The organism is Cohnella zeiphila (assembly GCF_014212055.1).
In the GTDB taxonomy this organism is placed as follows: Bacteria; Bacillota; Bacilli; order Paenibacillales; family Paenibacillaceae; genus Cohnella; species Cohnella zeiphila.
The window spans coordinates 1-57671 of the sequence record NZ_JACJVO010000001.1 but is presented as its reverse complement, the minus strand read 5'-3'; the positions used below and the strand labels follow the sequence as shown (position 1 = coordinate 57671).

Genomic DNA, 57671 nt, shown 5'->3' with positions numbered 1-57671 from the left:
TATCAGGCTTGTTCAATCTCAAGTATCCGTAAAGAATCTGCAGCTCGTTCATCCAGTCGTGCCGATGATGGCTGAGCGTCTCGATGGCCGATCGCTGAACCAGGTCCAGCATTCGGGCGTAGCGAGCGCGCTCGATTCGGCGGTCCAAGACAATAGCCGTTGCCGCCGCGCCAGCCGTCCATAGGCCGAACAGAACGATCGTCCACCATCGGCCGGACCAGAGGATCATTGCGCAGACCGGCAAAACAAGCGAGCCGCCCGCAGCCAGAACCCACAGTCTTTCTTTGGTCGTCATGTTCGCGACTTCCCCCAACCCGTTCCCTCTCTCGTTATCGCTCAAATTCAGTATAACATGGAAGCCGGACCAATCGGGGGAAAATCCCCGTTCATGAATCGAAGAAAAAACCCCGGCCTCGCGTAACGGGCCGGGGTGGTGAAGTAAGTGTCGGTTTAGCCTTCGAGAGCAGCCGCGACGGGCGCTTGTTCCACCGGGTAGACGCTCACTTTCTTGCGATCGCGCCCCCAGCGCTCGAACTTGACGATGCCCGGTACGAGGGCGAACAGCGTATCGTCTTTGCCGATGCCGACGTTGTTGCCCGGGTGGATCTTCGTTCCGCGCTGGCGAACGAGGATCGTTCCGCCCGTTACCGCTTGGCCGTCGGCGCGCTTGGCGCCCAGGCGCTTCGAGCGGCTGTCGCGTCCGTTCTTCGTGGAGCCGACGCCCTTCTTCGAAGCGAACAACTGAAGATTCAGCTTCAACATGGTTGCAACCTCCTTCTTTATTCGGTGGCTTCTTGTATTCTCACGTACTTGCCGTATTCATCCGCGATGGATTCCAGTGAAACGATCATTCCTTCCAGCAGCAGCTGAACCTGATCGTTCCTGTACGCTTCTCCGCAATCCGGCGCGCTCGCAGACAGCCAGCCCGACTGCATCCGGGCTTCGGGAACGAGTCCCGTCAGCTTCTCGATCGCGTTTACGGCACCGACCGTCACGGCCGATATGCCGGCGCAGACGATGTCCTTGCCGGGATCGGCGAACCGGGCGTGTCCGGAGACGGAGAACCGCCGAATCCGACCGTCTTGTCCACGAACGATCTTGACCGTGACCATGTCCGGCGCCTCTTACGCCTGAATGCTCTCGATCGTCACTTTCGTGTACGGTTGACGATGGCCTTGTTTCTTGCGCTCGTTCTTCTTCGGTTTATACTTGAAGACGATGATCTTTTGGCCTTTGACGTGCTTCTCGACCTTCGCCTTTACCGATGCGCCCGCCACGAGCGGAGCGCCGGCTACGAAGCCGTTGTCGCCGGACACGGCAAGTACCTTGTCAAACGTCACGCTGTCGCCTTCGTTCGCGGAGAGCTTCTCGACGAACAGGACGTCGCCCGCTTGAACCTTGTACTGCTTGCCGCCGGTTTCGATAATCGCGTACATGTGTGCACCTCCCCATATCCAAGACTCGCCTTAGCGGGTGCCGGCGCCGATGCCGATCGGCCGGACCGGACTTGAAGAACCCGATCAAGTGCGGTTGTAGCATGCCGTTTCCCATCAGAGCACATTGCACGCACCATAGAATTCTAACATAACGAAACCCCGAATACAACCACCGATCGGCAAAAAAGAAAACCCGAAGCTCCGGGCGCCAAGCCTCGGGTTCGGGTTTACTTCAGCAAGCGGGTGAACACGATCAGCCGTTTCTCGTGCTCCTTGAGCTTGCGGTCGAATTTGCCGGTACACGTGATGAGGTTCAGCCGCGGCTCGCCCGCGGCTCCGAAGATGCGGTCGATCGGCGCCTTGTCCGTCTTGTACGTCTCGACCGAGACGACTTCGAACACAAGGTACCGCCCTTTGCCGTTCATCACGAGCACCGGATCTCCTGCCTTTAGCTTTTTCAGCGGGTAGAACAAGGCGGGGCCGCGGTAGTTGTCCTCGTGACCGGCGATAATGGCGTTGCCGGGCTGCCCCGGCTTGACGCCGGGAACGAGAATGCCGGCCTTCTGCGAAGAGACCGGAGCGTCCATCTGCCCGTTCGGCAGAACGCCGACCGGCTCGACCGCAGCGTCGATCCGCACCGACGGAATGAGCAGCCGGTTCGGCGTGAACGCCGCCCGGCGGGCGTTGTCCGCATTCCGTGCGCGCGGCTGCGGTTCCGGCTTCGGCGGCAGTACCGGAGGCGGCGAAGCCGGAGCCGGTTCCGCCGAACGAAGTTGCACGCTCTCCGGCTGAACGGGAGAAGCGGGCGTCGGCGGAACGGCGGACAACGTCCGGGGAGAGGGCTGCCCGGCCGCTTCGGGGCCGGCGGCTCCGTTGCCGGCCGAGCAGCCGGCGATGACAACGACGACGAAGCACATCCAGACAAAGATGAATGACGATATCTTCATTTCATCCGTCCTTTAAGCGCAAAAAGAGGGTCTCCCCTCTTTTTGAACCGCTGTTGTCGTTACTCGCTCGTACCGCCGTAGCCGGTTTTCGGAAGAGCCTTGGGCGTGATGCTCTTGGCGCGGATCTTGCTGCCGCCCAGAATCTTGGCGTTCGACTTGCTCTTCGCCTTGAGCTTGTGCTTGTGTTTGTGCATGCTCTTCGCATGCAGCTTGTGCTTGGCCGTGCTCTTGGCATGCATCTTGTGCGTCTTGTGATGCTCTGCCGGCGCGGCGGAAGCGACTGCTGCGGTGGACATGAACAAACATCCGGTCAGGACGGCGATAGCCAGCTTCTTCAACTCGAATTCCTCCCTTAGAATCGTTGGGTTGCCCCGATGATTAGAATGGGCAGATTCGAGCGCTTCATCCGGCTTTCGGGAAGGAAAAGGCCGGGGATGGTCCATCTGAACGGCTTTTCAACGAATGTAAATTTTCCCTTTTCCCTTGCAGGCGGCACATGTCTCGTAGAAGTAGCTTTCCACGTTGGCGCGCGCCTTCTTGCGGGTAAGCTCCAGCAGTCCGAGCCGGGTCCAGCCGAGTACCTGACACTTCGTCCGGTCCCGTCTCATCGCCCCCTCCAGAAGCTGGACCACTTCCTGCCGGTGTCCTTCGTCGGTCATGTCGATAAAATCGACGACGACGATGCCTCCGACATCCCGGAGCCGCAGCAGCCGCGCGATCTCCCGGGCCGCCTCCGCGTTCGTCAGAAAGACCGTCTCTTCCAGGTCGGCGTTCCCGGTATATTTGCCGGTGTTCACATCGATCACGGTCAGCGCCTCCGTCTGGTCCCAGACGAGATAGCCGCCGCTCTTCAGCCAAATGCGGTGCTGGAACGCCTTGTCCAATTGCTCGTTCACGCCCGTCTTGTCGTACATCGGAACCGAGTCCCGGTACAACCGGACCCGGCTCGCAAACGACGGATTCAGCCGGCGCAAGTAGGCGCGGGCTTCCTCGCAGGCTTGCTCGTCATCGACGACCAGCTCTTCCGTGTCCGGCGTGAACACGTCGCGGACAAGCCGCTGCACGAGCCCGAAGTCGCGGTGCATCTCGACAGGCGCTCGGGCCGCCGCTCCCTTCCGCTCGATCTCTTGCCAAACCCCGCGCAGGGAGGCCAAATCTTCCGCCAACGCTTCGCGCGGTTCTCCTTCGGCGTTCGTACGCAGAATGACGCCTTCGCCGGACATTCGGAGCTGCTCCGCCAGCGTTTTGAGACGAGCGCGCTCCGATTCCTGCTCGATCTTCTTCGAGACGCCCACATAGTCGGCGCGCGGCATGTAGACGAGCCAACGGCCGGGAAGCGAGTAATGCGTCGTGACGCGAGCGCCCTTGCCGCCAAGAGGCTCCTTCATCACTTGAACGATCAGCTCGTCCCCGATCTTCAGCAGCTCCGAGATCGAAGGCTTTACCTTGGGCTGCTTGTCCAGATGCGGATGCAGCACGTCGTCCACGTACAAAAACGCGTTCTTGGCTAGCCCGATGTCGACGAAAGCGGCCTGCATGCCGGGCAGGACGTTCACGACTCGCCCTTTGTAAATGTTGCCGACGAGCGACACGCCTTCCGATCGTTCGACGCCGAATTCCGTCAGGCTCCCGTCTTCCAGCAGAGCCGAAAAAGTGGCGTTGCGCGTGCAATGGACGAACAGCTGCTTCATGCGGACCTCCCGGGTCGGTGCTTCTTTTTCTCAATTTTACATGAAAAAGCGCATGTCCGCATGCCCATTCGTCAAGGAATTCAGGAACCCGTCGATCATCTGCGCCTCCGGCAGCACCCGCCGGATCTGCCCCTGGCGGACGATATAGATGAGATGATATCTCTCTCTCATGAGCAGCTTGATCGCGGCGGAAGTCGGACGCTCCTCGGCGATGACGATCGGCTGCGCAAGCGTCCCGGCCTCGATGCGCCCTTCCGATCTTCTAGCCCGGTGAACGAGGAACCGCAAGAACACGAACGGCACGTTCCGCCGGTACGTCCAATTCGATGCGCAGAGGAACGTTCCGATAAGCAGAACGTTAAGCTGCAGCAGGCCGCCGGTCAGCAAAGGATACAAGGCGGCCAGCACCGTTCCGGCGCTGAACAGCAGGCTGATCCGGGTGCTCCAGATGAGCGTCCGATGGTAGGGAATTCGCGAGCTCATCCAGCATTGCAGCAGCTTGCCTCCGTCCAGAGGCAGAATCGGCAGCAGATTGAACAGGGCGATAAACGCATTCGCCCGGATGAAATCGTCCGCCCAGGTAGCGTCGACCCAGCCGGCCCAACCGGCCAGCGCTCCGCACGCAGCCAGAAAAACGTTCTGGAGCGGACCGGCGATGGCGACGATCGCCTCCTCCCGGGCGGGAACCGTCCCCGCTTCCTCCACCTCCAGAACGCCTCCGAACGGGAGCAGCTTGAGCTCCCGAATCCGCCAGCCGAAGCGCAGCGCCATCGCCAAGTGCCCGAGTTCGTGGAAAAGCACGATGGCGAACAGCGTCACGATCTCCAGCCAGCGTCCGGTCAGAATGGAGAGAAGCATCAGGATCACGAAAAGCGGATGAAGTCGAAACCGGACGCCTCTCCATTTAAGCAATCGGCACCACATCCGCCGGGTCGATCGTCTTGCCGCCGCGGATGACGGCGAAGAACAGCTCCGCGTCCCCCCCGTCCTCCCGGCTCGAAGAAGCGAGCCCGCCCAGCGTTTGTCCCGCTTCCACCCAATCGCTGGGCTTCACTTCCGGGTTTTCCAATCCTTCGTATTCCGTTACGATCTCGTTCGGATGCTGTACCCATACGGCCGCTACGCCTTCGCCATCCGTCGTCACCTTCGTCACTCTGCCGCTATGGACGGCTTTGACGGGCGAGCCCGAAGGCGCCGCCATGCGGATGCCCGCTCCGTCTTGGGCGAATGTCCGGATGATTCGCCCTTCCAGCGGAGGCACCGTCTGATCGCGGCTCCACTCCGCGATCGCCGCCTGCGACGGCTGCTGGTGCCGAAACATCGGTAGGAATGCGGGAGAACCCCCGAACGTCTTCTCATACCAGGCTTCGACCGCGTCGAAGTTCATCTCTTCCGTGACGCTGCGGATCGCCAGCGCTTGAACTTCTCCGTTCCCGGGCAGATCCGAATGCATCCAACCCCAGACGGCTGCGAATACGAGCAGCGCCAAAACGAACCGAACCGCCAAGCCGCGAATGAGCCGACTCAGAAAGGGGGGCCTCTCGGGCGGCTCATCGTCCCATCCGGCCGTTCCCGACAAACCGCGATATGAGCTTAGGTCGGCCAGAGAACCGATCGGACCGGTCCGCAATCCCGGCCCCCCGGGAGAAGCCGCGCCTTGCGCAGCCTGCGCTTTCGCCGGCGGCCGCCGCGATCCGTCTGCGGCGTTCCGGCCGGCCGGCGCGGCGAACTGGGTACGCTGCCGCTCCTTCCACCACTTCTCGGGATCAAGCTCCTGCGGTTCGTTCGGCAGCCGTTCAGAAGCCGCATGCGATGGTTTGACGTGACGCGTCGAGGGCTTTGGCGGATTTGCCGGCGGCAGTTGGCGTTCGTCTTCTTCGTTCCACAACCGGTTCATCTCCGTCAGACTGTCCCTTTGCTCGCCCTCCGGATATTCCGGCTCTTCTTCCCACGGTGCCGGCTCTTCCGGCAACTCGCCATAGCTTCCGTAGCGCGGATCGCCGTTACGCGGCGAATCTTCCGCCGGGCCGCGGTCCGAGAAAGGCAGCTTTCCGACCAGTTCCTCCACTCTCTCCCGTCTTCGCCGCCGGACCTGCTTGCGCACTTCCATCGCCGTCCCTCCTTGTCCGCTCCTTTCTACCACGATATGGCCCGTCCGCGAAGTTTAGACCAAGCTGCCTCGGAACAACGCATCCGGCCCGGCAGAAACAATCAAGCAGCGGCCCGGGAGCCGCTGCTTGAAAAAAATTCTATACGCTACTACGTATCCAGCGAATACTTCTCCTGATGGGCCCGGATGCTGAAGATGAGCCCGATCGACATCATGTTAAGCAGCAGAGACGTTCCGCCGTAACTGATGAACGGAAGCGTAATGCCCGTAATCGGCATCAGCCCGATCATCATTCCGATGTTCTGGAAGATCTGGAACACCATCATCGAAGCGATCCCGATTATGATGAACGAGCCTCGCAAATCGTAGCATTGGTACGCGATCAAGATCATTCGGTAAATAAATAGGAAATAAAGAAGCAGAAGCACCGCCGAGCCCTGAAATCCGAACTCCTCCCCGATGACGACGAAGATCGAATCCGAATACGGATACGGGATGAACTTGCGGTTCTTGGACTCGCCCTGCATATATCCGTCGCCTTGCAGCCCCCCGGAACCGATCGCGATCATGGCGAATTCGGACTGATGCCGCTCGTCCGCGGTCGCCTGATCGGGGTGGATAAACGTGTTGATCCGTTCGTACCAGTGAACTTTATCCTTCGCGTGCGTCTCCAGATAGTCTTTGATGTCGGCGTTGAAGGTGTTGAACAAGGTGACGAACAGAACGAGGCTGCCGATTACGGTTGTGAGGCCGATAATGACGTACGTATATCGAATGTTCCCGATCCACAGCATGCCGAGCACGATGAACAGGTAGATCATCGCGTTGCCGAGGTCCGGCTGGATCATGACGAGCAGGAACGGCACGAAGGAAACGGCGGCGATCATCATCACGTCCGAACGCATCCGAAGCGGATCGCCTTCCCGGCGTCCCAGGACGGCCGCCACCGCGATGATCAGAAACAGCTTCATGAGTTCGGCCGGCTGGAATTTGAGCCCCCCCGGAAGGTTGAACCAGCTGCGCGCTCCGTTGGTGACGGGAGCGAACATGTAGACCAGCACGAGCAGAATGATGCCGATGGCATACCAGACGTACCAGCTCTTTAGAAGCAGCCGATAATCGAACAACGTGAACAGGATGACGAGGACGAAGCCGACCCCGTAATAAATGACCGTTTTGACGTCGAAGTGGTAGTATTGAGGGTCGTTATGCGTAGCGCTTCGGACGATGAGCGTGCTGATAGCCATCAAAAGGCAGAGAATCAGCAGCATCATCCAGTCCATTTTCTTCAATCGGTTGAGCAAGCGGAATCATCCCATTCCCAGAAACTTCTTCATCCGCCCGAACATGCTGCTCTTCTCTTCCAACTGCATGAGCGGAACGGTCTCTCCCATCATCCGGCGGGCGACGTTGCGATAAGCGATGGCGGCTCGGGAAGATGGATTCATGACCGTCGGCTCTCCCAGGTTGGCGGCTTTGATGACAAGCTCGTCGTCCGGCACGATGCCGATCAGATCGATCGCCAGCACCTGGCAAATATCGTCGATTTCCAGCATGTCCCCGCTCCTCAGCATATTGGGGCGAATCCGGTTGATGATCAGCTTGGGCGACTGAAACCCTCTCTTCTCCAAAATGCCGATGACCCGATCCGCGTCCCGTACCGCGGCATTCTCGGGGGTCGTCACGATAATCGCCTGGTCCGCGCCGGCGACCGCATTGTCGAAGCCGTGCTCGATGCCGGCCGGGCAATCGATGAGGACGTAATCGTAATCGGGCTTCAAGTCCTCGACGATCTTGCGGACCTGCTCCGGAGAGACGTCCTCCTTGTCCTTCGTCTGCGCGGCCGGGAGCATATACAGCTCTTCGAACCGCTTGTCCTTCACCAGCGCCTGGTTCAGCCGGCAGCGGCCTTCCGCCACGTCGATCAGGTCGTAGACGATTCGGTTCTCGAGCCCCATCACGACGTCCAGGTTGCGCAAGCCGATATCGGTGTCGACCATGCAGACCTTGCGTCCGAGCAGCGCCAGCGCCGTACCCAGATTCGCCGAGGTCGTCGTTTTGCCGACGCCGCCCTTCCCCGAAGTGACGACAATCGCTTCTCCCATCGCTCTACACTCCTTTGAAATGCATGACTTCCTTGCGGCTGCTCTGCAGGTGCGTCAGCTTGTCCAGCTCCATCACGCCGTTCCGCAGGAACGCGTATTCCATCGTAGGCTCGGCAGAAGCCCACTCCTCCGGCGGCCGGCTGATCACTTCCGCGATTCGAAGCTGCGTCGGCGTCATGAGCGAGGCCGCGATGATGGCGTTCTCGTTGCCGGCGCAGCCCGCGTGCGCGGTTCCCCGCAGAGCTCCCATAATATAAATATCGCCGGTGCAGACGATCGTGCCTCCGGGATTGACGTCTCCCATCAGCAGCAGATGACCGTCGTGCTCGACGGTTTGACCGGATCGCACGATGCCCGTTCTCGTCTGCAGCACCGGCTTCGCATCCGAACTTTCATCGACGGCCTCGTCGCTCTCGACGCTTTGGACAAGAAAATTGCCCTGTCTCCGAATCGCCGAGCGGATTCGCTCCTTGTCCTCGTCTCCAAGCTTGCGGGCGCCCAGCTTGACGGCGACATGCACCATCGGTCCCGTAAGCTGCTGCTCATGCTTGTCCAGCTTCGCTTGCAGTTCGTCCAGCAGCAAGGCGAGATCGCACTGGTCGTCAAGCAGGAACACAAGCCCTTCCTTCGTTCCCTTGATCGTAATTGCCGGTTTGCCGCTCAACGTCGTCCGCCCCTCCCCTTGTAAAATGAATTCTGCCAGGCGAACCCGAATTCCTGCCTGCATCCCTCGCGAAAAACCGCGAGAAGAGTCCATCAAGCGGGTCTCTCTTCGCCGGAAGAGGGAGCGGATTTGAGCAGCCAGCGACGAACGGGCAAGTACAATAGAAGAGCGATCACCAATTGAAGCAGAAGCGTCGGGACGATCTCCCAATAGAGAGCGAAGCCGTAGGAGAGGTCCGTCACCTGAAACAGCTTGTAAACCCAGTAAACGATCGAATCCAGCGCCGCGCTGCCGACTCCGACGGCCAGCATCGTAGAGCTCAGAATGCGCGGCCGCCGCTCGAACGCCAGGCCGATCAGGTAGCCGATCAGAGCCATGCCGAAGCCGTAAGCGCCCATCAGGTGTCCATAGAACAGCAGGTCCTGCAGCAAGCCGAAGCAAAGCCCGAACAGGAATCCGCGGTGCCGGCCCGCGAACAAGGCGACGTAAACGGTCATGATAAACGGGATATTCGGCAGCAGGCGGTCGTGCCAGACGTCCGGGATGAGCCAGGGCAAAACGGACGTCTGAACGAGCAGGAGCGCGATCGTCGCAAGAATCGTCAGGTTCATCCGCATCGTCACGGCCCGTCCACGTCCGGCGCGACGACGACGAACACCTCGGTCAGATGATCGAGCTTGGCCGCGGGTTTAATCGAAGCGGTTCGGGTCAGCCCGAAATCGCCCACTTGGGTATTGACCACCGTACCGATGATCATGCCTTTGGGAAGCAGGCCGCCCAGATCGGACGTCACGACGAGATCCCCATCGGCCACGGTGGCGTTCTCGTCGATCTTGTTCATCTGCAGCAGGTTGTTTTCCTTATCGTAGCTCACGATGCCGAACGCCTGATCCTCCTTGCCGAGCACCGTGGCGGCGATCGAGATGGCGTCGGGAGAATTGGGATCGAGCTCCGTAATGGGCATCACCGTCGAGGTGAATTCCGACACCTTGCTGACGAGACCGACCAGGCCGTCGACCGTCGTAACCGCCATCTTCGGCTTGATGCCGTCGTGCGAGCCAAGGTTGATCTTGATCGTCTGGTCGTAGGGGTTCGATCCGCTGGCCACGACTTGCGCGATCAAATATTGATAATTATTGTATAATTCCTTTTGGCGATCGGTGAAATTCAGCTCGTCTTGAAGCCTCTTATTATCGTTCTCTATCATGTTGTAGCGGATCTTGTCCTGCGTATAGCGGGCAACCGTCTCCCGGAGTCTCTCGTTCTCCTTGTAGACGTCCGAAAGCCGGCCGAGATCGCGGAAAAATCCCGCAACGGCTCCGACCGGCCGGTATAACGCTCCTTGCACGGTTCCGAACGCGTCGTTCAGGAACCGCTCCGGCCAGGTCAGGCCGGTACGGCCCGACGAGAACCCCAGCAAGGCGACGAACAGGATGAGCCCGATCATCATAATAAACAAGCGCTTGTTTCGCAATATTTTAAAAATATCCGTTCACCTGCTTCCCCTCTTGGCCGGGCTCCCTTCCAGGCCGGTCCTACCTTTTGCGGGAGGAAGATCCGCCCCTCGACTTGAACAAGTGAATGTTTTCGAGCGCTCTTCCGGTTCCGACCGCCACGCAGTCGAGCGGGTTCTCCGCGACCAGGACGGGCATTCCCGTCTCGCGCGCCAGCATCTTGTCCAAGTTGCGCAGCAGCGCTCCGCCTCCGGTCAGCACGATGCCGCGGTCCATGATGTCGGCGGACAGCTCGGGAGGACACTTCTCCAGCGTCACCTTGACCGCCTCCACGATCGCGTTCACCGTATCGGCCAGCGCTTCCGTAATCTCGTCCGACGTGATGGCAAGCGTCTTCGGCAGGCCCGATACCAGATCGCGTCCGCGGATCTCGATCGACTCGACCTTGTCCAGCGGAAGGGCGGAGCCGATCTCCATCTTGAGCTGCTCGCTCGTCCGTTCGCCGATCATCAGGTTATAGAGACGCTTGATGTACTGCATGATCGATTCGTCCATCTCGTCTCCGGCCACGCGAATCGACCGGCTCGTCACGATGCCGCCCAGCGAGATGACGGCCACTTCGGTCGTTCCGCCGCCGATGTCGACGACCATGCTGCCGGTCGGCTCCCATACCGGAAGATCGGCGCCGATCGCCGCCGCGAACGGCTCCTCGATCGTATACGCTTCCCGGGCTCCGGCTTGCTTCGTCGCGTCTTCCACCGCGCGCTTCTCCACCGCGGTGATCCCGGACGGTACGCACACCATCACGTTGGGATGGCGGGGCGGGAAAGAGCGTTCCTTTTGCGCTCGGCGAATGAAGTACTTGATCATCGTCGCGGTCGTCTCGAAATCGGCGATGACGCCGTCCTTCATCGGACGAATCGCCCGAATGTTGCCCGGCGTCCGTCCGATCATCTTCTTCGCGGTCTCGCCGACGGCTTCGATCTTTTTTGTATCGGTACGCAGGGCGACCACGGACGGTTCCCTGACGGCGATTCCCTTTCCTTTGACATAGACAAGCGTGTTTGCGGTACCGAGGTCGATCCCCAGATCGCGCGTTAATCCACCGAACATATGCTGCTACCTCCTGTTGGGACAATCCTTTTTATTATATTACAAGCATCCGGCTTCCTTCAAACTAATAAAGCGATTGTCACCGATTACCAAATGGTCGAGCAGCTCGATTCCAATCAGTTCTCCCGCCTCGGCAAGCCGGCGGGTCAAGCTTACGTCTTCCGGGCTTGGCGTCGGATCTCCGCTCGGATGGTTGTGCGCGCACAGAATGGACGCGCTGCTGCGGCGAATCGCCGCGCGGTACACCTCCCGCGGATGGACGACGGACGCGTTCAGGCTGCCGATGGAGAGCGTCTGGCGGCCGATCACCTGGTTCTTCGTATTGAGGAACAGACAGACGAAATGCTCCTCCCGCAGATGGCGCAGCTCCTCCATCAGCAAGTCCGCCGCATCCTGCGGCCGCGAGATCCGAATCATATCGGGCAGGCGGGAGCGGGCGAGCCGGCGGCCCAGCTCGATCGAAGCCTGGAGCTGCAGCGATTTGGCCGGGCCGACGCCGCGAATCTGGGTGAGTTCGTCCCATGAGCTTTCCGCGAAGCGGCGAAGCCCGCCGCATTCCTGGATAATGCGCTCGGCCAACCGAATCGCGGACTCGTTGCGCGTTCCGGTGCCGAGCAGAATGGCCAGCAGCTCCGCATCCTTGAGCGCCGAAGCCCCCTGCTTGATCATTCTCTCCCGCGGACGCTCGTCCTGCGGAATCTCGCGAATCATGTAGGAGCGTTGTTCCATAGTCAAATCCTCTTCCCGTCGTGTCCGCGTCGGCCGCGGGTATCGTCTTCGGGTCGTCGGGCAAGCAGTACACGCCGGAGTCTAAGGCTATGGCAGCACGATTCCGTAACGTTCGAGCAAATCGGCGAGCAGCGAAAGCGGCAGCCCGACGACGTTGAAATAGCAGCCTTCGATTCCTTCGACAAGCAGCGAACCGATCCCCTGAATGCCGTACGATCCGGCTTTGTCGAGAGGCTCGCCCGTCGCAACATAGCGGGCGATCCGCTCCTCGGACAGCTCCTTCATCCGGACGCTCGTCACCCGGTGGGCGGTGAGCGTTCGGCCGGTCCGAACCTCGATGCAGCTGACTCCCGTATAAACCTCGTGCGTTCGGCCCGACAGGCGGCGAAGCGTCGCGACCGCATCTTCAGCGTCCGCAGGCTTGCCCATCGCCTCGCCGTCCAGCACGACGATCGTGTCGCTGCCGACGACGATCAGCATTTCGTCGTCCGTCGCTTCCGACCGTCCGGCGACGGCTTGAGCTTTGCGGCGGGCCAGCTCCTCCACGATCCGGGAGGGAAGCCAGCCGGGCGGCGTGCTCTCGTCCGCGCTGCTCGGAACGACGCGGACCGGGAGCCCGAGCAGAGCGATCAGTTCCCGCCTTCTCGGCGAGGAAGAGGCAAGCGCAAGAACGGCCCGAGTATTAGACGATGAATCGGCGTTCATGGTTGATATCCTTTCTACTTACATTTTGCGATAGACCCAAATGGCGAGCGCGACCCCGATGATGCTCAGGAGACTGACGTTTATGCCGATCTGGATGTGGTAGTTGAACGCGAGAAGATCGGCAGAAGTGGCGCCGTTCACCGAGTATGCCTTCGTCAAAAAATCGAGGCCGGGAACGTTTGCCAGCCAGCGAGCCACCAAAGAGCCCCCTATTAAGCCGATTAAAAGCAAGAGAAGCAAAATCCAACCGTTTTTCTTCACGTTTCAACGTCTCCCACCATTTTTTGACACTTGTCTCTTCATTATACGTCCCTCCGGCAAGGGATACAATGCGCAAAAACGAAGACAGTCCCCAGGGAGGGGACTGTCGGAACCAGGGACCTAAATCTATTCTTGGCCGAAGCGCGACCGCCGGGCAAAAACGGGCCGAACGGCCGTCGGCGCGACGGACGGGGCCGGGACGGTTCGGGACGGAGCCTCAGCTCCCGGTCTCCAACCGGAGCGTCTCGCGAAGCTGGCGGTCGGCGATCGCCGCCTTCATGACGGCGGTCTGCGCCTGCTCCAGCAGCGCCGTCGACGGCTTGCCGGCGTATTCGTCCAGCGCCGCCACCGCCGCTCCCATCTGCGTCGTCTCGGTCGATGCCGCGTCTTTGGCCGATTTATCCCACGTTGGGGCTTGGTCTGCCAGGTCGCTCCACGTCTGGTACGCTTTCTCCACCGCCTGGATGTCGGCCGTATTCGCCTTGCCGTCGCCGGAGCCGGCCAACGCCGCCGAAGTGATCGTCGCGATCTTCAGGTACAGCGCCGAGCTGCTCTTCAGATAGGCGCTCCATTCGGCCGCATGGGCCGAATCGCCAACGTCGACTTCCGAGTTCTCGACCGATTTGACGTACACCTGCACGCCGGAGAGCCGTTCGGCCATATTCTCCGCGTCCGCCTTCGCGGGCGCGATGCCGGCATAAACGCGGTACCCGTCGGTCGTATCGGATGCGGCGGGCACGCCTTGGTCCTGAAGTTCCTTCAGCGCCGCGTTCATGCTGTCTTCGTTGCCGAACACGCCGTATTGAAGCATGTAATAATCGGCGGAAGGAACGGCGGTCGAACCGACGGATGATGATGCCGCAGCCTTATCGGTACCGGCCGCCGCGGCGGAGCCGGAAGCTGACGATGCGCCGGCCGAGGCGGACGGCGGCGCGGCTCCGGCGCTCGCCGATCCGGAATCCGGCACTGTTCCGGCCGGCGTAGCCATCGCCGGGACGGCTCCGTTCCCGGCCGCCCCGTCGCTTGCGAACAGAGGCTGGCCGGTGAACAGGGCTAACAGCAGATAGCCGAAAAAGCCTCCTGTCAAGATCGCGCTGGCGACCGTGACCAGAATCCGCCACCACGACGTGCCGCCGCGCGCATAGGTTTCGGATGAGGATGTCCAGCTTTCGGGCAGATCGATCTCCGGCCCCCGATCCTCCTCTTCGTCCAAATAAGGAGGTTCCCTGTTCGGTTCATCGGCGAGAGATGACCCTGATGCCGGACGTGGCGCAAACGGGTACGGATTCGCCGGAGTCTTGCTTTCAGCGAGCCGTGATGCGGACCGGGTTCGGCGCGGGTCGGCGGGCTGCAGCACCGGCTCTTCGGACGCGACCGGATGCTCGGATACCGTCCGCTTCCCGGCCGGACGCAGGCTCCTTCCGGGGAAGCGGACGCTCCGATCCTCAGGTCCCGGGCGCCGGCCGAGAAACGCCTCGTCGTCGCGATCGCGCCCTTCTTCCGGCAGGCGCGATTCGGTCGCTATGTCCGGCGTCCGGGGCGATCGGCCTCCCCCCCGCTTCCCATCCGCCTTGCTGAAACCCGCGACCGCGGGCCGATCCGAGCTGCGGATGATCTCTTCGAGCGCATGAATATCGTCTTGGAACGGGCTGTTCCACGATTGAAAATGAGGCGTGCGGGAAGCGGGGCTTTGGGACCGGGGCTCATGCCCCCGATCTTCCGTTTTGCCGGCTGTGACTGCCGGCTGCGGCTCGGCGGGCTTGGGCGGATTTCCCTGCTCTGTCTCCCTTGGAGCCGCCCCGTCGAATCGAAACGTCATTCTCGCTTTTGGCTGCATGGATTCTTCTCCCCTTGTCCCGGTTTCTATGAATAGCCTATGACAAAACGGGAACAAATATGAGAGATTCGTTGGCGAGACCGAGAATAAAGAGAATGTCCGGAGCGCAACTTAATATGGGCAGCGGTTCGGACGGCAAAAGAGCAGGTCCGCGGCTGTTTGCCCCAATCCAACGAATGGCGGTGAACCTGCGATGCGCATTTTATTTCCGGTATTGGCTGCGGCCGGCCTCGCTGCTTGGGGCGTCGCCAGATGGCGGAACGGCACGAGAGACGTTCGGGACCGGGCGCTGCTGCCGCTCAGGAAAATGATGTAGCTTCGTCTTCCCGGCTTCGGAGGATTTCGTCCGGGCGGCTTGCCGGCCTGTCGGCGCGGCAAGCCGTTGCGGCCGCTGTCATGATTTACATAAGAAAAAGAAAAGGCGCTGCTATTGGCAGCACCCCTCAAGAGATTTCGTTTATTCGATTGAACTTTTCAGCGAGTTGTACATATTTTCCGCATACTGGTCGATTTCATCCCGCGACATGCGCAAGCGGCTCACGGAAGTGCCGTATCCGATTTCCGGTTTTCCCTCTTCCAATCCTTTGAAGATACCGTCCGCGAAAGCGTCCAGCGGTTCGCCATGCACGTGCAGGCCCGCTCCGGCCAAATCGGTGTTTACGGCGGGCGGAGCGACTTCGATCACTTCGACGGATGTCTCGGAGAGCTGAAGTCTCAGACTCATCGTAAAGGAATGGAGCGCCGCCTTGGTCGCCGAGTAAATCGGGGTGATCGCAAGCGGCGTAAATGCGAGTCCGGACGTCACGTTGATTATCGCCGCTTGCTCCTTCGCCGCGAAATACGGAGCGAACAGCATGGAAAGGTGGAAAGGCGCTTCGGCATTGGCGGAGAGCTCTTTCGCGAAGTAGCCCCAGTCGTCCTTGGCATTTGCCTTCAATACATGGAAACGCTGCTGAATCCCTGCATTATTTACCAGCACGTTGACTTCCGGATAATTCGTCGTTACCCAATCGAACAAGGCGAGACGGTCGGATTCGATGGTCAAATCGCTGACGCGGGTAATGAGGCTCGGGAATTTTTCTTTCGCGCTCTGCAGCATGCTCTCGCGTCGTCCGACCGCGATCACTTGATTCCCTGCCTTAATAAAACGTTCCGCAAAAGCCAAACCGATTCCGGTACTGCCGCCTGTAATAAGAATAGTATTTCCTGAAAGCTTCATGAAAGGTTCCTCCTCGAATCCAATTGTATTTTTCTTGCGAGCGCCAGATATATAACCATCTGGTTAGTTACAATATACATTTAACTAACCGGTCTGTCAATTGGATGATTCATGTGATATATTGTAAATGTTTAATGTAAAGGAAAGGAGGGGACACCTTTGCGAAATGCCGAAGCGACCAAAGAGCGGATTTTAGAGGCGGCTATGGAGGAGTTCTCTTCCTACGGCATCGCGGGCGCACGGGTCGACCGCATTGCCAGAAATGCCGGATGCAATAAAAATATGATCTATGTTTATTTTGAAAATAAAGACACGCTGTTTGCGACGGTCCTTCAGAAAAATCTGACGCGAGTTTATGAAGAGAATGCCTTCACGCCCGAAGATCTTCCCGGTTATGCGACAAGGGTCTTCGATTTCGCGATGACGAATCCCGATCTGTTCCGATTATTGGCGTGGTACAGCCTGGAACAAAAGTCGGGGAGTGTAGCCGAACGCGCCGCCGCCCAGGAAAAGAAAAGGAACGAGCTTTTGAATGCCCAGCAGGCGGGGCTGATCGGAGCGACGTTCACCCCCGGCTTTCTATTGACCGCCATCATGACGCTGGCTACCGCCTGGACGGCAATCAATCCTTACGGCCCGTCATACGACCCGGAGGGCGCGAAAAATCTGAGCGAGACAAGAGACGCCATCGCCAAAGCCGTTCAACTGATCGCCGATTACGGGAAAAGCGCCGCTAAATAGGAGCCATGATAAAAATGAAAAAGGAGCGCCGGCGCGCTCCTTTTTCATTGTTGCCGTGCGGGCGGTTCGGCTATACTTCCTCCGTCTCCCGCTCCTCCAGTTGATTCGCGAGTTCGGCCGCCGTTTTCCAGATGTCTCCCGCTCCCATCGTCAGCACGAGATCCCCCGGCTTCACGCGGGAAGATAGCAGCGTCAGCACTTCTTCCTTCGTCGGCACGTACGTGACGTTCGGATTGCTGTTCGCCGCAATCAACTCGACGAGGCGCTGGGACGTAACGCCTTCGATCCGCTGTTCGCCGGCCGGCGAGTAAATGTCGGTGATGATGACCTCGTCCGCTTCTTTGAAGGCTCGACTGAACGCGTCCAACAAGAAGAAGGTCCGCGTATATCGCTGGGGCTGGAACACGGCGATAATCCGTTTTTGAGTCGCCTTGGCCGCCTGAATCGTCGCTTCGATCTCGGTCGGATGGTGGGCGTAGTCGTCGATGACCAGCATGTCCCTCACTTCGCCAAGAACCTGGAACCGGCGTTTCGCTCCGCGGAAACCCACGATCGTCTCGGCGATCCGGTCGAAGGAAAGGCCCGCTTCCAGGCCGACGATCACCGTCGCCAACGCATTGTAAACGTTATGCCGCCCGGGGACGGACAAGCGGATCGTTCCGAGCGTCTCCCCGCTCCGGCGAACCTCGAACGAAGCGCAGCGGTCTCCGAGCTCGATCTGCTCCGCGGTATAATCCGCATCTCCGTCAATCGCGTACGTGATCATACGGGTGTCGGCGACTTTGGGAAGCATCTCCCGGACGTTCTCGTCGTCCGTGCAGACGACCGCGCAGCCGCCGGGACGAACCTGATTCAAAAACTTGACGTAAGCGTCCTTCAGTTTCTGAAAATCGCCGTCGTAATTTTCCAAATGGTCGGCTTCGATGTTCGTCACGACCGCCACCGCCGGGCGGTACTGCAGGAACGAGCCGTCGCTCTCGTCCGCCTCCGCGACAACGTACTCCCCTTGGCCGGCCTTGGCGTTCGTGCCGACGTTGACGATCTCGCCCCCGATAATGTAGGTCGGGTCGAGCCCGCTCGCCTCCATCACGAGCGCGATCATAGAAGACGTCGTCGTTTTGCCGTGCGCTCCCGCCACCGCGACGCCCGTCCGGTCGTTCAGAAGCCGCGCCAGCATCTGGGCCCGGTGCAGCGTGGGAATGTTAAGCAGCTCGGCTTCCTTGCGCTCGACGTTGTCCTTGGGCAGCGCGGTGGAATAGACGACCAGGTCCGCGCCCCGAACGTGCTCGGGCTCGTGGCCGATATAAATCCGCGCTCCTTTGGCAGCCAGTTTGTCCGTCAGTTCCTGCCGTGCGACATCGGACCCGGTCACCTCGTAGCCCATCTCCAACATGACGCGGGCAATCGCGCTCATGCCGTAACCGCCGATGCCGATAAAATGTACGCGTTCTTCGGTTCGCAACGACGCTTCACCAGCCTTTTTCAGATTTCGTTCGATGGAGCAGCCATGATCTTGCGTCGGCGATCAGGTACAAGGTGCCGGTGACGACCGACAGCGTACGATCGGATCCTTCCTCCGCTTTCTGCCGAAGCAGCTCCAGCGCCTTACGCCAGTCCGGCTCGACCACGATCTCCCGGGGGCCGCCCAGCCGCTCGGCGATTTGGGCCAAGTCGGCGGCGCTCATTTTTTTATGAAAATCCGGTTCGGTCACGATCAGGGAATTCACCATTGGTAGTATATGCCGTAAAGTGAGTTCGTGATTCTTGTTGGGCATCATCGCGATCATCATGTTCAACCGGTCGTAGCTGTACACGTCGGCCAGCGCCGCCGCCAGCGCTTCCGCCCCTTCCGGATTGTGCGCCCCGTCCAGCAGAATGCGCGGCTCCCGCGACACCATCTCCAGCCGTCCGGGCCAGGTCGCCTCCCGCAGCCCGCGCTCCAGCACGTCGTCGTCGACGATGAGCGCGTAATATTGGCGAAGCACCTCCAGCGCCATGACCGCGGTCGCCGCGTTGGTCAATTGATGGGCACCGTTCATCGTGACGGTGAGCTTCGGCAGCGCGCGGAACGGCCCCGTGAACGATAAGGTCTGCTCGTCCTCGGCCACCGACAGCGGCTCGAAGCGGAATTGTTCGCCAAGAAGGTATAAGGTCGATTGGATCGATGCCGCCTTGTCGCGAATGGCCTCGATCGCTTCCGGCTGCGTCGCCGACGAAACGACCGGCACCCCGTTCTTGATGATGCCGGCTTTCTCGCGGGCGATGTCGGTCAGCGTCGGCCCGAGCAGATCCATATGATCGTGCCCGATGTTCGTAATGACGCTGATGATCGGATGGACGATGTTCGTGACGTCGAGCCGGCCTCCGAGACCGGTCTCCCAAACGACGTAATCGGGGAAAACGACGGTTCCGTAATAGAGAATGGCGAGCGCCGTCGTGATCTCGAACATCGTCAGCGGACCCCACTCCGTCTCTTCCATCTCGTCCGCCAGCGGCTTCAGGCGGTTCGCCAGCCGAAGCAAATCCTCGTCGGCGATGTCCTTGCCGTTGTATTGGAACCGGTTCGCATAGGAAGTGATGTACGGCGACGTGAACGTTCCTACGTCATAGCCGGCGGCGATCAGCACGCTCGTCAGGTAAGCGCACACCGATCCCTTCCCGTTCGTACCGGCGACATGAATGAACTTCAGCCGCCGGTGCGGATGCCCCAGCTTCTCCATCAGCAGGTTCATCCGGCCCAAACCAGGCCGAATGCCCACGACGGGCATTAGGCCGGTAATCCAGGAGACGGCTTCCGCCGCCGTATTGAAAGCACCCTGTTGTCGATCTTTCTCCTCGTTCATGTTGACGCCCCCGTTACCCGCGAAGCTCGGCGATGCGAGCGAGCACCTTGTCGCGCTTGTCGCGGTAATCCTGCCCCTTCGCCCGTTCTTGCTCGACCACGTGGGCCGGCGCTTTGGACACATACCCTTCGTTGCTCAGCTTCTTCTCCACGCGCTCCACCTCGGCGTTCAAGGACGCCAATTCCTTCTCCAGCCGGGCGATCTCCTGCCCGATGTCGATGAGGCCCGCGAGCGGCAAGTACAGCTCCGCTCCGGTAACGATCGCGGTCATCGCTTTGTCCGGAGGGGTCAACGCGGCATCGAGAGTCAACTGGGACGTGTTGCAGAAACGGCGCAAATACTCCTCGTTCCGCTTCAGAATGCCGGCCGCCGCCTCTCCCGTCGGCTTGACGAGCAGCTCGACCTTCTTGCCAGGAGTGACGTTCACTTCCGCGCGAACGTTGCGAACCGCCCGGATGGCGTCCATGAGCAGTCCCATCTCGCCGACCGCGTCCGCCGCTTCAAAAGCCGGATCGTAAGCCGGCCATGCCGCCAGCGTAATCGTCTCGCCCGCCTCGTGAGGCAGATGCTGCCAGATCTCTTCCGAGAGATACGGCATGAACGGGTGAAGCAGACGGAGCGTCCGGTCGAGCACATAGGCCAGCACGGACTGCGTGCTGCGCTTGGCGGCCTCATCGTTGCCGTAAAGGGTCAGCTTCGCGAACTCGATATACCAGTCGCACAGATCGTCCCAGATAAAGTTGTACAGCAGGCGCCCGGTCTCGCCGAACTCGTAACCGTCCATTAAGCGCGTGATGTCACGGGCCGTCTCGTTGAACCGGTGAAGAATCCAACGGTCTGCCGTCGACAGCGAACCGGTCAGGTCGATGTCCTCCGCGCGGAAGCCGTTCAGGTTCATCAGCGCGAAACGCGAAGCGTTCCAGATCTTGTTCGCGAAGTTGCGCGCCTGCTCGACCTTCTCCAAGCGGAACCGCAAGTCTTGACCAGGCGTGCTGCCGGTGGAAATCATGTACCGCATCGCGTCCGCGCCGTAATTTTCGATCACCTCGAGCGGATCGACGCCGTTGCCGAGCGACTTGGACATCTTGCGGCCTTCCGCGTCGCGGACGAGACCGTGGATCAGCACGTCCTTGAACGGGATCGTGTCGGTGAACTCGAGCGCGGTGAAAATCATCCGGGCAACCCAGAAGTAAATAATGTCGTAGCCGGTCACCAGCACGTCGGTCGGATAGTAACGCTTCAGATCCTCGCTGTCGTCCGGCCAGCCGAGCGTGGAGAACGGCCAAAGCGCGGAGCTGAACCAGGTGTCGAGCACGTCCTCGTCCTGGCGCCACGGCGAGTCCGGTTGATCGGCCCCCTCGGGAGCTTCGCGCCCTACGTAAATCTCGCCCGTCTGCTCATGATACCAGGCCGGGATCCGATGTCCCCACCACAGCTGACGGGAAATACACCAGTCGCGCACGTTCTCGATCCACTGCAGATACACTTTCTCGAAACGCTCGGGGACGAAGTTTACGCCTTGCCCCGACTTCTGAGACGCGATCGCCTTCTCGGCCAGCGGCTTCATCGACACGAACCATTGCGTCGACAAATACGGCTCGACGACGGCGCCGGACCGCTCGCTGTGTCCGACCTGATGGACATGGTCCTCGATCTTGATGCAGACGTCCTGCTCCTGCAGATCCTTCACGATCGCCTTGCGGCAATCCGCCCGGTCCATCCCCCGGTACGGACCGGCATTCTCGTTCATCTTGCCGCTCTCGTCCATGACGATGATCTGCGGCAAGTCGTGACGCGTACCCACCTCGAAGTCGTTCGGATCGTGGGCGGGCGTAATCTTGACCGCGCCGCTGCCGAATTCCTTCTCGACGTATTCATCGGCGATGATCGGAATTTCGCGATCGACGATCGGCAGCTTCAGCATCTTGCCGATCAGGTGCTTGTAGCGCTCGTCGTCCGGGTGTACCGCGACCGCCGTATCCCCCAGCATCGTCTCCGGCCGGGTCGTCGCTACCGTCAAGAAGCCGCTGCCATCCGCGAGAGGATACCGCAGATGGTACAGGTGACCGTTCACTTCCTTGTACTCGACCTCAATGTCGGAAAGGGCGGTACGGGCGGCCGGATCCCAGTTGATGATCCGCTTCCCGCGGTAGATCAGCCCTTTCTCGTACAAACGGACGAATACTTCGCGCACCGCGCGCGACAGCCCTTCGTCAAGCGTAAACCGTTCGCGGGAATAGTCGAGGCTGAGCCCCATCTTGGACCATTGGCTGCGGATCGTATCGGCATATTTTTCTTTCCATTCCCATACTTTCTCTAAGAACGCTTCGCGCCCGAGATCGTAGCGGCTTTTGCCTTCTTCGCGCAGCTTCTGCTCGACCTTCGTCTGCGTGGCGATGCCGGCATGGTCGGTTCCGGGCAGCCATAGCGCGTCGTAGCCCTGCATCCGCTTGAAGCGGATAAGAATGTCCTGCAGCGTGAAATCGAGAGCGTGCCCGATATGCAGCATCCCCGTCACGTTCGGCGGCGGGATGACGATCGTGTATTTGGGCGCGTCGGGCCGGCGCCCGGCTTCGAAGTAGCCTCCCCGGATCCAGGCGTCATACCATTTCCGTTCGGCGCCTGTCGGATCGTAGGTCGTCGGCATTTCGACGGCGCTTTGCAGATTCGTTTCGCTCATTGTCGGAACAACCTCCATTGGGGACAAAAATACAAAAACCTCCCGTCACAAAGGACGAAAGGTTCGCTTCCGTGGTACCACCTTCATTCCGAATCCGCTGCTTCGGGCTTGGGCCGTCAGCCGGTTCGGCGCTCACATGCAGGGTAACGGCTGCATCCGTCCCGCTCTGCGGATGCGTGCATCCGGTCGAACGGGAGACTCCGGGGCGACTTCTGCAACGGCCGGCCTGCGGTGCCTTCCAGCGCTGCCTTAGCAGCGGCTCCGCTCTCTGAAGGGGCGAATTGCATACTCTTCCCTTTCCTCGTCTTTATTCCCTTATCATACCTTTCCGACGGATGCCAGTCAATACGTATGGACGCTTTCGCGGGAAGCCGCGGGAAGCCCCGCCGAGCGGGGCGATTCCCTACTGAACCCGATGAACCTGAATATATTCGTCTACCGTTCCCTTGATCTGGATCGTAGCTTGAGCCGTCTTGACGACCCCGTTGCTGTATACGACCCGGAAGTTGAACGTATAGGCGCCTTCCGGCAGTTCGGACAAATCCCTCCCCGCATCCTGGCTGCCTAACGTTCCGTTCCATAAGCTCAGCGGCACGTTCGCCGCGGCCAGCGCCTTTCGCAACCCGCCTCCGGCGTCCGCCGTTACCTCAATCGGCTTCGTCGCCGATTCTCCGGTATCCGTCACGAGCGCCTCCAGCACAAAAGCTTCGCCGGCCCAAAACCAATCGGCCGGGCGCTGATCGTCCGGATGCTTCTCGTTGTACCGGATTCGGTTCGCTTCCCAAGCATCCGTATGCCGAACCTGTCCCGAGATCGTTAACGGCCAAACCCGAAACGTATGAGACGTAGTCACAGCCGGCGCAATCCGATCGCTGACCGTCAGCGTTGCCGTCCATACTCCCGGCGTTATGGCAACGAAACTTGGTCCGGTCGTCGGATATGGCGAATTCCAAGTATAGGAATACGTCATCTTCTCTCCCTCCGGAGACTCGATCAGGTACGTCACATCCAACGTATCGTTGTCCGGGTCCGATACGGCGGTTTTAAACGTCACCGTGTCTCCTTCGTACAACAACGTCGGACTCCACGAGAAGTCTCCCGTCGGCGGCCGATTGATCCTAAAGTATTTCACAGTGCTCCAATTGGACCAATCGTAGCCGTCAAACACTCTCGCCGTCACATACATAACCGTACCGAGCGGCAAATCAGTCGGAGGAGCCCAGTTTTTAGCGCTACCGGTTTGAGTGCCGGAGTCCAGTACCAACGACCCATTTGACTTGTAGATTTGCAGTTGAAACTGCGTTTGACCATCGCTATCCGGATCGGTATACGTCCAAGCAAACTGCGGCCTTGTACTTCCGAAGATAGTCGGATTATCTTCGCTGTCGCTTGCCGGTGTCGTGATAACGACCGATGGCTGACGGTTGTAGATCTCCACCGTCTGGTTTGCTTCAGCGGATAAACCCGCGCTGTTCGTAATGACCTGACGAACGTTGAAAATTCCAAGTGAACTGAATACCTTGTCCCATGTCGTTCGGGAGTTGCTTTGTAAGGATTCCGATCCGCCCGTCGTTACGTTACGGATGTACCATGCATGAGCCAGATTCGTTCGATCGCCATCTACCGGATCGCTCGCGTAGGAATCGAACGTTACCGTTTGGCCGCGAAGCGCTCGGGACGGCACCGCCGTAAATCCAGGGTTCGGCGGAACTCTTGTCACACCTTTCACGGTAACCGTGGCTTCCGCCCAGTCGCTCCATGCACCGTATTCATCCACAACGGCCTCTTCGATATGATACGTGCCGTTCTGTAAATAATCCGGCTTCCCCTCGGTAATGACATCGGCATCTGCCGACCAATAGCGGAATCTGTGATCCATTACACCGTGATTGGAAGCATAGTTGATCCCCGTATTCTCCGTCGAATATTGACCGGTCGATGGATTGTAGCGGTCCGGATCGTAGGAACGGTCCGTATACGTAAGCTTCCCGGTATTGTCGGCCGTTACGCTGAAATCGGCGATCGGTTTGCGGTGAACGCGGATTTTTCCGGTCACTTCGTTGGAGTCTTGTCTGTAATCGGCAAAGACCGTGCTCGGGTACAAGTAGCTTGGGTTCGGATCGTCCTTCGTTTTGAACACGAACGTATACTCGCCCGGCAAGCTGAAGGTGGTTACCGGTGCCGTTTGTGCCTTGCCGCTCCACGTCCCCTGCGCATTCAAAAACACGTTCGGGTTATGCGTATACGTCCATTTCTCCCCTGCCGTGATGCGCGGGTCTTTTTCGGGATCATCGAACTTCACCTGATAATCCAAAGTATCATTGACCAGAACAACACCGGAAATCGATCCAACGGTAGCACCGCTCGCCTGCGTGTAGAGGTTGTTGAAGGTGACGCCGCCATGCCCGCGATCCAAGATGCCAAACCTGCCCGCATTCCAACTGTTCTCGCTGATCGTAAATTGTTTCAGTTTGTTGACATAGACCGAGAATCCGCCGACCTCCGGCGCGATTTGAACGGTGTACGTTTGTCCCGCCACGACATTGTATGCTTTGCTATTAACGATCGTGGCTGTGCCATTTACCGTTTTCTTTACTTCCAGCTTGCCGTTCTCGAATTCCACGCTGTAGTAGTTCTTGGCATCTTGTGCTCTGTAGACATAGCCAAATGCGTCGTTTGCAGACTTTGCCGCTTTGACATCTCCGTAAAAGGAGACGTCCGATCCGAGCTGGTCTCCCATCCAGAATGTTTTCGGATTGGGTCCAACCTCGTATTGCTTCGGATAGGTAAGCCCGCCTGTTGCTGAAATCTGAATTACGTGATATCCGTTGCCCTGTCCTCCACTGCCTGTAACATATACATTCAATATATAAGATTGATCGCCGGTAGGAGCGAAATAAAAGATACTCCCAAAGGGTGCCGGATTTGATCCTGAATCATTCCCTTTAATCCCAAGATCCGTGAAGTAATTGTGCACCACATTCTTATTGATGGAGTCGTAAATAACCAAACGAAGATAAACTTCATGTGTCGTGAGATCCGAATAAAGGCCGTAAAAGGTCGTGAGCCCATCGGAACCGTTAAAGAGTCCCATCATGCGGCCATTCAATTTTTCGTTCGGATCGCTCACATTAAAATCATAGACGGTTTGCCCCGTTTCCGTATTCATTCCCACAAGTCGATATTCATAATTGACGTACGTCGGATATACACAAGATCCGTTGCTGTACTTACAGTTCATACTCGGCTGATACACAAAATGATTGGCAGCGTCCAGTCCTATGATCGTAGCGAACTGTCTGTTGAAATCGTAATTGACATCGAACGTTTTTAAGGTTTGTCCTGTTTCACTATTGATTTTCAAAAACTTCTTGTAGAACAAGTCAACCAGGTAGATATTATTATCGCTATCATTACCTATAATTTCGGAACTCGTTCCATATTGCTGCTGCGTATAGCGAAAGGATTTAATCATCGTTCCGTCCGGCCGATTTAAGGACTTTTCATAGCCTCCTGCATGAGTTTGCGTTTCCGCATAGTAGTGAAAGAAGTCGATCCAATCCACACCGTTATCCAAGGCCAACAAGCCTTGTGACGGGTAAGTCGAAGTTTCATCAGACGGATACGTGAAAAGTTGATTAAAATTATAATCATACCGTCTCGCCGGAACATCCCATCCGTTGATGATAACCCCTGTTCTGTCAAACAGAGGTTCTACATTCAAGCCGTTCTCCGCAAGCACTTGCGTTGGTCCTTTAATAATGAGCCCAGTGTTTTTATTGATGCTTTCCAAATAATTAGTCATGTTTAGTCCGCCTATAGATGACTGGATAGCCAAGTATAATATATCTCCGACTACGGCCGACCCGACTCTTGTAATCAATTCTCCGCTCAAATTCTGTCGAGGAATGGTCCAATCAATACGTTTTGTTATATCATTAAAGGCCGTAATCGTTCCGTTCTCCATATCAAATATATAAGTACGGGATTCGTCGGTAACAGCTTGCAAGCGTACACTTGTGTTTAATTGCGTATTTTCCTGTGCAGAAGGGGTATTCTGGATGGAAGCAAATAACGTCTCGTTCGTACGGGTATTGCCATTACCGGTAACAGCCCCTTTATAAAACCCCCACCACCCCATATCTTGTTGGAAGACATTAAAATTATTCTTGTTTGCTTTGCTGGTCAAGCCCTCATTGTTCAGGACCCAGCTTTTCTTATCTCCGGTACTCCCTGTGTCAAGGGAAGTCAGTGTCCCGTTTTGATAAAGATTATTGAGGGAGATCATATTTCGATCTGGTGCTCCGGTCTGATCGGAAGACGTAACGACATCAATGGCCGGTGCCAAGTTTAGGACGTTGACCGTTCTAGTGGCCTCGGCTTGATTGTCAGTCGTTCCTACTTTCCCGTAATCTTCCGTTGCGGTTGCCCTGAACAAATACTTGCCGACTTTGGACGATTTGAAAGAATACGTATTCGCGAGACCGGTTTGAACGGTCTGCCAGGAATCATCGTCAAATCCATTGTTATTTGCGTCGTATTTCATTTGGATCTGAATCGATGCGATTTTGTCGCTGTCCGGACTGAATGCATTGGCTCGAACAAGCACGGTTCCGAGACGGGTCTCTTCCTGCGGCACATCCAAGCTGATCACGGGCGGTTCATCCGGAATCACATCGATCGTTTTCGTCGCCGTTGTTGAGGAATTCCCGTGGTCATCTTTGACCCAAAGCGTTACCGTCTCTTCGCCAACGTTTGGATAGCTGTCCTGTTTGTTGGTCCAATGCTCCTCCGTTATCGTATACCCGAGCGGACTGTAGGATTCGGATTTGAGGAGAGGATTCAGCGTTCTTCCCTCTTTCACCCGCCCTGGACCACTAATGACGGCAATCGGGTCCGACTTCACGATCGTTAGTTGAGTCTTGGCGGTATAAGTCTTCCCTTTGTCGTCTGCGACCGTCACGGTCACCGTATGAATGCCAGGAGTTTGCGCGGAAAGCTCTTTGTATTCGGTAGCCGTTCCTCCAGGGGGGCCATCATTAATCCAATCGCTCATATCCCAGGATTGAACGCTTACGGGATCCCCGTCCGGATCGGTCATCGACGTGATTTTTAAATCGACGAAGCGACCTACTTCTACATACCCGGTTTGTTTTTGAGTTGCATGGTCGAAGAAAGCAACCGTTGCATACGGCGGATTGTTTACGCTCGGCGTAGGCGGCGGCTGATCCGTATCGTCCGAAGTGACCGTGAGCGTCTTCGGTCCGACCCACGTATCGCCGCAGGAGGAATTGATCAGCATCATGACATCGTAGGTGCCCGGTCCCGACACCACGGAAGGATACTCTGAAGGCTTGGAGAAATTTAGGCCATAGAAAATCCCCAATGTCCTGTCGCTGTCTACCTTGACACTTCCTTTCTGCGTCCGGAATTTGGTGTAGTTATACTTACAGCTCCCCACCTGAACGTTCTTCGGTTCGTATTTAAACGAATCCCCATATTTTATCGTGCTGGGAACAACGTCAAAATCCGCTTCGATGCCTGAAGAATCCTTTTGGTAGAAGAAAGTCACATAGGCTGCTTTCTTTGAAGCGGTGAGGCTTACGGACTGAGATAGACTGCTGGATACCGTGTCCGAGTACCCGCTGTAGCTTAAGCTGCTGCCTTTCACGTTGCCGTAAGTTGGCGTTGGCGAAACGGTTTGCGTATTCGGAACTGAAGCGACCGGAATGGTGCTGGTGCCGGCCTGCGTGTAAGATCCAGAATCGCCGGTCCGCACCATATGGCGAACATTGATCGTGCCGCTGCCCGTAGTATCGTAGTATAGATTGACGTATCGTGTATCATAGGAGCCGTCATAATTAAACGAGTACGTTCCGCTTTGAATGGCTCCACCGCTTGGAGGGGTACTGCCCTGCTTATAGCCAACATACGTATACTTCGGATTCGTCGGCGGGGTTACCGTATAGGTACTGCCGATGGACATCGTTTTCTCGCTGCTCCCGAAAACAGAGTCCAGGCTTTGCCCGTCTTTCGTGAAATAATGTACTTCAAGGGTCGGTTCTACGTCGATAGTCAGGAGCATGGGGAAGTAGTGGGTTTCGGTTTTGTTGCCTCCGGGTGCGATAACAACTTCAGGAAGCGTAGCATCCATTTTCGAGCCTGCACCCAGTTTAAGTGTGAAAGAAACATTTTTTGTCCCAATCCCACTTAATCCTTGTAATGAAGAATTATATGAATGACTAACCATGTCACGATAATATCTCCAAGATTCAGGACGTGAATCATTAAAAACATCAGTCCAATGTGACTGATCTTCACTTGATTTGCCACTCAAAAAAGATTGGTTGAATGGGGTAACCGATACGGATTTAACTCTCTTATCATAATTAAAATTATAGGGAAAACTGACATTCATCGTTGACAGATCGATTCCGCTGGATCCAGGAGCTCCATTTGTCCAACTACCGTTGTCTTTTTGCGAGGTCGAGTAACTGAACATCGCAACAAAATAATACCGATAGACTGGATCAGATGAAAAATAGCTTTTACCTTTGTAAGATGGGATGCTTCCGGCATTCACTACGCCAATCTGCAGAGTAAGCTGACTTAATAAAACGATTAATACAACGATGATCCGTAGTGCGCATTTACACATATTTTCACCATCAGTTAAATGGATTTTTGATCATTACATAAGATTTTGAATCCAAACTGAAATAAATATATTTAATGTCTGTAAGCTTGATCGACTCCCAATTTTTTATTCCCCATCTGTATCCATCCCCTGAATCTTTGAGTGTAAATGTTGCGGTGAATGAACCGTCTGGATTGGATACTCGTTGAGCCACCAAATTGGTTCGGCCCCGTGGGACTCCGTCACCAAGCAAATAAGTTAAACCAAAATGATAGCCGGAATACCTGACCTTAATAACTGTCCATCCATCGATTGGCTCGCCTCTAAACGTTTCGCTCCAAATCTTATAAATTACTGTATCGGGTGCTTTGGATGCCGTACTCGGTACAGTAATCGGCAGTTGACTCATGCTGATAACCTGAAACCCGTCAGTTATCTCTGAATCGACAAGTAGATACGAGTCCTTCCCACCAAACAAATTCACATACCGAGTCAAAGGCTCTGCCTTCTTCACCACATCATCAATCAAAGGGATCTTCTTTTCCCCGATCCAGACGTAATTGTCGATCCCATCCCACTCCACTTGCTGCCCCAACTGCTCGCTCACAAAGCGAAGAGGCACAAATACGCGACTGGATTTGACGTAAGGAGAGCTGTCCAGCGTCACAGCCTTTCCGTTGACAGTCGCCGTCTTGCTGCCGACCGTCAACTTAATCGTCTTCGTTCCTTGGGAGATGGATACAACATTGTTCTTGTAGTCCACCTTCGCGCCAAGGTTCTCGGAGACGACGCGAAGCGGGACGAGCACGCGGCCGTTGTTGGAGAGAGGCCGGGCGTCGACGAAGGATATTCGTTTGCCGTTCAAAATGACTTCAATCGCGGAATTGTCGCTCGCAGCTTGTGCGGATGGAGCCAGAATGGCAGCGGCAAGGATAGCGGATACGGCCCAAACAGACATCTTTCTCATCAACGATCTCTCCTTTTTGGCTGAAAAATTTCTTTAATAGTCGCAAAAAAAGAAGCACTCAAGACGCCATTACGTTCGTCGCGGGTGCTTCCTCGCATCGACGGCTCATCCGAGCCGATATTGGATTCACTTATTATAATCAAATCTTCCAAAATTCGTCAACCTCCTGTCGAGATTTGTTTGTACTCATTTCCTCTCGAAGTCACGAACCTCAGCCGAACATGAAAAAACCGCCAGGCTCGCGCTTGGCGGTTCAATGAATCGAGGCATCAGGATGGGATGTATAGGACCTGTCCTTCCGACACGTTGGGATCGTTCAGCCGGTTATAAAGCTGGAGCTCGCGGGGCTGGATGTTGTAGCGGGTCGCGATGGCGTCGAGGGTGTCCTCTCTTTGAACGATGCACAGCTTCACCTTACGGAACGAAGGCGCTCCGGCCTCCTTGGACAAGAAGAGCCGGGTCCACTCCACCTCGTCGCCGGAGCTCTCGCCTGACGGATCGGCCTCGGGCGATGCATAGGAGCCTGTATCGGTTGCCGCCGTCGCAGGCTCCGGTTGATCGGCCTTTGCGCCTTTGACGCCGAAATGGGACAAAAGGCCGACTCCAGACGATGCCGATGCCGATTCGGGTGACGTTTTGGAGCCGAGCGCGATCTTCATTCCGGGCTTCTCCTCGGATACTGCTTCCTGAGAGGGGGAAGTCTCGGACTTAGCCTCGTTCTCAGCCACGGTTTTGGATTCGTTTTCTGCCTCGGGTTTGACCTCGGGTTTGACCTCATTCTTGTTCTCGTTCTCGGCCTCGGCCTCGGATCTGGCCGCCTGCGGTTGGGCTTGGGCTTGGGCTTGGGCTTGAGCTTGTGCTTGTGGTTGAGCTTGGGACTGAGACTCGAATTGGTATGGAGATCTCCCAGCTGCCCCCAAGCCAGGGCTTAGGTCGCCCCACCCCTCCTCCGACGGCGGCAGGTGCTTGTATCCTTCTCGAAACGGCGGCTGATGAATTCCGTTCGAGGGCTGCGCGTCCATCAAAGATTCTGAATCGGGATCCTCCTCTGGATCTTCCAAGTGAGCAAGGCCGGTTGCATATCCATCCGTCTTTTGCTCGGCGCCGACGTTTTCATTCTCGTTTTCTTCCGCGGCAGCTTGCGATGGAGCAGGGTTCTCATTCTCCTCGACAGGGATCTCTTCGTTGCTTGGAGCCGTTTCCTCCTTGCGGAAAAAATCCCACTGCGGATAAGCGGCATTTTCTGTCGGGGAGAACTCCTGCTGCACAGGCGCCGACGGAGCCGGCTGCCAAGCTTGCGCCTCTTCCTGACTTGCCTCTTCAGCTTCTTCGCCGATTGCGTCGGGCGGCAGCTGATGGACGACGGTAAAACCGTCCTCGCGCCAGACGGGAGCCGGCGGAGGCACCACTTGCAAGCCTCTGAGGCCAAGCACGCCGGTTACGTTCAGCGAACGGGAAGACAGCAGGTCGACGTCGAAATTGTCGATCTCGACCGCCAGATCCTCCAGCTTCTCGACTCGGCTGGGCGGCAGAGAGATCTCGACCGGGATCCAATGCTCGAGCTGCCGGGCGACGGAGCGCTCTTCTTGCGACCGGTATGTACCGGTAAGCAGCAGGTGTCCCTTCAGCAGAACCTGATCTTCCAAAGGAATCGCCTGCATATGCGGGATGAGCTCGATCTCCTCCAATTCTTCGATAGCGGCGACGTCGTCCGGCAGATGCACTCTCTCATAAATATCGAATCGCAATCCGTTCAACGATTCCGTCAAATTCGTTGTCCTCCTTTCGTTTAGACGCGCGAACTTCGCGGGAAGCCGGCATAACCTACTAATTATCCATATGCCCCGCGCCACTCGGGCATGCCAACAGAATGGGGACGAAGTCCTTCGCAAAAATAAAAATCCCGAATCGCCGGCCGGTATCAACCGAGGGCCTGGATTCGGGATGCAGATGAACGCCCGCGTTCGCGAACGATCGCGGGACTTAAAACTTGGACAGCGCGGTTCGATACGCTTCCACGGTCCGGTCGATGTCCTCCTCGGAGTGGGCGGTGGACAGGAACCATCCTTCGAACTGCGAAGGCGGAATGTTGACCCCTTCGTCCAGCAGCCGGGCGAACAGCGTACGGAAACGTTCGGCGTTCGAGCGGCTCGCCGTCGCGAAGTTGATGACTTGCTCGCCCGTCAGGAACGGGCAGATCATCGAGCCGACCCGGTTAACCGTCAGCGGAATGCCGAATTCGGACGCGCTGCGCTCCAGGCCCGCCTGCAAGCGGACTGCGAGGCGTTCCAACTGCTCGTAGCTCTCCGGCGTCATAAGGCTGAGCGTCGTGAATCCGGCCGCCATCGCGAGCGGATTGCCGGACAGCGTGCCGGCCTGGTAGATCGGTCCGATCGGCGCCATTTTCTCCATCAGCTCGCGCCGCCCGCCATACGCGCCGACGGGGAGACCTCCGCCGATCACTTTGCCCATGCACGTAAGGTCCGGCGTAATTCCGTACAGCCCTTGCGCGCTATGGTAGCCGACACGGAATCCGGTCATCACTTCGTCGAAAATAAGCAACGCCCCGTATTTCGCCGTCACTTCCCGCAGCCCCTGCAGGAATCCGGGAAGCGGCGGCACGACGCCCATGTTGCCGGCGACCGGCTCGACGATCACCGCGGCGATCTCTTCCCCGTAACGCTCGAAGGCCAGCTTGACCGACTCGATGTCGTTATAAGGAACGGTGATCGTATGGGAGGCGATGCTCTCCGGCACGCCCGGGCTGTCGGGCAGTCCGAGCGTCGCCACGCCCGATCCCGCCTTGATCAGCAGGCTGTCGGCATGTCCGTGGTAGGAGCCTTCGAACTTCAGAATCTTGCTGCGTCCGGTGAAGCCGCGGGCCAGCCGCAATGCGCTCATCGTCGCTTCCGTTCCGGAATTGACCATGCGCACCACTTCCACCGAAGGCATCCGCTCGCAGACGAGCTCGGCCATTGCCGTTTCCAGCTCGGTCGGCGCCCCGAAGCTCGTTCCCTTTTCCGCCGTGCGCTTGATCGCTTCGACTACTTCGGGGTGCGCATGTCCGACGATCAACGGCCCCCAAGAGAGCACATAATCGATGTAGCTTTGCCCGTCAATATCGGTAATCCGGCTCCCCGATGCCCGGTCGATCACGAGCGGAGTCAGTCCCACCGATTTGAACGCGCGCACCGGGCTGTTCACCCCGCCGGGAATCGAGCGCTTCGCTCTTTCGAACGCGGCTTTGGAGCGGGAATCGGAGCGGACTCGACGATTTTCGGTCATTTTCGGCACATCCCTACTATCAGATTTGGAAAAGCCTATGGTACACTGATGAAAATAGGTTGCTGTTTACATAGAGTGGAGGATTCCGTCATGATCGATCGGCTTCGCAAGGTCGGCCTGTTCGACAGCCTGAGCGAAGAGCAGCTCGAGCAAGTGCTCAAAATCTCGCAGCGCCGCGCTTTTCCTCCCGGAACCGTGCTGTTCGGCGAGAAGGAGCCGGGAACGGCCTTTTACATCGTCCTGAGCGGATCGATCAAGCTGTTCACGCGCAGCGCCGCGGGAGAAGAGAAGGTGCTCTCGGTCGCCGGACCCGGCGACAGCTTCGGCGAGCTGGCGCTTCTCGACGGAGGGCCTCGCTCGGCTTCGGCCCAGACGCTGGAACCCTCGCTGCTGCTGGAAATCTCCTCGGAGCCGTTCATGGGCTTGCTGCAGGCTCACTTCGATATCGCCCGCGGCATTCTGGTCGAACTGTGCCGCAGGCTGCGCCAGACGAACGAGCACGTGAACGACTTGACGTTCCTCGACGACCGCACCCGCGTCCTCAAAAACCTGATTGCTCTCGCGAACAAGCACGGCAAGCGCGACGGCCTTTTCATCACGATTCACGTCGCCCTCAACTACGACGAGCTGGCCCAGATGGCCGGCGTGGACAAGCGGATTTTATCCGACGTGCTGCGCGAGCTCGAGAGCCGGGGCGTACTCCAGTTCGGCTTGAACGAATACAAGCTGAACCTGTCCAAGCTGAGAGGTTAGAAAAGCCTTGCTTATCCGCGAAGCCAGCGAGCCGCATCCCGGGCGTGATACGTAATGATGATGTCGGCGCCCGCACGCTTCATGCCCGTCAGCGTCTCCATGACGATCGCCCGCTCGTCGATCCATCCTTGCATCGCCGCCGCTTTGACCATCGAGTATTCGGCGCTGACGTTGTAGATCGCGAGCGGCAGATCGAAGCTTTCCTTAATGAGCCGGACCACGTCCAAGTAAGCAAGCCCGGGCTTCACCATGAGCATGTCGGCCCCTTCGTCGACATCCGACTGCGCTTCCCGGAGCGCTTCGCGAACGTTGGCGGGGTCCATCTGGTACGTCTTGCGGTCCCCGAACTGCGGCGCCGATTGCGCCGCTTCGCGGAACGGTCCGTAATAGGCAGACGAATATTTGACTGCATACGACAGAATCGGAATATGCTCGAACCCCGCTTCGTCGAGCGCGGCGCGAATGACCGCCACGAACCCGTCCATCATGTTCGAAGGCGCGATGATATCGGCGCCCGCCCGAGCCTGGGATACGGCCGTGCGCGCGAGCAGCTCGAGCGATTCGTCGTTGTCGACGACGGCTTCCCGTCCTTGTCCGTGTACGACGCCGCAGTGCCCATGGTCGGTAAATTCGCACAGGCACGTGTCGGCAATGACGATCATGTCGGGAGCGAGCTCCTTGATGCGCCTCGTCGCCTGCTGAACGATTCCCTCGTCTTCATAGGCGCCCGTACCGACGCTGTCCTTATGCTCCGGGATACCGAACAGCAGAACGGCGCCGATCCCCGCTTCCGCCAGCTCCGCGATCTCTTCGTCCAGACGGTCGACCGACCATTGGTAGACGCCGGGCATGGACGCAATTTCGGTTTTGACGTTTTGTCCATAAATGACGAAGATCGGAGCGACCAGGTCGTCCGGATGAAGCCTGGTCTCCCGAACCAAATTTCGCATGGCCGCCGTATGGCGCAGGCGGCGATGACGGACGATGGGGTAATTCATCTTGAACCGCTCCTTCTCTATGGAAATAAAATATGCCTCGTATCAATCGAGTCTGCCGGATGATCCTCCGATCGTTCCGATCGGTCCATCCAGCCTGATCAGCGCCTGAATCAGCCCTTCGATCGTCGACGGCTCCGCCGTCGCGGCGACCGGCAGGCCGTGCGCTTCCGCCGTCCTCGCGGTTTGCGGGCCGATGCAGACGATCGGCACGCCGCGAAGCAGCTCTTCGGGCCGCTCCGCTCCGAGCCGCCGCAGCGCTTCGAGCAAGTTGACGACCGTCGACGAGCTCGTGAACGTCACCGCATGAATGCCGCCTTCCCGCAGCATCTCGAGCAGAAATTCGTCGCGCGGCGCCGCGAGCACGTTCTCGTACGTATCGACGGACACGGCTTCCAGTCCCAACGCCGTCAGTTCGCGCGGCAGGTAGTCCCGGGCGAGATCCCCGCGCGGCAGCAGCGCCTTCTGCCCCGGCTTCAGCCGGTCGGTCAGACCGGCCAGCAGCCCTTCCGCATGATAATTTTCCGGCAAGGCGCCGGCAATGATGCCGCGGACTCTCAGCGCTTCCGCCGTTTGCGGACCGACCGCGACGAATTCCGCGCGGGCGAACCGGCGAATATCGACCCCGCAGCGCTCCAGCCAGCGGAAGAAGTGATCGACGCCGTTCGCGCTCGTCAGCATGACCCAATCGTAGCTATCCGCCTGAGCGAGCGCCTTCCGCACCGAAGCTTCCGAGTCCGGATCGTCCTTCATCCGAGTCTCGATCACCGGATACTCATACGGCTCGCCGCCAAGCTCGTCGATTCGCCGGACGAGCTCGCTCGCCTGCGACCGCGCCCGGGTCACGAGCACGCGCCGTCCGAACAGCGGCTTGTCTTCGATCCACTTCAAACGCTCGCGCTGGCGTACGACCTCGCCGACGACGATGACCGCCGGCGGCTCGAAGCCGGCCTCTCTCACCTTCGCTTCGATATCGTCCAGCGTGCCCGCCAGCGTCGCCTGCTCGGCGCGCGTTCCCCAGCGAATGAGAGCAACCGGCGTGCTTCCGGGTCGGCCGTGCTTGATCAATTGCTCGCTGATATAGCCGATCTTGGCGACTCCCATGAGGAAAATCAGCGTTCCGGTGGCGTTCGTCACCTTATCCCAATGGATGGAACGGTCCAGCTTGTCCGGACTTTCATGGCCGGTAATGACCGAGAAGGACGACGCCAAGTCCCGGTGCGTGACGGGAATGCCCGCATAAGCCGGAACGGAGATGGCCGACGTGATGCCCGGCACGATCTCGTAGGAGATTCCGTTCGCCTTCAAGAGCTCCGCTTCTTCGCCCACGCGTCCGAAGACGGTCGGATCGCCTCCCTTCAGGCGGCAAACCGTCTTTCCCTCGAGCGCCAAATCGACCAGCAGCCGGTTGATTTCTTCTTGCTTCATCGTGTGGCGGTCGGGGCGCTTGCCGACGTAGATCCGTTCCGCCGACTCGGGGATTTGGTGCAGCAGCTGGGGTCCGGCGAGGCGGTCGTACACGACGACGTCCGAACGCTGCAGCGCCTCCAGGCCCCGAACCGTGATCAGCTTAGGATCTCCCGGACCCGCTCCCACCAGATAGACTTTGCCTATGGGCATCGGTTATTCCCTCGCTTCGTCCAGGATGCGGTCCGCTCCTTGCGCCAGCAGTTCCTCTGCCGCCCGGGTTCCCGCTTGAACGGGGTCGGCGTCGGCCGCCTCCGTCCGAAGCAGCTTCGCCCCGTCCGGCGAGGCGACCATCGCGGTCAGGCGCACGGTTGTCCCGGAATCGCCGGACTCCGCTTCCGCGTAAGCGCCGATCGGCACTTGGCACCCGCCGTTCAGCAAGCCCAGGAACCGGCGCTCTGCCGTGACGGCCCGCTCCGTCTTCGGGTCGTTGAGCAGCGCCAGCAGGTTCCGCACTTCAGCGTCGTCTTCCCGGCATTCGATCGCGAGCGCCCCTTGTCCGACCGCCGGCAGGCATTCGCGCGGATCGAGCAGCGTCGTGATCCGGTCGGCCCAGCCCATTCGGCGAAGACCGGCCGCGGCGAGAACGATCGCGTCGAATCCTTCCGTCTCCAGCTTGCGAAGCCGGGTATCGATGTTGCCGCGCAGCGACTCGATCTGCAGATCGGGACGCGCCGCGGTCAGCTGTGCGGCCCTTCGCAAGCTGCTCGTTCCGACCCTCGCTCCTTGCGGCAAGTCGGCTAGCGTGTAGCCGTGCACGCTGATCAGCGCGTCCCGCGGATCTTCGCGCGTCGGCACGGCGCCGATCATAAGCCCCTGCGGCTGCTCGAACGGCATGTCCTTCATGCTGTGCACGGCGAAATCGATCTCCCCGTCCAGCAGCGCCTGCTCGATCTCTTTGACGAACAAGCCTTTGCCGCCCACCTTGGACAGCGTTACATCGAGAATCCGATCTCCGCGGGTAACGATTGGCTTAACTTCGAAATCCAATTCAAGCCCCGCTTCCTTGCTTAACCCCCGCAGCAGTTCGATCGTTTGGCCCGTCTGCGTTATCGCGAGCGCGCTCTGACGGCTTCCGACAATGATGGTGCGCATAGCGTCCTCCCTTATGTATGTCCTGGGGCGTTTCCTTCACGGTCGGGGGCCCTCATCCCTTCAAGTTCCGCAGCCGGACGAACAGCCCGCTGCCTTCTTCCTGTCTCCCGACCGTTCGCCACAAGGCCAGCGCTTCGTCCGACACGGCGGCCTGCAGCCAGGATCGGCGCTCGGCCGGGTCGGCAACGGCTCGCTTGATTTCGCCGCGCAGCTTTCCCAGCGTCTCGACAAGCTCCGCGTATTCTTCGCCGTAACGCCGTTCCAGCTCCCCCGCCAGCTTGGCCGCCATTGCGGGGCCCGCCCCCGACGTGCCGACGGCCAGCACCAGTCCGCCTCGCCGAACGACGGCCGGGACCGAGAAGTCTCCGGCTTCTCCGTCGTCCGCCACGTTGACCGGTATGCCCCGGCTTCTCGCTTCCGCCGCCAGCTGTCGGTTCAGCTCCGGCCGGTCGGTCGCCGCGAACACCAGAGCGGCTCCGTCCAGATCGCCCGGCTCGGCTCCCCGGAGCTCCGCCCGAATCCGGCCCGCCGCCGACCATTCGCTCAGCCGACCGCTAAGCCGCGGCGATACGACGGTCACGTCGGCCCCCGCATCCAGCAGCCCCGCCGTCTTGCGTTCCGCCACTTTCCCGCCTCCCACTACCAGGCAACGGCGGCCTTCGAGATGCAGCATGACGGGATAGCCAAGCGACATGTTCCACCCTCCGATCGCGTTTTGTCTCCCGACGCCGTTCGAGCTCTTACATCCACCGGTGAAACGAAGAGTAGGAATTGGCGAAAAAATCGACAATGAGCATCGCGTATCCGACAAGAATCCACTTCAGGACGCGCGTTCCTTCCACCTTGCCCGCCATGCGCCGCAGCAGGTAAACGATATACACGATGCCCGCCGCGAACGACAGCAGCACCTTCTCGTCCCCCAGCTCGGAGTAGCGGTTCTCCACAAGCAGCGCCGCCGCGCCGGTCGTAAGCGAGAGCAGCAGCAGCGGCACGCCGACGACAGCCGCCCGGAATACGTAGCTCTCGATCGCCTCCAGGCTCGGCATTCGGCTCATGGACGATCCCCATTTCTTCTTCTTGAGGCGGTTGTTCAGGAACAGGTACATGCCGCCGAGAAGCGCAGCGATCGTCAGGATGACGAACGCCAGAATGATGAAGGCGACGTGCACGACGAGCAGCTTCTGGGCCGCTTCGCCGGGAGCCAGCACGATCTTCTTCTGCGGCCGTTCGAGCAGGTTCAGCCCGAGCACCGCAAAGCCGACGGCGTTCACCAGCAGCACGAGCAGCTCGGCACGGACGAACCGGTTGATGACGAGCGAGAACGAGACAAGCAGCCATGAGACGAAAAACGCGTATTCCTGCAGCGTCACCGCCGGCATCGACAAGCGGGCAATCAAAATATCAAGAAGGAAGGCGGTCTGCAGAATCCATACGAAAACAAGCAGCCCTGTTCCTATTCTTCTTCTCTTCCGCTTGCCGGAGGCGGCGTCGGACACGAAGAACAACAGGCTCAGGGCGTAGATATACAAGACGGCGTCGGTCAACCAGTCCTTCGTTAACATGTTCGGGGCGTCCCCCTTCCGCTTCCCGCGCCGGGCTCCCGCCTTGCCGCTTCAGCGAAGCACGCCCGCCAATTGCGAGAGAATCGAGGGAGTCTCGTACGCTTTGTCCGCCGTTTTCGGCTCCGCCTTGGAAGCCGCGTTCGCGTTCTCCCCGGCTTGCATCTCCGCCTCGATGCGGGCGACGTCCTCTTCCAGCGCGAAAAGCTGGACGAACGCATCCATCATCGCGTCTCCCCGTTTGACGGCGGCCGTTTCCTTGACGCGAAGAATCGGATCGTGAATCATCTGGCTGAGCATGCTCTTGGTCAGCTTGCGAATGACTTTGACTTGCCGTTCGTCCAGATCCGGCAATTTTCGCAGCAGGCTGTCCAAGGTCTGCTCATGAATGGCGGCCGCCTTCTCCTGCAAGCCGCGAATGAGCGGAGCCACGCCCAGCGTCCCGTACCATTCCTGGTAAGCGGCCAGCTCGGCGGCGATCATCTTCTCGATCACGGCGGCTTCCTTCCGGCGGTTCTCCAGGTTCGTCTCCACAATGCCTTCCAAGTCGTCGATATCGTAGAGGAAGACGTTGCGAAGCTCCCCGCAAGCCGGGTCGATATCGCGCGGCACGGCGATATCGATCAGGAACAACGGCCGCTGCTTCCGCCCCGACATCGCTTCTTCGACGGTTGAACGGTTCAGCACGAACCGCTTCGCGCCGGTACTGCTGATGATGATGTCCGCCTCATGCAGTCTTCCGATCGCCTGATCCATCGACAGAGCGACGCCGTCGAATTTGCGTGCGAGCTCCTCGGCCCGGGCCACCGTCCGGTTGACCACGAGCACTTCCTTCGCTCCGGCCGAGCTGAGATGCTTCGCGGTCAACTCGCTCATTTTGCCGGCGCCGAGAATCATGATCTTCTTGTTGTCGAACCGTCCGAAAATGCGCTTGCCGAGCTCCACCGCCGCATAGCTGACGGATACCGCGTTCTCGCCGATCGACGTCTCGCTCTGGGCCCGCTTCGCTACGGTTACGGCCTGCTTGAACAGCCGATTGAACAGCGTCCCCGTCGCTTTCTGCTCCTGAGCAAGGAGGAAAGCGTCCCTCACCTGACCGAGGATTTGCGTCTCTCCGATCACCATCGAGTCCAATCCGCACGCGACCCGGAACAGATGCTCGATCATTCGCTCGTCTTCGTACATATACAAGTAGGGGTTGAACTCCGTCCGGGGAACGTTGAACCACGTCTCCATGAACGAACGGATATAATGTCCGCACAGCGTGTGCCGGTCGACGACCGCATAAATCTCCGTTCGGTTGCAGGTGGCGACGATCACGCCCTCCAGAATGCCCGTCGTCTGCTTGAGCGACTCGAGCGCAAGCGGCAAATCCGTCTCCGATAGCGCGAACCGTTCCCTGACTTCGACGGGCGCCGTCCGGTAATTCAACCCGACCACGATCAGATGCACGAGCATTCACCTGCCTTTCTTGTTCAAGTCGCCTGATATCCGGCATGTCTTGACCTATTATAGCATAGTTCCATCGGGCCATCGCGCCCGGAAGTTATGAAAACTTTGCGAACATGGAGCTCGTATTTTACCTATTGTTGGCGAATCGCACAGAAACTATTCCCGCCGCTTCGCCCTTGCGGCGCCTTTCGCTCCGCTAAAAAGCCACGGGGATCATCCCCGTGGCTTAGCATACGTTCGCGTTATTGCTTTGGTTATGGTTACACCAATTCCACTTGCTTGAGGTTCGGCTCTTCGACCTGCATCTCGCCGAGACCGCGAATCAGCTTCTTGGCATAAGTTCTCTCCGGCTTGAGCACATTAACCAGGTAATCGATCGCAAGCTGCGGATCGACCGTCTCGCCGCACGTGTAACAGTCGATGGCGGCAAAACCTCTTTCAGGATACGTGTGAATGGAGAGATGGCTCTCCGACAACATAACGAGAACCGTGGCGCCTTGCGGTTCGAATTGCTTCGCTTGCACCGAAAGAACGGTCGCGCCGCAGGCTTCTGCAGCTTCCACCATGTGCGATTGGAGAAGTTCCGAATCGTTCAATACGTCGAAATCGACTCCCCAAGTATCAACTGCAACGTGTCGTCCGAAAGTAGAGTATTCCATCTTTCGGTTCCCCCTTCCTAGGAATAAAATGTGAACCTGATTTCATCCGCTAGGACCTACGTCATTCACTGCTTGAGGGAATTTGCACACTCTCGCAATCCGTTCCTGAGTGAATCCTGGTTCCTATTGTGTTGTCAACGAAAATAAAAATAACATCTATCCGCCCGAATTGCAACCCTTTTTTTCGCTGCTTTCGGCAGCGGGCGCCTGCAGCGTCCAAATGGGCGTTTTTTCACGTTCGGGCCGCGTTCCGAACCGATTTTCGCGCGGTGCGTCTGTGACGGGCTTCGGACACTTTTTCAGGTCACGGTTCGTCAGTCGCGGACGCCGAAGCCGATGCGCTCGCGGCGGCCGAACCGGACGATACATCGGCCGAAGCAGCGGATGCCTGCTGCTTGGCTTTGGCCTCTTCGTCCTGCTTTTTGGCCTTTACGAGCGCCTCCTGGGCTCTGCTTTGAATATCGGCCGACGCCTCGTCAAGCGTCTTCTTGCCGTCGATGACCGCTTGAAGCTCGTCCTGCAGAATCGGCATGAACAGCCCATAGAAGCTCGCAGGGGCTTTATCAAGCGAATAGACGGGATCGGATACCGGTTCCAGCTTGTAGAACGGTTCCAGGCTGACGCCGTCCACATCCGGATTGTAGGCGGTTCGGCTTAGCAAGTTCCCGGAATTGGAGGACTTCGATTTGACTCGAGCGAAATCCTCGCTATCGATATATTTGACGAACTCCCATGCTGCTCGGAGGTTCGGAGATTGAGCGTTCACCGCGAAGACGTTGCTCAAGCTGAACGAGTTGCTTTGCCCTCGGTTATTCGGATCGACCGGCGCGGTGACGATTCCCCAATTCAGCTTCTTGTCGGGCATTGAAGATTTGGCCTGCTTGATATTCTGAACGTCATAGGAATAGCCTACGTACATCGCCGTTTTGCCAGAGATGAACGGATCACGGTTGTAATATTCCTCCATCGTCATGCTTCCGTTCGCCATGTTATTCGAAGGAAGCCTAATCGCCTTGGAAGCGGCAGCCTTCGCGACGGTTTGAAACACTTGTTTCCAGGCGTCCGTATTCATCGTTACCTGACTGCCGTCGGGGCTTAATACCCGCAAACCGTTCGTAGAGCCGATCTGATAGGCCATATCGATAATCGATCCGTAATTTTGCACGCCGAAGCCGTAGATCCGATCCTTATCAGATCCGTCGGTCGGGAAACGTTCGGCCAATGTCAGAATCTCGTCCCAGCTCATGGAGTCGGTTGGAGGCTCGATGCCGTACTTCTCAAACAGATCCTTGTTATAGAATAGCGCGCTGTTGCTGAAAGACGGGCTGAGCCCGTACAGGGTGCCGTTGCCCTTGTCCCGAAGCAGCTTCAGAATGGCCGGTTGAATGCCTTCCGTATCGAACTTGTCCTGTTTGATGACGGAATCGAGTTCGTACAGCTTGCCGTCGGTTGCCATCTTCTCGTACTGGTCCGGAGACAGCATGAGCACGTCCGGCTTTTGCTGGTCGATAAATTTGTAAATCGAATCTTCCGTGTAAACGCCCGTGTTATAGAGCGTCTGCATGTTGACGACCTGAACGTCGATGTTCGGAAATTTGCTGATGAACAAACTTCCGTACTCCTGGAAAAAGGCGCTTTCGTCATAGAACATTACCTTAATCGTCGCCTGTTCGTCCTTGCCAAGCGGCTTCAGCTTGTCCTCTCCCGAGCTTCCGCTCCCGCTGCATCCTCCCATTGCGACCGCCGCCGCAACCGTTAACGCCAGCGGCGCAACCAACCGTTTTCTCAAAAAAAGCACCCCCGTTTTTATGCATCGATCCCAATATTTAGACGCTCTTCGCAAAGGGGTGGTTGTTAAAATTTAGGTAAAGAGAATTCCGAAAAAACAAAAAAGCCCGCCGCACGGGATGCGGCAAGGCTGCGTAAGATGATGGTGCCGGGCAGGAAACGGACCGTTTCACGCCTCCAAAGCGAACAACAGTCGGCTGTGGGCTTTCAGCCGTTCATCGATCTCGGCGATCTCCTCGGGGGAACCGGCGCGATTGCGCTTGTCGAGCCACTCGTTCACGGCAGCGCGCAAAATGCCGATCTCCTCTTCGACCGCCTGGCGCTTGAATTGCGCTTCCAGCCATCCGAGCGTATCCCGCTGCTCGAACACCGTGCGCAGTTCGTTGCCTTTGATCTCGACGATGCGAATGACTTTGCCCTGCAAATAATGGTAGACCATTGTGAAAGTCGGGTAGATCCGGTTGACGACCGCATCCCCCCGGAAGGTGGATACGAGCTTGCGCAAAGCGTTGGTCAAAGTAGGCTTTACGACCCGGCACGACAGCACGCACCGGTAGCCCCGTCCGTCGCGTTCGAAGGTCAGCCGGATGGCTTCGCCTCCGCCGCGGTCTTCCAGGACAATCTCTTGATTCCCGTTATCCAGAACGAACACTTGCAGACGTAGCTGCTGCGTCTCGCACAAGGTGAAAAGAAGGGTCATTTCGGCTTCCGTCACGGTCAGACTGGCATTGACATACTCCGTGGCTACTCGCTCAGCCATAGAAATCTCCTCAATTCCATTTTGCTAACGAAGGTGACTGCTTCATGGTTCCCCTTTATTATACGATAATTCCGAAAAGGCCGCCCACGCCCGAACCGCGATATTCCCGGATATACTCGTAAAAAACGATTCCTGCCGTAATCTTCTCCGGCTTTTACCCGTTATCCTCGGTTTCCTGCGGGTCATTCTGCGGCTCCGAGGGGGACTTTGCGGCCAAATCGGCAGATTGCTCGATCAAGCTCCATAATTCGTCCCTTCCCTGTCCCGTCTCGGACGAGAACAGGATCAGCGGCTGCGAACGGGGCATGCCGAGCGTCTCCCGCACTTGCTTGGCGTGTTTGGGGAGCTGGCTGCGGCCGAGCTTGTCGGCCTTCGTGGCCACGACGCAGAGCGGGATGCCGTAGTGGGACAGCCAGTCGTACATGGAACGGTCCAGGGCGCTGGGAGGATGGCGCAAGTCGACGAGCAGGATGACGAGCCGAAGCGTCTCCCGCTTGCGGAGATACGCTTCGATCATCCTCCCCCACGCTTCCCGTTCCGTCTTCGATACCCGAGCGTACCCGTATCCGGGAACGTCCACGAAGAACAGCTCTTCGTTGATCCGGTAATAGTTCAGCTGCTGCGTCTTGCCCGGCTGCGAACTCGTCCGGGCCAAGTTCTTCCGCAGCAGCATCCGGTTGATCAGCGACGATTTGCCGACGTTCGATCGGCCCGCGAGCGCCACCTCCGGCAAGCCCTCGTCGGGATATTGCTTCGGCCCGACCGCGCTGATGACAAATTCGCTGGATTTAATGATCATCGCTTCGTCCTTGTCTCCTGTCAGTGAGTTCCGAGCGGCGGGACGTCCTCCCGCCCTTCTTCCGGCGCCGCCAGAGCGGACGTTTGGCGCGGGAACGCCTGCTCTTCGTCATCCGGAACGATTGCGGGCAGCGGATCGGACAAGGCGTGGCGGAGCACTTCGTCCATGCCGGACACCGGTACGAACGTCATCGCCGCCTTGATGCTGTCGGGCACGTCGCGCAGATCGCGCTCGTTGTCCTTCGGGATGAGCACCTTCTTGATACCGAAGCGGTGAGCGGCGAGCGACTTCTCTTTCAACCCGCCGATCGGCAGCACACGGCCGCGCAGCGTGATCTCGCCGGTCATCGCCACCTCGCGATTGACGCGCAGGCCGGTCAGCGCCGACACGAGCGCGGTAGCCATCGTAATGCCCGCCGACGGACCGTCCTTCGGAATCGCCCCTTCGGGAATATGAATATGAATGTCGTTCTTCTCATGGAAGGCGGGATCGATTCCCCACTCTTTGGCGCGGCTGCGAATGTAGCTGAACGCGGCCTGAGCGGATTCCTTCATGACGTCGCCCAGCTTGCCGGTCAGCGTGAGCTTGCCGCTTCCGGGCATGACGGTCACTTCGATGACGAGCGTGTCGCCGCCCACTTCGGTCCAGGCCAGGCCGGTCACGGCGCCGATCTGGTCCTCCAGCTCGGCCATGCCGTACCGGAATTTGGACGGGCCGAGGAATTCCTTCAGCCGTTCGCTGTCAATGACGATCGGCGCGGCATCCGGGTCGGCGACGATCCGCTTGGCCGCCTTCCGGCAGATCGAGGCGAGCTGCTGCTCCAGGTTGCGCACGCCCGATTCCCGCGTGTAATCGCGAATGAGCTGCTGCAGCGTCTCCGGGTCGATGACGAGCTGCTCGTCTTCCAGGCCGTGATCGCGCTTCTGCTTCGGCAGCAGGTGCTTGCGGGCGATCTCCAGCTTCTCCAGCTCCGTGTAGCCCGGGATGTAGAGAACCTCCATCCGGTCGAGCAGCGGACGCGGGATATGATGCACGGCGTTGGCCGTCGTAATGAACATGACTTTGGACAGATCGAACGGCATCTCGATGTAATGGTCGCTGAACGTGGCGTTCTGCTCCGGATCGAGCACTTCGAGCATCGCCGAAGCCGGGTCGCCGCGGAAGTCCATCGCCATCTTGTCGATCTCGTCCAGCAGGAAGACCGGGTTCTGGGTGCCTGCGGTACGCATCCCCTGGATGATTCGTCCCGGCATCGCGCCGACGTACGTTCTGCGGTGGCCGCGGATCTCCGCTTCGTCGCGCACCCCGCCGAGCGACACCCGGACGAATTCCCGGCCGAGCGATTTGGCGACCGAGCGGCCGAGCGACGTCTTGCCGACCCCCGGGGGGCCGACGAAGCACAGGATCGGTCCTTTCAGCTTTTTGACGAGCTGTTGAACCGCCAAATATTCGAGCACCCGTTCCTTGGGCTTCTCCAGGCCGGAATGCTCCTCGTCCAAGAGCTCCTCCGCCTTGGCGATGTCCAGATGGTCCTCCGTCTCTTTGCTCCACGGAAGCGCAAGTACCCATTCGACATAAGTGCGGATGACGCCGCCTTCGGCCGAGGAAGCCGGCATTTTCTCGAGCCGGTCGATCTCCTTCTCGACTTTGGCCGCCATCTTCTCGGGCAGCTTCGCTTCGGCCAGCTGATTGCGCAGCTCCTCGACCTCGCCGGCGCGCCCTTCCTTCTCGCCGAGTTCCTTCTGAATCGCCTTCATCTGCTCGCGAAGGTAGTATTCCTTCTGCGTCTTCTCCATCTGCTTCTTGACGCGCTGGCTGATCTTGCGCTCGAGCTCGAGCACCTCGCGCTCGTTGTTCAGGAAATCGAGCAGCTTCTCGAGCCGCTCGCGAACGTCCACCGTCTCGAGGATCTCCTGCTTATCCTTGATCTTGAGCGACAAGTGGCTCGTGATGACGTCCGCCAGACGGCCCGGCTCCTCGATGTCCGAGACGGCCGCCAGCGTCTCCGGCGTCACTTTCTTGGACAGGTTGATGTAATTCTCGAACTGGCTGAGAACGGCGCGCATGAGCGCGTCCAGCTCCGAATCGCCGCTCAGCTGATCCGGCAGCTCGCGGGCGACCACTTCGTAGAATTGATCGTTAGGCAAATATTGTTCGATCTCCGCGCGGACGACCCCTTCGACCAGCACGCGAATCGTTCCGTTCGGAAGTTTGAGCATTTGGCGGACTTTCGCAATCGTGCCGACGCGGTAGATGTCTTCCTGGGTCGGCTCTTCGATGTTGACCTCCGACTGCGAGCAGAGCAGGATCATGTGATCGTCGACCATGCATTGTTCCAGCGCTTTGACCGACTTCTCCCGACCGACGTCCAGATGCAGCACCATGCTTGGGTAGACCAGGAGCCCTCTCAAGGGCAGCAAGGGCAGAGAACGGCTTTTGGTTTTATTCGAGCCCATGATCCGGCACCTCCATCGATGTATTGGCATTGGGCCATTCAAGGTCCTTCAAACATTGTATCAAATGTTACCCGCCGCCGCAAAATGGACACAATCTGCCGCATTCCGCACCCGGCCTTATTCCCGGCATATAAAGAAGCCGTCCCGAAGGACGGCTTCAGTCATGGATTCCGCGGTTGCGGCGGTTACGGCTGTTTCAGCCCGAGACCGGCGCGCCGGCGTTCGGTGCGGAATGTCCGCCGTCCCGCGGATAATGCGCGGGCGCGGACGGCGTCTCGGCGGGAATGCCGCCGGCATGGAGCACGGATACCGGCGCCGCGGCCGGGAAAGACTCGGGCAGCGGACGATCCGCGACTTCCAGGTCGCGCCGTCCGGCCAATTCTTCGCCGAAGATTCGCAGGAAAACTTCGTCGATCGTCTCGGCCGGAATGACCGTCACGCCTTCCAGCCCTTCGAAGATCGCCTGCCAGTTCTCCTTCGGGATGATGACCGTCTCGGCGCCCGCCTGAAAGGCCGCTTCGACTTTGGCCACCACGCCGCCGACCGGCTTGACCCGGCCGTGGATGCTGATCTCCCCGGTCATCGCGATCTTGTTGTCGACGGGCCGGTTCGACATCGCCGACGCGATCGCCACCGCCATCGCCACCCCGGCGGACGGGCCGTCGACCGGCGTCCCGCCCGGGAAGTTGATATGCAGGTCGAACCGTTCCGGCTGCAGGCCGCAGCGGCGGAGCACGGTGAGCACGTTGTCCACCGAGCCCTTGGCCATGCTCTTGCGCCTAAGCGTCCGCTGGCCGCCGCCCAGCTCCTCCTCCTCCACGACGCCGGTAATCGTGAACGTTCCTTTGCCAGCGGTTACGGGAATGGCGGTCACTTCGATCTCCAGAAGCGCCCCCATGCTGGGACCGTAGACGGCCAGTCCGTTGACGAGCCCGACCTTCGGCTCCATGGGAATCTTGCGGTCGGGACGAGGCGGCAGCTGGCTGCTGTTCGCCACCCATTCGACATCGGCCGCCGATACGCCTTGGCGGTTCTCGGACAACGCCAGCCCGGCGGCCAGCTGGATCATGTTGACGGCTTCCCGTCCGTTCGTCGCGTAATGCTTCACGACTTCGACCGCATCCGGCTGGGGCGGGAATCCGATCTTGGCGATCGCGTTCTCGGCGATCTGTCCGATCTCCTCCGGAAGCAGCGGCCGGAAATAAATTTCCATGCAGCGGCTGCGAAGAGCCGGCGGAAGGTCGTTCGGCGAACGCGTCGTCGCCCCGACAAGACGGAAGTCGGCCGGAAGCCCGTTTTGGAAAATATCGTGAATGTACAGCGGAATGTTCGGATCTTCCGCATGGTAATAGGCACTCTCCAAATAAACTTTGCGGTCTTCCAGCACCTTCAGCAGCTTGTTCATTTGGATGGGATGAAGTTCGCCGATCTCGTCGATAAACAGAATGCCCCCGTGCGCTTTCGTCACCGCCCCCGGCTTCGGCTGGGGAATGCCGGCGACGCCCATCGCGCCGGCGCCTTGGTAGATCGGATCGTGCACCGACCCGATCAGCGGATCGGCGATCCCGCGCTCGTCGAACCGGGCCGTCGTCGCGTCGATCTCGGTGAACTTGGCGTCCAGACGGAACGGCGACGAAGCGTTCTTCTTCGCTTCTTCCAGAATGACGCGAGCGGCTGCCGTCTTGCCGACGCCGGGCGGACCGTAGACGATCACATGCTGCGGATTGCCGCTGCAAAGCGCCGCCTTGAGCGCGCGCAGCCCTTCCTTCTGGCCGACGATGTCGGTCATCGCCGCCGGGCGAGTCCTTTCCGACAGCGGCTTCGTCAAGGAGATCGAGCGCAGCTTGCGCAATTTGTCCATCTCTTTGCGCGATTCGCGGTCGACGGCCGTACGGTTCGTTTTCTGATTCCGCAGCAGATTCCAGAAATAAACGCCGATCACGACAGCGAAGAACACCTGAACGAGCATCAAAAGCGTGCTTAAAGTCATCCTATCCCATCCTTTCCGTACCTTGCGTCCTCCAATGCCGGGGAAAGCCGAACCTCTGAAGGCGCAAGCCCGGACGGCGCAAAAAATCCGGCATCCGGACATTTACTTGGTAGTTTGCCCGAATCCCGGAGGATATAGTCATGATGGGAGAGAGAATTGCGCTCGCGTTCAGAAGCCCTCACCCGATATTCGATTTCGCGATCATCAGATACAGGATGATAAGGGGAAGAAGCGTCGCCAGCGTTCCGAAAATCGCCCAGTTCAACGAAGAGCGGCGATAAGCTGCCGTCGGGACTCCCAGCCGTACGGCTTCTTCGCCTTGGCGGATCATCTTCCTCTGAAGCGGGATGAGGGCCGCCAGCCAAATGATCGCGGTAACGGCGAAGAGCGCGAGCGACAGCGTCAGCCAGTTCAAGCCGCTTAGCGAGTAACCGGCATTGGCGGCCATCAGCGACCCCGAGACGATCAGAAGCGCCAGTCCCGGCACGGTGAATACCCAGTCGGCCCGCATGACGTTCCTTGCCGCCTGAAGAATGACCGCCGGATTGGCGGTGCGATCCGCGGTCGTTTTCCAGAACGCCGCCGTCACGATATTGCCGACGAACAAGATCGCGCCCAGCAAATGCAGCATTAAATATCCGTTCATCGATGGTTTCCTCCTTCTTCTTCAGGCCATGAACTCGCCGTTCCCGGCTGAGAATGAAGCGTTCCTGCGATCCATTCGGCCATGTCTTCCGCCGTCACCGAATTCGGAACGCCCTCGATGCCGCTTCGCAATCGCATGCCGAGGGAGAGCAAGACGAACATTTCCCCCGTCTTGTTCGCGTCCACGGCTTCGGGAATGACGCCGTGGCGTTGTCCTTGCTCGATCCATACCGCCGACTTCCGAACGGAATCCTCGTAGTATCGCGCCAGGATTTCGCCGACGCCGGGCTCTTCGCTTCTGCCGAGCAAATAGCGGAAGATCCGGTTCGATACGTCTTGCGGATCGGACAATTCCGGGAAGCCGGATGCGATCGCGCGCATCGGCCCCTGGAAATCGGGGCGCCGGTTCACCGCTTCCTTGAATAGCCGGTCCGTCTCCTCCGTACGAGACTGCAGGACCAGCCCGAACAGTTCGTCTTTTCCTTTCACATAATGAAAGATCGCTCCTTTGGACAGTCCGGACCGCTCCATAATATCGCTCATCGTCGTCTGGATGCAGCCTTTCTCCCGGATCAAATCCCGGCTTGCCTCGATCAACTTGCGCAGTGTCTGTTCCCGCTTGAGTTCGCGCTTCATCGTACCCCTCTTTCTTGGAACGTTTTGGTATCATCACAATAACAGACCGATGGTCGGTTTGTAAATATGTATTTAAAAAAAATCGTTACCGCACCGTGGCTGCCCATGTAAAAAGGCACCCGCAAAGGGTGCCTGATCCGAATCCGTATCGATGGTACCCGGTTCCATTCGTTCCGCCGAAATCGGCGAACGTTTCGCCGCAAAGCGATCGCTCAGTGCTTGCGGCCCGGAATGACGCCCGTCTCGTTATACACTTTGACGATCTCGTCGATCTCTTTCTTTAACTCGGATAAGAGCTCCGCCTCCGGAATCTTGCGGACGATCTCGCCGTAACGGAACAGCATTCCTTCGCCGCGCGCGCCCGCGATGCCGATATCCGCCTCCCGCGCTTCGCCCGGTCCGTTCACCGCGCAGCCAAGAACCGATACTTTGATCGGCACCTTCAGCTTGGACAAATAATCTTCGACCTCGTTCGCCACCGCGAACAAGTCGATGTCCAACCGTCCGCAGGTCGGGCAGGAAATCAGCGTCGGAGCGTCCGTGATCAGTCCGAACGTCTTCAGCAGCTCGCGGGCCGCCTTAATCTCTTCGACCGGGTCGGCGCTGAGCGAGATGCGCATCGTGTTGCCGATTCCCATGTTGAGGAGCACGCCGAGCCCCGCGGCGCTCTTGATCGTGCCGGAGAACAGCGTCCCCGCTTCCGTAATGCCGAGGTGAAGCGGGTATCTGATGACTTCGGCCGCTTTCGAATAGGCCGCGATGGCCATCGGCACGTCGGAAGCCTTAAGAGAGACGATAATATCGTGAAAATCGAGTTCTTCCAAAATGCCGATATGAAAAAGAGCGCTCTCGACCATGGCATCCGCCGTCGGATAGCCGTATTTCTCGAGCAGATGATTCTCCAGCGAACCGGCATTGACGCCGATCCGGATCGGAATGCCTCTCTCCTTGCACGCCTTGACGACCGCTTCGACTTTCTCGCGGCGGCCGATGTTGCCCGGATTGATCCGCACCTTGTCGATGCCGTTCTCAATCGCCATCAGCGCCAGCCGGTAGTCGAAATGAATGTCCGCCACCAGCGGAATCTTGATCTCGCGCTTGATCGCCTTGATCGCTTCCGCCGCTTCCTTGTTGTTCACCGTGACCCGGACAAGCTGGCAGCCCGCTTCTTCCAAGCGTTTGATCTCGGCGACGGTAGCGGCGACATCCGCCGTCTTCGTCGTGCACATGCTCTGCAGCAACACTTGATTGTTCCCGCCGATCGTCAGGTTCCCCACCCGGACCGGAACGGTATCCGTGCGCAAATACATAGTCTGCATTCTCCCCATATATGCCAAGTCCCACCCGGCTTCTGCGAGGAAGCGGGGTGGAACCGGCAGTCTTAAGCGAATATCCGAGGGCGACGCGAAGCTCCGAGTCGCCCCAGGCCATTCGCCGCAACCAGCGGTCGGCATCGCGCCGAAAGCGGTTCAGCCGGCTCCGGCATGCTGCCGAAGTCCTTCTTACGCGCTTTCCTCTTTTTTCTTGCCCTTCTTCGTCGTGAGCTCGGGCACGAGCTTATCCTTGACGACGCTCTCGGTAATGACGCAGCTGTTCACATCGTCGCGGGAAGGCACTTCGTACATCACTTCCAGCATGATGCCTTCGATGATCGCTCTCAAGCCGCGGGCGCCGGTGTTCCGCTTGATCGCTTCGCGGGCGATCGCTTCCAGGGCGCCTTGCTCGAATTCCAGCTTGACGTTGTCCATCTCAAGCAGCTTCTGATACTGCTTGACAAGCGCATTCTTCGGCTCGGCCAAGATGCGGACCAGTGCCGGCTCATCGAGCGGTTCCAATGCGGAGATGACCGGGAGACGGCCGACGAACTCCGGAATGAGACCGAATTTGAGCAGGTCTTCCGGCTGAACCATGGACAAATATTCGCCCGGCTTCAGTTCCTTTTGGCCTTCGACGCCGGCGTTGAAGCCGATGACCTTCTTGCCGATCCGGCGCTTGATGATCTGCTCCAGGCCATCGAACGCGCCGCCGCACAGGAACAGAATGTTCGTGGTGTCGATCTGGATGAACTCTTGATGCGGATGCTTGCGGCCGCCCTGCGGCGGAACCGATGCGACCGTACCTTCCAGAATTTTGAGCAGCGCCTGCTGAACGCCTTCGCCCGATACGTCGCGGGTAATCGACGGGTTCTCGGATTTGCGCGCCACCTTGTCGATCTCGTCGATGTAGATGATGCCGCGTTCGGCTTTCTCGACATCGTAATCGGCAGCTTGAATCAGCTTGAGCAAAATATTCTCGACGTCCTCGCCCACGTAGCCCGCTTCGGTCAAGGAAGTGGCGTCGGCGATCGCGAACGGAACGTTCAGGATCTTGGCCATCGTCTGAGCGAGCAGCGTCTTGCCGGAACCGGTCGGACCGACCAGCATGATGTTGCTCTTCTGCAATTCGACGTCCTCGATCTTGCTCTGCGAATTGATCCGCTTGTAATGGTTGTACACGGCGACGGACAGCGATTTCTTCGCCTGGTCCTGACCGATGACGTATTGGTCGAGAATGTTGCGGATTTCCTTGGGCTTCGGAATTTCCTTGAGGTCGAGCTCTTCTTCGTGGCCCAGTTCCTCTTCGACAATCTCCGTGCACAGTTCGATGCATTCATCGCATATATACACGCCGGGACCGGCGACCAATTTCCGAACCTGGTCCTGCGACTTGCCGCAGAACGAGCACTTCAACTGGCCTTTCTCGTCGTTGAACTTAAACATGGAATCACTCCTTTAACCGTTGATGGGAGAGGCGATCACCTTGTCGACCAGCCCGTAAGCGCACGCGTCTTCCGCGCTCATGAAATTGTCGCGGTCGGTATCGCGCTCGATCTTCTCATAAGACTGGCCGGTACGCTCCACATAGATCTTGTTAAGCTTCTCTTTGGTCTTCAAGATCCAGTCGGCGTGAATCTTGATGTCTGCCGCCTGTCCTCTGACGCCGCCAAGCGGCTGGTGAATCATGATTTCGCTGTTCGGCAACGCGAACCGCTTGCCCTTCGCGCCTGCGGTCAAGAGCAACGACCCCATGCTTGCAGCCATGCCGACGCAGATCGTGCTGACGTCCGGCTTGATAAACTGCATGGTATCATATATTCCCATTCCGGCCGTTACTGAACCGCCGGGCGAGTTAATGTACAGGCTGATGTCTTTCTCCGGATCATCCGCGGCCAAGAAAAGCAGTTGGGCGATGATGGAATTGGCAACATCGTCATCAATGGCGCTGCCGAGAAAGATGATCCGGTCCTTGAGCAGACGGGAGTAGATATCGTACGAGCGTTCCCCTCGATTCGTCTGTTCGACGACGATCGGTACCAAGTTCATTGAGATCCAACCTCTTTTCTTTGATGGATTTTGCTTAGGACTTCGAGCATCGGTAATATTCTAACACGTTCAAACCGCAATGTCATGTTGACGGGTTCTCCGCGAATGCGGCTTCCTTGGAGGCGGATCTTCGAGGCTGATATGTAGGGTGAAAAAGAAGGCACGCAGCAAGCACGTGCCTTTTCGTTATGTCGGTACTGCGTAATGGGGTTACGCGGCGGTTTTGCTTTGCTCCACGATGAACTTGACCGCTTTGCGAACCTTGAGATCGGCCGTCAGCGTGCTCAGGTATCCGTTCGAGGTGAAGATCGCGCGAAGCTCGTCGGCTTTGCGGTTGTAGATCTTCGCCAGATTGGCGAGCTCTTCGTCCAGATCCTCGTCGGTTACTTCCAGGTTCTCGGCCTGGGCGACCGCTTCGAGCACCAGGTTGTTGCGGACGCGCTTCTCGGCATCGGCGCGCATCTGGTCCTTCAGCGCTTCTTCGTTCTGGCCGCTGAACTGGTAATACAGCTCCAGATTCATTCCTTGCGAGCTCAGGCGATTCTCGAAATCGCGAAGCATGTTGTCGACCTCGCTCTCGACCATTACTTCCGGGATCTCGACTTCGGCGTTCGCGGCGGCCTGATCGATCACCGCCGTCTCGCGGGCCGCTTCGGCATCTTTCTCCTTGCGCTCTTTCAGCTTGGCCTTCAAATCGTCTTTGTATTCTTCGAGCGTCTCGAATTCGCTGACGTCCTTCGCGAACTCGTCGTCGAGCTCCGGCAGATTCTTGCGTTTGATCTCGTGGAGCTTCACCTTAAAGACAACCGGCTTGCCGGCAAGGTTCTCCGCTTGGTAGTTCTCCGGGAACGTGACATGGATGTCCTTCTCTTCGGCGATGTTCAGGCCGACGACCTGATCTTCGAAGCCGGGGATGAACGAGCCGGAGCCCAGCTCGAGCGAATATCGCTCGGCTTTGCCGCCTTCGAACGGCTCGCCGTCCAGGAAGCCTTCGAAGTCGATGATCGTGATGTCGCCCTGCTGCGCCGGGCCTTCATCCACGACGACCAGCTCGGCGTGGCGCTGCTGAAGACGCTCCAGCTCGGCGTTCACTTCTTCGTCTGTCACTTCCGCGTCTGCGGCCGGAACTTCCAGGCCCTTATAGTCGCCCAGCTTCACTTCCGGCTTGACGGTCACTTTGGCCTTGAACTTGAACGTCTGGCCTTTGGCGAACTGCTCGACGTCCACGTCCGGACGGTCGACAGGCGTGATGCCGGCTTGTTCGACGGCGTCGCTGTAGGCTCCCGGCAGCAGGATATCGATCGCATCCTGGTACAGGCTCTCGATGCCGAAACGGGCCTCGAAAATTTTGCGCGGAACTTTGCCCTTGCGGAATCCAGGCACGTTCACTTTCTGAACGACTTTGCGGAACGCCTTGTCCAGAGCTTCCGATACTTGCTGTTCTTCAATCTCGACCTCGAGGAGGCCGACGTTCTTTTCTATCTTTTCCCAATTCGCTTTTAACATGAGCAATTCCCCTCCGAAGCAGCTTGCCGCATCTTGTCCGGCCGCTTAACATAAACCATTCCATTATAAACAAGACTAGCCTTCATTTCAAGAGTTTCGCCCCGTCAGTCTTCCGGGCGAAGCTCGCCCGCGTACTGCCGAAGCCAGCGAAGCGACTGCTCGTAGCGGAAACGCAAGTCTCCCGTTATGCCGTACTGGTCCCGGACCCAATCGTCCGACTGAGGACCGTGAAGCTTCTCGGTCAGAAACTGGTGAAGCGCGCCCGCCCAAATGTCGGTCGAGCTGTCGTCGTCCTCGGTCATGCGGCGATAGACGGCCGTGCCGTAAGCGGCTTGCGCGCATTCCTTCCACAGCTCCTCGGCGAAGTAGGACAGCGTCGGATCGGACACTTCCGCCGCCTGGCGAACCCGTTCCAGCACCTGCTTCACGGAAGTCGGAAAATCGTCGAAGCTCTCGGGCGTCGTCTCCGCCTCGGCCGTCAGAAGCTCGCCGTCGCGCAGGAAGGCGACCGGTCCTTCCGCCCCTTGCTTCCGCAGCACTTGCAGCGCCCGAAACTGAACGGCCGGATGCCGCTCGCCTTCCGTCAGCCAGCGCCGGATCCGCGCCTCCACTTCCGGGTGATCCAGGTAGATCAATTGTCCGAGTGCGAGAAGCTGCTGTTCGGGGTCGTCCGTCTCGTCCAGCTTCGAGAGCAGGTTGGGAACGAAGGCGGCATCCTGTCCCAATCTGTCGTTCAGACGCTGGCGGAGCAGATCTTCGGCGCTCTCTTCTTCGTCTTCGTCCAGGACGCCTTCCGAGAAGCCGCCCGCCTCCAGGCCGGGAAAAGCGGCGTCCAGCCAGCCGAGCAGCGCCTGCCATTCGGTATGATGCCGTTCCGCCTCTCCCCCGCACTGCAGCAGGAAAGCGAGAAGTGCTTTGGCTTCGCCGTAGCGCTCCGTCTCCAGCATCCGGGTCAGCTGGATCTGGTAGTAATCCAATGTCTTGGGGAACAAGACCAAATTATCTTTCGTGGAATCCTGCATCCAGCGAACCCCTTCCTGTCGGCCGCAAGGCTGCGGTTGCCGATTCACCCGCATTATACCATGAACCTTGTCCAAAGTGGTAAAGGACGGGCAGATGCGCTCGGCATTCCGACATGCGGGAGAATCGGCGGAGGAAAGCAGGAAAACCGGTTGATTTTACTTTTCTGACATGCTATGATTCTTTATGCTTCGCTGCATGCGGGTGTAGTTCAATGGTAGAACGCCAGCTTCCCAAGCTTGAGGCGAGGGTTCGATTCCCTTCACCCGCTCCAATCCATTCAACTTCAATATTCAGGAAGCCTCCCGCGAGGCTTCTTTTTTGATTTACCGGACCGCCAGGCTTACGACACGCGCCATCCGGCCACCGGCACCGCCTTCATGATCCGTCCGGCCGACAGCGTGCGAAGGGACTTCGAGCTCCAATCCAGAACCCGAACGCGGCCGTCCCGAACGGAATAAACGGAAACGATCCGCCGGCTCGTCCGCCCCTTGCTGTCTACATATACGATTTCGACCGGCCTTCGCCGGACATACCGATTCAGATCCATCGGTTCTCCTCCGTTCATGGGGTTTGCTTTCCTCATTATATCAGAACATACGTTCCTATTCAAGTCAAAACAGCAGGGATCTCCCCCTCCTTGCCGCGCAGTGTCAATCCGATCGATGCGGGCATAGGCTGATATCATCACGAAGAGGGGGTTTTGCCCGATGGCTGTCGGCCCGTTCGGCCCTTATCCGCCTTATCCGTACCCTCCGTACTCGCCATACCCGCCGTACCCGTATCCTTACCCCTATCCTTATCCCGGCGTGCTGCCGTTTCCGGTCGGACCGTTTTTCCCGGGCGCGGGCCCCGGATTCGGACCTGGTTTTGGACCGGGAGTCGGACCCGGATTCGGTCCCGGATTCGGCCCGGGATTCCCTGGCCACGCGCCGGGTTTTCCCGGCCACGGCCCGGGTCCGGGTCTCCAACCCGGCTTCCATGGCCACGGCGGAGGACCGCACCGTTCCGGGCGCTGAAGAAAGGCGACCGGCCAAAGAGCGCGGTCGCCTTTCTATTAAAAGAACTCCGCCCTCACATCCGAAAGCCGGTTTTTCTTGCGCGCGCCGGATGTTTTTTCCGAAAAGATCTTGAGTCCCGGCCTTTCTTTGTGGTACTATAATCAAGCTGTGTCCCAGTAGCTCAGCTGGATAGAGCACACGCCTTCTAAGCGTGCGGTCGGGGGTTCGAATCCCTCCTGGGACGCATTCTCTTCGACGCCATGAAGCCACCCTCCCGGGTGGCTTTCGTATTATTAGGTCAACC

Annotated in this window: 51 protein-coding genes, 2 tRNA genes and 1 other annotated feature (1 of these 54 running past the window's edge); of the genes, 5 read left to right on the top strand and 48 right to left on the bottom strand. The window is 58.5% G+C overall.

Annotated features, from left to right (window positions below; genetic code table 11):
• The 19 genes from H7C18_RS00260 to H7C18_RS00170 all read right to left on the bottom strand — a co-directional run.
• Nucleotides 1-295, bottom strand: partial view of a Spo0B domain-containing protein gene (locus H7C18_RS00260; RefSeq protein WP_185127002.1) — the start only. The gene continues 464 nt to the left of window position 1, outside the view; only the first 295 of its 759 coding nucleotides appear in the window; it begins with the start codon at nt 293-295; its stop codon lies beyond the left edge, outside the window.
• Nucleotides 296-450: 155 nt separating this feature from the next.
• Nucleotides 451-762, bottom strand: coding sequence for a 50S ribosomal protein L27 (gene rpmA, locus H7C18_RS00255; protein WP_185127001.1), 312 nt, complete (start codon nt 760-762; stop codon nt 451-453).
• A 17-nt stretch (nt 763-779) separates the two neighbouring features.
• On the bottom strand, nt 780-1112 hold the full coding sequence (locus tag H7C18_RS00250; protein ID WP_185127000.1) for a ribosomal-processing cysteine protease Prp: 333 nt from the start codon (nt 1110-1112) through the stop codon (nt 780-782).
• Nucleotides 1113-1124: 12 nt separating this feature from the next.
• A complete protein-coding gene (gene rplU, locus H7C18_RS00245; protein ID WP_185126999.1) occupies nt 1125-1436 on the bottom strand; it encodes a 50S ribosomal protein L21 in 312 nt (103 codons plus the stop codon).
• An 11-nt stretch (nt 1437-1447) separates the two neighbouring features.
• Nucleotides 1448-1542, bottom strand: a sequence feature (ribosomal protein L21 leader region).
• 121 nt (nt 1543-1663) lie between these two features.
• Nucleotides 1664-2383, bottom strand: a complete 720-nt coding sequence (locus H7C18_RS00240) for a class F sortase (protein WP_185126998.1) — start codon at nt 2381-2383, stop codon at nt 1664-1666.
• 59 nt (nt 2384-2442) lie between these two features.
• Nucleotides 2443-2721: a hypothetical protein gene (locus H7C18_RS00235; protein ID WP_185126997.1), complete on the bottom strand. Its 279-nt coding sequence runs from the start codon at nt 2719-2721 to the stop codon at nt 2443-2445.
• Nucleotides 2722-2838: 117 nt separating this feature from the next.
• Nucleotides 2839-4074, bottom strand: coding sequence for an Rne/Rng family ribonuclease (locus H7C18_RS00230; RefSeq protein ID WP_185126996.1), 1236 nt, complete (start codon nt 4072-4074; stop codon nt 2839-2841).
• Between the two features lie 36 nt (nt 4075-4110).
• A complete protein-coding gene (locus H7C18_RS00225; protein WP_185126995.1) occupies nt 4111-4986 on the bottom strand; it encodes a M50 family metallopeptidase in 876 nt (291 codons plus the stop codon).
• Nucleotides 4979-6184: a M23 family metallopeptidase gene (locus H7C18_RS00220; RefSeq protein WP_185126994.1), complete on the bottom strand. Its 1206-nt coding sequence runs from the start codon at nt 6182-6184 to the stop codon at nt 4979-4981. Before H7C18_RS00220 ends, H7C18_RS00225 begins: the two co-directional genes overlap by 8 nt.
• A gap of 149 nt (nt 6185-6333) precedes the next feature.
• The gene (locus tag H7C18_RS00215) at nt 6334-7488 is read right to left on the bottom strand and encodes an FtsW/RodA/SpoVE family cell cycle protein (protein WP_185126993.1); all 1155 of its coding nucleotides are present in this window, start codon (nt 7486-7488) and stop codon (nt 6334-6336) included.
• Nucleotides 7489-7494: 6 nt separating this feature from the next.
• Nucleotides 7495-8289: a septum site-determining protein MinD gene (gene minD / locus H7C18_RS00210; protein WP_185126992.1), complete on the bottom strand. Its 795-nt coding sequence runs from the start codon at nt 8287-8289 to the stop codon at nt 7495-7497.
• Between the two features lie 4 nt (nt 8290-8293).
• Nucleotides 8294-8953, bottom strand: a complete 660-nt coding sequence (locus H7C18_RS00205; RefSeq protein WP_238357373.1) for a septum site-determining protein MinC — start codon at nt 8951-8953, stop codon at nt 8294-8296.
• Between the two features lie 92 nt (nt 8954-9045).
• Nucleotides 9046-9570 (bottom strand): rod shape-determining protein MreD, encoded by a 525-nt coding sequence (mreD, locus tag H7C18_RS00200; protein WP_238357383.1) that lies wholly within the window; start codon nt 9568-9570, stop codon nt 9046-9048.
• Nucleotides 9571-9572: 2 nt separating this feature from the next.
• Entirely contained in the window at nt 9573-10427 is an 855-nt protein-coding gene (mreC, locus tag H7C18_RS00195) for a rod shape-determining protein MreC (protein WP_238357372.1), read from the bottom strand.
• Between the two features lie 61 nt (nt 10428-10488).
• Nucleotides 10489-11520, bottom strand: coding sequence for a rod shape-determining protein (locus H7C18_RS00190; RefSeq protein ID WP_185126990.1), 1032 nt, complete (start codon nt 11518-11520; stop codon nt 10489-10491).
• A gap of 39 nt (nt 11521-11559) precedes the next feature.
• Entirely contained in the window at nt 11560-12249 is a 690-nt protein-coding gene (gene radC, locus H7C18_RS00185) for a RadC family protein (RefSeq protein ID WP_185126989.1), read from the bottom strand.
• Nucleotides 12250-12336: 87 nt separating this feature from the next.
• Nucleotides 12337-12954: a Maf family protein gene (locus H7C18_RS00180; RefSeq protein WP_185126988.1), complete on the bottom strand. Its 618-nt coding sequence runs from the start codon at nt 12952-12954 to the stop codon at nt 12337-12339.
• Nucleotides 12955-12972: 18 nt separating this feature from the next.
• Nucleotides 12973-13152 (bottom strand): DUF4321 domain-containing protein, encoded by a 180-nt coding sequence (locus H7C18_RS34895; RefSeq protein ID WP_337912589.1) that lies wholly within the window; start codon nt 13150-13152, stop codon nt 12973-12975.
• A gap of 280 nt (nt 13153-13432) precedes the next feature.
• Entirely contained in the window at nt 13433-15052 is a 1620-nt protein-coding gene (locus H7C18_RS00170; RefSeq protein WP_185126986.1) for an SPOR domain-containing protein, read from the bottom strand.
• A gap of 193 nt (nt 15053-15245) precedes the next feature.
• Here H7C18_RS00170 and H7C18_RS35465 point away from each other — a divergent pair, with 193 nt between their 5' ends.
• A complete protein-coding gene (locus H7C18_RS35465) occupies nt 15246-15368 on the top strand; it encodes a hypothetical protein (protein ID WP_273385170.1) in 123 nt (40 codons plus the stop codon).
• Between the two features lie 141 nt (nt 15369-15509).
• Here the strand turns inward: H7C18_RS35465 and H7C18_RS00165 are convergent, their stop codons facing one another.
• The gene (locus tag H7C18_RS00165; protein ID WP_185126985.1) at nt 15510-16271 is read right to left on the bottom strand and encodes an SDR family oxidoreductase; all 762 of its coding nucleotides are present in this window, start codon (nt 16269-16271) and stop codon (nt 15510-15512) included.
• 159 nt (nt 16272-16430) lie between these two features.
• Here H7C18_RS00165 and H7C18_RS00160 point away from each other — a divergent pair, with 159 nt between their 5' ends.
• Nucleotides 16431-17012 carry a TetR family transcriptional regulator gene (locus tag H7C18_RS00160; protein ID WP_185126984.1) on the top strand — a complete coding sequence of 194 codons (582 nt, stop codon included), beginning with the start codon at nt 16431-16433 and terminating at the stop codon, nt 17010-17012.
• A gap of 70 nt (nt 17013-17082) precedes the next feature.
• Here H7C18_RS00160 and murC read toward each other — a convergent pair whose 3' ends face one another.
• From murC to hemL, 8 genes are all read right to left on the bottom strand, one after another.
• Nucleotides 17083-18474: a UDP-N-acetylmuramate--L-alanine ligase gene (murC, locus tag H7C18_RS00155; RefSeq protein WP_185126983.1), complete on the bottom strand. Its 1392-nt coding sequence runs from the start codon at nt 18472-18474 to the stop codon at nt 17083-17085.
• Nucleotides 18475-18481: 7 nt separating this feature from the next.
• Entirely contained in the window at nt 18482-19855 is a 1374-nt protein-coding gene (locus H7C18_RS00150; RefSeq protein WP_185126982.1) for a bifunctional folylpolyglutamate synthase/dihydrofolate synthase, read from the bottom strand.
• Nucleotides 19856-19868: 13 nt separating this feature from the next.
• Complete coding sequence (locus tag H7C18_RS00145) at nt 19869-22535, bottom strand: valine--tRNA ligase (RefSeq protein WP_185126981.1); 2667 nt, start codon at nt 22533-22535, stop codon at nt 19869-19871.
• Nucleotides 22536-22938: 403 nt separating this feature from the next.
• Complete coding sequence (locus tag H7C18_RS00140; protein ID WP_185126980.1) at nt 22939-29118, bottom strand: glycoside hydrolase family 78 protein; 6180 nt, start codon at nt 29116-29118, stop codon at nt 22939-22941.
• 85 nt (nt 29119-29203) lie between these two features.
• Complete coding sequence (locus H7C18_RS00135) at nt 29204-30139, bottom strand: copper amine oxidase N-terminal domain-containing protein (RefSeq protein ID WP_185126979.1); 936 nt, start codon at nt 30137-30139, stop codon at nt 29204-29206.
• Entirely contained in the window at nt 30139-30291 is a 153-nt protein-coding gene (locus H7C18_RS00130) for a hypothetical protein (RefSeq protein ID WP_185126978.1), read from the bottom strand. The genes H7C18_RS00135 and H7C18_RS00130 overlap by 1 nt, the downstream gene beginning before the upstream one ends.
• A gap of 117 nt (nt 30292-30408) precedes the next feature.
• Nucleotides 30409-31908 carry a LysM peptidoglycan-binding domain-containing protein gene (locus H7C18_RS00125; protein ID WP_185126977.1) on the bottom strand — a complete coding sequence of 500 codons (1500 nt, stop codon included), beginning with the start codon at nt 31906-31908 and terminating at the stop codon, nt 30409-30411.
• Nucleotides 31909-32122: 214 nt separating this feature from the next.
• Nucleotides 32123-33424, bottom strand: coding sequence for a glutamate-1-semialdehyde 2,1-aminomutase (gene hemL / locus H7C18_RS00120; protein WP_185126976.1), 1302 nt, complete (start codon nt 33422-33424; stop codon nt 32123-32125).
• Nucleotides 33425-33514: 90 nt separating this feature from the next.
• Between hemL and H7C18_RS00115 the strand changes: the two genes are divergently transcribed.
• Nucleotides 33515-34177 (top strand): Crp/Fnr family transcriptional regulator, encoded by a 663-nt coding sequence (locus tag H7C18_RS00115; RefSeq protein WP_185126975.1) that lies wholly within the window; start codon nt 33515-33517, stop codon nt 34175-34177.
• A gap of 11 nt (nt 34178-34188) precedes the next feature.
• On the opposite strand, the gene hemB is transcribed toward H7C18_RS00115, so the two are convergent.
• The 19 genes from hemB to H7C18_RS00020 all read right to left on the bottom strand — a co-directional run bounded on the left by hemB (nt 34189) and on the right by H7C18_RS00020 (nt 56368).
• Nucleotides 34189-35175 (bottom strand): porphobilinogen synthase, encoded by a 987-nt coding sequence (gene hemB, locus H7C18_RS00110; protein WP_185126974.1) that lies wholly within the window; start codon nt 35173-35175, stop codon nt 34189-34191.
• 42 nt (nt 35176-35217) lie between these two features.
• Complete coding sequence (gene cobA, locus H7C18_RS00105) at nt 35218-36792, bottom strand: uroporphyrinogen-III C-methyltransferase (RefSeq protein WP_185126973.1); 1575 nt, start codon at nt 36790-36792, stop codon at nt 35218-35220.
• A 3-nt stretch (nt 36793-36795) separates the two neighbouring features.
• Nucleotides 36796-37734, bottom strand: a complete 939-nt coding sequence (gene hemC, locus H7C18_RS00100; protein WP_185126972.1) for a hydroxymethylbilane synthase — start codon at nt 37732-37734, stop codon at nt 36796-36798.
• Between the two features lie 52 nt (nt 37735-37786).
• Nucleotides 37787-38428 carry a precorrin-2 dehydrogenase/sirohydrochlorin ferrochelatase family protein gene (locus H7C18_RS00095; RefSeq protein ID WP_185126971.1) on the bottom strand — a complete coding sequence of 214 codons (642 nt, stop codon included), beginning with the start codon at nt 38426-38428 and terminating at the stop codon, nt 37787-37789.
• A 46-nt stretch (nt 38429-38474) separates the two neighbouring features.
• Nucleotides 38475-39296 (bottom strand): cytochrome C assembly family protein, encoded by an 822-nt coding sequence (locus tag H7C18_RS00090; RefSeq protein WP_185126970.1) that lies wholly within the window; start codon nt 39294-39296, stop codon nt 38475-38477.
• A 51-nt stretch (nt 39297-39347) separates the two neighbouring features.
• The gene (hemA, locus tag H7C18_RS00085) at nt 39348-40745 is read right to left on the bottom strand and encodes a glutamyl-tRNA reductase (RefSeq protein WP_185127190.1); all 1398 of its coding nucleotides are present in this window, start codon (nt 40743-40745) and stop codon (nt 39348-39350) included.
• A 260-nt stretch (nt 40746-41005) separates the two neighbouring features.
• On the bottom strand, nt 41006-41404 hold the full coding sequence (gene speD / locus H7C18_RS00080) for an adenosylmethionine decarboxylase (protein ID WP_185126969.1): 399 nt from the start codon (nt 41402-41404) through the stop codon (nt 41006-41008).
• A 304-nt stretch (nt 41405-41708) separates the two neighbouring features.
• Entirely contained in the window at nt 41709-43193 is a 1485-nt protein-coding gene (locus H7C18_RS00075; RefSeq protein ID WP_238357371.1) for an ABC transporter substrate-binding protein, read from the bottom strand.
• Between the two features lie 168 nt (nt 43194-43361).
• Nucleotides 43362-43952: a non-ribosomal peptide synthetase module gene (locus H7C18_RS00070; protein WP_185126968.1), complete on the bottom strand. Its 591-nt coding sequence runs from the start codon at nt 43950-43952 to the stop codon at nt 43362-43364.
• A gap of 154 nt (nt 43953-44106) precedes the next feature.
• Nucleotides 44107-44751, bottom strand: coding sequence for a ribosome biogenesis GTP-binding protein YihA/YsxC (gene yihA / locus H7C18_RS00065; RefSeq protein ID WP_185126967.1), 645 nt, complete (start codon nt 44749-44751; stop codon nt 44107-44109).
• A gap of 20 nt (nt 44752-44771) precedes the next feature.
• The gene (gene lon, locus H7C18_RS00060) at nt 44772-47207 is read right to left on the bottom strand and encodes an endopeptidase La (RefSeq protein WP_185126966.1); all 2436 of its coding nucleotides are present in this window, start codon (nt 47205-47207) and stop codon (nt 44772-44774) included.
• A gap of 196 nt (nt 47208-47403) precedes the next feature.
• Nucleotides 47404-49197 carry an ATP-dependent protease LonB gene (gene lonB, locus H7C18_RS00055; protein WP_185126965.1) on the bottom strand — a complete coding sequence of 598 codons (1794 nt, stop codon included), beginning with the start codon at nt 49195-49197 and terminating at the stop codon, nt 47404-47406.
• A 178-nt stretch (nt 49198-49375) separates the two neighbouring features.
• A complete protein-coding gene (locus H7C18_RS00050) occupies nt 49376-49843 on the bottom strand; it encodes a DUF2269 family protein (RefSeq protein ID WP_185126964.1) in 468 nt (155 codons plus the stop codon).
• Nucleotides 49840-50478: a TetR/AcrR family transcriptional regulator gene (locus H7C18_RS00045; RefSeq protein WP_185126963.1), complete on the bottom strand. Its 639-nt coding sequence runs from the start codon at nt 50476-50478 to the stop codon at nt 49840-49842. The genes H7C18_RS00050 and H7C18_RS00045 overlap by 4 nt, the downstream gene beginning before the upstream one ends.
• Before the next feature lie 212 nt (nt 50479-50690).
• The gene (gene ispG / locus H7C18_RS00040; RefSeq protein ID WP_185126962.1) at nt 50691-51788 is read right to left on the bottom strand and encodes a flavodoxin-dependent (E)-4-hydroxy-3-methylbut-2-enyl-diphosphate synthase; all 1098 of its coding nucleotides are present in this window, start codon (nt 51786-51788) and stop codon (nt 50691-50693) included.
• Between the two features lie 192 nt (nt 51789-51980).
• Nucleotides 51981-53237 (bottom strand): ATP-dependent protease ATP-binding subunit ClpX, encoded by a 1257-nt coding sequence (gene clpX / locus H7C18_RS00035; protein WP_185126961.1) that lies wholly within the window; start codon nt 53235-53237, stop codon nt 51981-51983.
• Nucleotides 53238-53249: 12 nt separating this feature from the next.
• On the bottom strand, nt 53250-53840 hold the full coding sequence (gene clpP / locus H7C18_RS00030; protein ID WP_185126960.1) for an ATP-dependent Clp endopeptidase proteolytic subunit ClpP: 591 nt from the start codon (nt 53838-53840) through the stop codon (nt 53250-53252).
• Nucleotides 53841-54050: 210 nt separating this feature from the next.
• Nucleotides 54051-55346: a trigger factor gene (gene tig, locus H7C18_RS00025; RefSeq protein WP_185126959.1), complete on the bottom strand. Its 1296-nt coding sequence runs from the start codon at nt 55344-55346 to the stop codon at nt 54051-54053.
• A 104-nt stretch (nt 55347-55450) separates the two neighbouring features.
• Nucleotides 55451-56368, bottom strand: a complete 918-nt coding sequence (locus tag H7C18_RS00020; RefSeq protein WP_238357370.1) for a HEAT repeat domain-containing protein — start codon at nt 56366-56368, stop codon at nt 55451-55453.
• Nucleotides 56369-56566: 198 nt separating this feature from the next.
• On the opposite strand from H7C18_RS00020, the gene H7C18_RS00015 reads away from it, so the two are divergent.
• Nucleotides 56567-56640: transfer RNA gene (locus H7C18_RS00015), tRNA-Gly, on the top strand.
• Nucleotides 56641-56709: 69 nt separating this feature from the next.
• On the opposite strand, the gene H7C18_RS00010 is transcribed toward H7C18_RS00015, so the two are convergent.
• On the bottom strand, nt 56710-56916 hold the full coding sequence (locus H7C18_RS00010) for a hypothetical protein (protein ID WP_185126958.1): 207 nt from the start codon (nt 56914-56916) through the stop codon (nt 56710-56712).
• A gap of 621 nt (nt 56917-57537) precedes the next feature.
• On the opposite strand from H7C18_RS00010, the gene H7C18_RS00005 reads away from it, so the two are divergent.
• Nucleotides 57538-57611, top strand: a tRNA-Arg gene (locus H7C18_RS00005).
• Nucleotides 57612-57671: the final 60 nt, after the last annotated feature.

Bases quoted from the DNA above. Each gene is read 5' to 3' on its own strand.
- hemL (WP_185126976.1), bottom strand. From the start codon at position 33,424: ATGACCGAAAATCGTCGAGTCCGCTCCGATTCCCGCTCCAAAGCCGCG.
- H7C18_RS00190 (WP_185126990.1), bottom strand. From the start codon at position 11,520: ATGTTCGGTGGATTAACGCGCGATCTGGGGATCGACCTCGGTACCGCA.
- lon (WP_185126966.1), bottom strand. From the start codon at position 47,207: ATGGGCTCGAATAAAACCAAAAGCCGTTCTCTGCCCTTGCTGCCCTTG.
- H7C18_RS00170 (WP_185126986.1), bottom strand. From the start codon at position 15,052: ATGCAGCCAAAAGCGAGAATGACGTTTCGATTCGACGGGGCGGCTCCA.
- yihA (WP_185126967.1), bottom strand. From the start codon at position 44,751: ATGATCATTAAATCCAGCGAATTTGTCATCAGCGCGGTCGGGCCGAAG.
- ispG (WP_185126962.1), bottom strand. From the start codon at position 51,788: ATGTATTTGCGCACGGATACCGTTCCGGTCCGGGTGGGGAACCTGACG.
- rplU (WP_185126999.1), bottom strand. From the start codon at position 1,436: ATGTACGCGATTATCGAAACCGGCGGCAAGCAGTACAAGGTTCAAGCG.
- radC (WP_185126989.1), bottom strand. From the start codon at position 12,249: ATGGAACAACGCTCCTACATGATTCGCGAGATTCCGCAGGACGAGCGT.
- rpmA (WP_185127001.1), bottom strand. From the start codon at position 762: ATGTTGAAGCTGAATCTTCAGTTGTTCGCTTCGAAGAAGGGCGTCGGC.
- speD (WP_185126969.1), bottom strand. From the start codon at position 41,404: ATGGAATACTCTACTTTCGGACGACACGTTGCAGTTGATACTTGGGGA.
- H7C18_RS00240 (WP_185126998.1), bottom strand. From the start codon at position 2,383: ATGAAGATATCGTCATTCATCTTTGTCTGGATGTGCTTCGTCGTCGTT.
- cobA (WP_185126973.1), bottom strand. From the start codon at position 36,792: ATGCCCATAGGCAAAGTCTATCTGGTGGGAGCGGGTCCGGGAGATCCT.
- H7C18_RS35465 (WP_273385170.1), top strand. From the start codon at position 15,246: ATGCGCATTTTATTTCCGGTATTGGCTGCGGCCGGCCTCGCTGCTTGG.
- lonB (WP_185126965.1), bottom strand. From the start codon at position 49,197: ATGACTTTAAGCACGCTTTTGATGCTCGTTCAGGTGTTCTTCGCTGTC.
- H7C18_RS00045 (WP_185126963.1), bottom strand. From the start codon at position 50,478: ATGAAGCGCGAACTCAAGCGGGAACAGACACTGCGCAAGTTGATCGAG.
- H7C18_RS00220 (WP_185126994.1), bottom strand. From the start codon at position 6,184: ATGGAAGTGCGCAAGCAGGTCCGGCGGCGAAGACGGGAGAGAGTGGAG.
- clpP (WP_185126960.1), bottom strand. From the start codon at position 53,840: ATGAACTTGGTACCGATCGTCGTCGAACAGACGAATCGAGGGGAACGC.
- H7C18_RS00165 (WP_185126985.1), bottom strand. From the start codon at position 16,271: ATGAAGCTTTCAGGAAATACTATTCTTATTACAGGCGGCAGTACCGGA.
- H7C18_RS00050 (WP_185126964.1), bottom strand. From the start codon at position 49,843: ATGAACGGATATTTAATGCTGCATTTGCTGGGCGCGATCTTGTTCGTC.
- tig (WP_185126959.1), bottom strand. From the start codon at position 55,346: ATGTTAAAAGCGAATTGGGAAAAGATAGAAAAGAACGTCGGCCTCCTC.
- H7C18_RS00090 (WP_185126970.1), bottom strand. From the start codon at position 39,296: ATGTTAACGAAGGACTGGTTGACCGACGCCGTCTTGTATATCTACGCC.
- mreD (WP_238357383.1), bottom strand. From the start codon at position 9,570: ATGCGGATGAACCTGACGATTCTTGCGACGATCGCGCTCCTGCTCGTT.
- hemB (WP_185126974.1), bottom strand. From the start codon at position 35,175: ATGAATTACCCCATCGTCCGTCATCGCCGCCTGCGCCATACGGCGGCC.
- H7C18_RS00135 (WP_185126979.1), bottom strand. From the start codon at position 30,139: ATGAGAAAGATGTCTGTTTGGGCCGTATCCGCTATCCTTGCCGCTGCC.
- H7C18_RS00145 (WP_185126981.1), bottom strand. From the start codon at position 22,535: ATGAGCGAAACGAATCTGCAAAGCGCCGTCGAAATGCCGACGACCTAC.
- H7C18_RS00250 (WP_185127000.1), bottom strand. From the start codon at position 1,112: ATGGTCACGGTCAAGATCGTTCGTGGACAAGACGGTCGGATTCGGCGG.
- H7C18_RS00070 (WP_185126968.1), bottom strand. From the start codon at position 43,952: ATGGCTGAGCGAGTAGCCACGGAGTATGTCAATGCCAGTCTGACCGTG.
- clpX (WP_185126961.1), bottom strand. From the start codon at position 53,237: ATGTTTAAGTTCAACGACGAGAAAGGCCAGTTGAAGTGCTCGTTCTGC.
- H7C18_RS00180 (WP_185126988.1), bottom strand. From the start codon at position 12,954: ATGAACGCCGATTCATCGTCTAATACTCGGGCCGTTCTTGCGCTTGCC.
- H7C18_RS00150 (WP_185126982.1), bottom strand. From the start codon at position 19,855: ATGAACGAGGAGAAAGATCGACAACAGGGTGCTTTCAATACGGCGGCG.
- H7C18_RS00115 (WP_185126975.1), top strand. From the start codon at position 33,515: ATGATCGATCGGCTTCGCAAGGTCGGCCTGTTCGACAGCCTGAGCGAA.
- H7C18_RS00010 (WP_185126958.1), bottom strand. From the start codon at position 56,916: ATGGATCTGAATCGGTATGTCCGGCGAAGGCCGGTCGAAATCGTATAT.
- hemC (WP_185126972.1), bottom strand. From the start codon at position 37,734: ATGCGCACCATCATTGTCGGAAGCCGTCAGAGCGCGCTCGCGATAACG.
- H7C18_RS00020 (WP_238357370.1), bottom strand. From the start codon at position 56,368: ATGCAGGATTCCACGAAAGATAATTTGGTCTTGTTCCCCAAGACATTG.
- H7C18_RS00095 (WP_185126971.1), bottom strand. From the start codon at position 38,428: ATGTCGCTTGGCTATCCCGTCATGCTGCATCTCGAAGGCCGCCGTTGC.
- H7C18_RS00230 (WP_185126996.1), bottom strand. From the start codon at position 4,074: ATGAAGCAGCTGTTCGTCCATTGCACGCGCAACGCCACTTTTTCGGCT.
- minD (WP_185126992.1), bottom strand. From the start codon at position 8,289: ATGGGAGAAGCGATTGTCGTCACTTCGGGGAAGGGCGGCGTCGGCAAA.